We start from the raw sequence: 57,206 nt of genomic DNA, 5'->3' as shown, positions 1-57,206 counted from the left end.
CGGGCATCAAGACCAACCTGCTGTTCTTCACCAAGGGCGTGCCGACCCGCGAGGTCTGGTTCTACGAGCACCAGTACCCGAAGGGGGTAAAGAGTTACAGCAAGACTAAGCCGATGCGGATCGAGGAATTCGAGGTCGAGCAGGCGTGGTGGGGTAGCGAGGCCGATGGGTTCGCTGCCCGCGTGGAGAACGAGTTCGCGTGGAAGGTCAGCATCGAGGAACTGCGCGCCCGCAGCTGGAACCTGGACTGCAAGAACCCGCACGTGGGGGAGCAGGTCAGCCACGATCCCGAGGAACTACTGCGCGATTACGCGCGATTGCAGGACGAAATCGCCGGCTTGCGTGACCAGTTGAAGACGGTGCTGGCCGAAGCGCTGGAGCGTGAGGCGTGACAGTGTTGACCGATCATCTGCCGCTGCTGACGGGTGCTCCAAGTGGGATCAAGAAGTTGCGAGAGCTGATCTTGGAGCTGGCGGTGCGTGGAAAGTTGGTGCCGCAGGATCCAAATGACGAGCCGGCGAGTGATTTGCTCGATCGAATCGCTGCAGAAAAGTCACGATTGTTGGCCGAAGGGGCGATCAGGAAAGAAAAGCAATCTTCTGAGGGCAGAGAGCAGGCGCCCCCATTCGAGCTGCCGAGCAGTTGGACTTGGGCTCGCCTTGGGGATGTTGCATTTTCGCAAGCGGGCTTCGCCTTCAAGTCAGGCGGTTTCAATCAGGCGGGGTTAGGCCTGCCTCTAATACGAATAAGGGATGTTGGACAACCATTCTCAGGGACCTTCTTCGATGGGGACTTTCGGCCTGAGTTTGTTGTACGGCATGGGGACTACCTCATTAGCATGGATGGAGAGTTTCGAGTTGCCCTGTGGACAGGGAGCGATTCACTCCTGAATCAGCGAGTGAGCCGACTTGTATTCTTCAGTAGTGAATTGGCGCGACGCTTTGTAGCCGAGGCTCTGCAAGCCCAACTGAGTCAGCTGCAGGGTGTCAAGGCGTACACGACAGTTGATCACCTTTCCGGTGCTCAAATCTCAAATTCACTTATCGGGCTTCCCCCGGTCAGAGAGCAACACCGAATCGTCGCCAAAGTCGATGAGCTGATGGCGTTGTGCGACGCACTCGAAGCCCAGCAGATCAATGCCGAAGGCGCTCACGCTCAGTTGGTGCAAGCCCTGCTCGACAGCCTGACCCAGGCCAGTGACGCCGAAGACTTCGCCGCCAGCTGGAAGCGCCTCTCCGAGCACTTCGACACCCTGTTCACCACTGAGGCCAGTATCGACGCGCTCAAGCAGACGTTGCTGCAATTGGCGGTGACCGGGAAGCTCGTGCCGCAGGTTGCGGATGATGCGCCAGCGAGTGAATTGTTAAAGCAGATTGCAGCGAAAAAGAAGATGCTGATTTCCGAGGGTGAAATTAGGGCCCCGAAGTCAGTGACGAAGATCGATAAAGAAGAAACACCAACTCGTGTTCCAAATACTTGGGAGTGGGTGAGGCTAGAATCTCTACTTAGAAGAATTGGTGCAGGAAGTACTCCACTTGGAGGCAAGAAGGCCTATGTTGAAAAGGGCATCAAGTTCCTCCGATCTCAAAACGTATGGAACAGCGGGCTTCGACTAAGTGACGTTGCTTTCATCCCTCCTGCAACACACAAGCGAATGCGCGGGACGCATGTTGAAGCAGGTGATTTGCTTTTCAATATCACGGGGGCTTCGATAGGACGTTGCGCGCTCGTCCCAGACGACTTCGACACTGGAAACGTAAGCCAGCACGTGACAGTGATGCGGCCAGTCCTGGCAGATATGCGCTCATTCTTGCATGTGGTTTTGATGTCTGAGCTTGTGCAGAAGGCAGTAATGGATGTTCAGGTGGGGGTTTCGCGCGAAGGGCTCAGCATTGGAAAGCTATCTCAGTTTCTTGTTCCCGTCCCCCCTATTGCCGAACAACACCGCATCGTTGCCAAAGTCGACGAACTCATGTCGCTTTGCGACCAACTGAAATCCCGCATCCGCGAAACCCGCGCCTTGAACGAGCAACTCGCCACCACCTGGGTCGAACGCGCCGTCGCCTGACCGGACCCTTGGCCGCCAACGATCTGCTTCAAGGAAGAACTGCACATGGATACCCAAGTCCGCACACCGCAAGCCATCTTCATGCAGCCGCAGCGACTGCTGGTGCCGTTGTTCCAACGCCCCTACGTGTGGAACGAGGAATTGCAGTGGGAGCCACTCTGGAAGGACCTGGAACGCGTTTCGACCCGTCTTTTGAACGAGCCACATATTAACCATGCCCCTCATTTTCTTGGTGCTGTCGTGTTGCAGCAGCTGGCCACCCCGACCAGCGACCTGCAGCAGCGGACGGTGATCGATGGACAGCAACGGTTGACCACGTTCCAGCTGTTGCTCGACGCCTTGCACGCCGAGATCGAACACGTGGGCGCAAAGATGCCGGCTGCGCGCCTTGAGCCGCTGATCGCCAACGGGGAAGCATTCCGACGCCACAAGGAAGACCGGTTCAAGGTGTGGCCGACCAATCGGGATCGCGCTGCGTTCTATGAGGTCATGGAAGCGCCGGCCCCCGTCGACTACCAGAAGCTCAAGCACCGCGGATCGCGCCTAGCAAAGGCACACGAGTATTTCGCGCTGCAATGCCGCGAATGGTTGAACGCTGAGGGCGTGGATAACGTGGCGGCACGTGCCGAGGCCATCGAGCGGTCTGCACGCGAGCTGATGCAGATCGTAGTGATCGATCTGGCGGCGCACGAGAACGCGCAGGAGATCTTCGAGACGCTGAATGCGCGTGGTGCCGTGCTGACGGCGGCCGATCTGATCAAGAATTTCGTCTTCCAGCGCCTGCTCGAGCAAGGCGCTGATGTTGAGAAGGCTTACGGCAAGTACTGGGACCAGTTCGAGACGGCGTTCTGGGAAGAGGAAGTGAATGTCGGCAGGATGAAACACCAGCGCTCGTCGGTCTTCCTGAATCACTGGCTGATCGCCAAGACGGGCGAAGAAGTTCTTGCGCGCGAGGTGTTTTCGGGGTTCAAGACGTACGCGGATTTCCACGCGGGTCGCCCGATGATCGAGTTGCTGGAGGAAATCCATCGCGCTGCGTCGATCTACCGCGACTTCACCCAGAAGGCCGAGATCCAGGACGGCCCGTTGGATCGGGTCGGGCTGTTTGCGTACCGCGCCAAGACGCTTGAAAGCGAAGTGGTCAAGCCTGTGTTGCTGGCGTTGCTGGATCATCCGGCGGGACCACTGCCTGCTGGCGACATCGATACAGCCTTGGACGCACTGGAAAGCTGGCTGGTGCGCCGCATGCTGGTGCGCGCTACGGCGAAGTCCTACAACAAGCTGATGGCGGATGTGGTGTCGGTTGTGAGGAACGGCAAGCCGTGGAATGTTGGCGGAGACGTACGGAACTTCCTCGCATCGCAACGCTCCGAAATTGGCTACTGGCCTGACGACGAGGAAGTGGGCGGGGAGCTCAAGCTCCTGCCGATCTACCGAAAGGTCAGCAGAGGCCGCCTGCGAATGGTGCTGGAGTCGATCGAGGATCACTGGCGCGGCTGGATCCAGGACCAGACCTCAGCGGCTGGCATGAGGATTCGCCGGAACACGTACGCGATCGAGCACGTGATGCCGCAATCATGGTTGAAGCATTGGCCGTTAACGTCCGGCGTCAGTGAAGCGGACCGAGACGCACGTATCCACCGGCTTGGGAATCTCACGCTGTTGACGAAGAAGCTCAACAGCACCGTCTCGAACGGGCCCTGGTCTGGTACCGCAGGCAAGGCCGCGCACCTGCAGGAAAAGGATGTGCTTCTCCTCAACAGCCGCTTGCTGAAGGATTACGACGGCTGTCAGTGGTGCGAGGCGGGGATCGATGAGCGGACCGACCGTGCCATCCAAACCATTCTGGCCGTATGGCCCGTGCCCACCGGACATAAGGTTCAGGTCAGTCGGGATCATGCGGCAAGCACAATCGTCGTGGAGATCGCGGATCTCCTTTCCGCCGGATTGCTGAGTGCGGGGCAGGCGCTGTACTCCCGGCCGGGCAAGTACGGGGGCGACACTGCGCGGATTCTGGGTGATGGCCGTATCGAGGTGCGCGGCGAAATCTGCAGTAGTCCTTCGCAGGCAGGTACTTTTGTTCGAAAGAAGGCGACCAATGGTTGGCACTTCTGGCGACTTGATGCCCAGGGAAAGCAATCGCTGGATGACGTCCGATCGGAATATCTGAAACTCACCTTCTCCGGTGAGGCCGAATAGGTCGCTTAGCGAGGGTAGAACCGGTGAACACAGGCCGCCGAGTGTTTCTTCACAAGCCCATCGTTGCCCAGAATGAACTTCCGCGCTCAAGTCGCCAGCAGATGCCAAGCCACAACCGCCTTCTCGATGCGCTCGACCTCCACGTGATCGGGATCGCGGTGATCCCGCTGCTGCTCGCCGCGCTGCTGCCGTTCCCATGGGTGCCGTGGCTGGTCGCGATCCTGCCGCTGGGGCGGCTGGCCACGCGGGCGTCGGACTGCGGCGTTCGGGGCGGTCACCGCTGCCGCACCTGCTGGTCAACGGTGTGGTGGTAGTGGTTGCTACGGTACTGGGCTTCGGGCTGTCGCCTGCGCCTGGCGCAGTTTGAGACACTGGAGTCTGCGCAGGCGATTCCATCCCCCGCGCGTACGCGCCTGAAGGACCAGCGACGGCGCACCGGGTCGCGGTAGCAGCCCTCGGGGAGTGTCTTTCGCAAATGGGGGGGCGGCAGATGCCGTCCCCCTTGCCGCAGCGACGACGAGACCGCTACGGCATCAACACCTTGTCGATCACGTGGATCACCCCGTTGCTCTGCATGACGTCGGCGGTGGTCACCATCGCCACGTTGCCCTGGCGGTCGGTGAGGGCGATGCCGCCATTCTTCGCCGAGGCGGACAGGATTTCACCCTGCACGGTGGTGAGCGTGGCGGTGCCGCCGCCGGCGGCGATCTGCGACGTCAGCGTGGCCGCGTCGAGCACGCCGGGCACCACGTGGTAGGTCAGCACCTTGGTCAGGTCGACTTTCATCTCCGGCTTCAGCAACGTGTCGACGGTGCCGGCGGGCAGGGCGGCGAACGCGGCGTTGGTCGGCGCGAACACGGTGAACGGGCCGGGGCCCTTGAGCGTGTCCACCAGGCCCGCGGCCTTGACCGCGGCGACCAACGTGGTGTGGTCGGCGGAATTGACGGCGTTGTCGATGATGTCCTTGTTGGCGTACATCGGCGCGCCGCCGACCATGGGGTTGGCGGGCATCGACATGGCGGCATCAGTGGAGGCCTGGCTGGGCATGGAGGCCATGCAGGCGCTCAGGGCCGCGGCGGACAGCAACGCCAGCGCGAGGGGTTTCAGGGTCATGGTGCAGCTCCGTGGGATTGAGGGCGGTCCCGCATTCGGGACAGCTTGGTTACGGGGCTTGCCACGGATTGGATGCAAGGTTTCTTTCGAACTACGGCAACGTCCGCACCTGCGGCTCCCGCGCCCACTGCCGCGTCATTGCCGCCTTGATGAACTTGCCGGTGTCGCCGGCATCCACCACGCCTGCGTCGGGTTCAATGCCCGCGGCCGCCAGCACCGCGCGCGCGCCTTCGTCGCAGGCGATCGCCTTGAGGTGGCCGAACGCGTCGCGCACCCAGTCGACGGCGGCGGCTTCCTGCGCGAGGTAGGCGCCGGCGTCGCGCGACAGCACCAGCGCGACCGCGTCGAACACCACCGAGGGCGTGCCGGCCAGCTGGCCGTCGGCGGGCAGCTTCCTGCGGCCCGACAACATGGCGCCGCCGATCTTCGGGGCGACGATCTTGACCATGGCGCCGGCGTCTTCGGCGGCCTTGCGCAACGCGTTGATGGTCGCGGCATTGGAGCCGTCGTCGACCAGGATGCCAACGGCGCGGCCCTCGAGGGTCTTCTTCATCTTGCCGATGATCTGCAGCGCGGGCGAGGGCGGCATGTCGATCACGGGCGCGGCGGCCTTGGGGGCCGGCGGCAGCGCGTCCAGGCCCAGGCCGTCGGCGACGCGGCGGGCGAGGTCGCCGTCGATGTGGCGCAGGTGGCCGACGATGGCCGCGCGCACATGCGCCGTTTCCACCTTCGACAGCTCGAACACCAGCGCAAAGGCGATGTGCGCCTGTTCGATTTCGGTCTGGCTGCGATAGAACAGCCGCGCCTGGCTGTAGTGGTCGGCAAAGCTTTCGGCGCGGATGCGGCCCTTCGCGCCGTCGCCGGCAGGCTCGGCGAAGCTGCGGAAGCCCTTGGCGGGGTCCTCGCGCCCGTCGGTGCGCTCGAGCGAACTCGGTTCGTAGTTCACGCGCCCCTTGGGCACGCGCATCTGCATGTGGCCGTCGCGCTGGTGGTTGGCGAACGGGCACTTGGGCGCGTTGATCGGCAGCTGGTGGAAGTTGGGCCCGCCCAGCCGGCTCAGCTGCGTGTCCAGGTAGGAGAACAGGCGGCCCTGCAGCAGCGGGTCGTTGCTGAAATCGATGCCGGGCACGACGTTGGCGGGGCAGAACGCCACCTGTTCGGTCTCGGCGAAGAAGTTGTCGGGCCAGCGGTCCAGCACCATGCGCCCGACGATGGTCAGCGGCACCGTTTCCTCGGGGATGATCTTGGTCGGGTCGAGGTGGTCGAAGGGGAACCCGGCGGCCTGTTCCTCGGTGAACAGTTGCAGGCCCAGGTCCCATTCGGGGAAGTTGCCCGCGGTGATCGCCTCGAACAGGTCGCGGCGATGGAAGTCGTTGTCGGCGCCTTGCAGCTTGACCGCCTCGTCCCACACCGTGGACTGCAGGCCCAGCCGCGGCCGCCAGTGGAACTTGCAGAAGGTCGAGCGGCCCTTGGCATCGAGCAGGCGGAAGCTGTGGATGCCGAAGCCCTCGATCATGCGCAGCGAGCGCGGGATCGCGCGGTCGCTCATCGCCCACATGATCATGTGCATCGATTCGGGCGTGAGCGAGATGAAGTCCCAGAAGGTGTCGTGCGCGCTGGCCGCCTGCGGGAAGGCGCGGTCCGGCTCCATCTTCACCGCATGCACGAAGTCGGGGAACTTGATCGCATCCTGGATGAAGAACACCGGGATGTTGTTGCCGACCAGGTCGAAGTTGCCTTCCTGCGTATAGAACTTGACCGCGAAGCCGCGCACGTCGCGCGGGGTGTCGACCGATCCGGCGCCCCCGGCAACGGTGGAAATGCGCGTGAACACCGGCGTGCGTGCGCCGACCTCGGTGAACAGCCGCGCGGTGGTGTACCTGGACAGCGACTTCGTCAGTTCGAAATAGCCATGCGCGCCGGAGCCACGTGCGTGCACGATGCGCTCGGGGATGCGCTCGTGGTCGAAGTGCGTGATCTTCTCGCGCAGGACGAAGTCTTCCAGCAACGTCGGCCCGCGCGGCGAGGCGCGCAACGAGTTCTGGTTGTCGGCGATCGCCACGCCCTGGTTGGTGGTCACGGTGGCATCGGCGCCGCCGGCGTGCTGGTGCAGCTCGCCGCCGTTGCCGCGGGCTTCGCGCGCGGCAGCAGGCCGCTTGCCGGGGCTGCGTTCGGCGGCATTGCCGCGCGTCGCCTTCTTGCCTCGCGTGGAAGTGGATTTGCGGGGCTGCTTGCGCACGGCCATGGCGGGTGCTCCGGAGCGGGGTAACCGATGCTCGCGGCGCCGGCGTTAATGCGGCGTGGTGGGGCGCCGCGTTTCGGACGCCCCCGGGAACCGAAGGCGATGGTCATTTCCGCGGTAAGTCTGCTGCACGCGTTGCCTTATGCGCAGGTAAGCAATGAGCGTGCCGATGGGGGCAATCGGATGGGCTGGGCTTGGCGGCCTTGCCTGTTGGAAGCAGTGGGCCGATCGACGATCGCGGCACGTGGCCGAATGGATGCGCCCGGGCTACAGCGCCAGCCTGCGCTGCCCGGGCGACCAGCGGCTGACGTCCAGTTGTGCGCTGCCGATGCCCAGGGCGCGCATCCATCTGGCGGCCGCGTCCAGCGTGCCCCAGGTCTTCGGCGTGCCCTTGCCGGTCTGCGCGATCACGGTGGCGTTGGCGGTGTCGGCCTCCATGTGGAAGCGGCAGCCGTCGGCAATGATGCGCACGCGGCGGATGGCACCGGCTTCGACCAGGGCACGCAGGGTCTTCTCATTCATCGCCCGGCTCCTTCGCGGCGAACAGTTCTTCCTGTTGCGGGATCTCGATGCCGTGGGCCTGGCAGTGGCGGCGCACCAGCAGCTCGATCAGGTTGGCGACGCTGCGGTGCTCGCGCAGCGCGGCGATGCGCGCGGCTTCCTTGATCGCGGGATCGATGCGCAGGTTGAGGGTTGCGGACTTGGTCGGGGGCATGGGGCGGGCTGGCAGGATGTACTCGCAATGTAACGCAGATTGCATGCATGGGGTGGGCGGCGGCGCCGTCATCGCGAGGGCCAGGAAGAAATCTGCCGCTTGCGGATCGATCGGCTTTACTTACAGGCCGGAAATTCCATCCACGTCGCCTTTACACATACCTCCATTGAGCGATCAGCACCTCGGGTGACGATGGCAGCGTGCTTCGCCACCCCGGAGGATTGCCATGAAACTGTTTGCACCGTCGACCGCACCCGACCTGGACCTGGTCGACATCCACGGCCAGCCAATCGCCATCGGCCGCGGCCGCCGCACCCTGCTGTCGTTCTTCCGCGATGCGGCGTGCCCGTTCTGCAACTTCCGCATCTACGAGCTGACCGCGCACCAGCAGAGCCTGGCGGCGCTGGGGCTGGACATCGTCGCGGTGTTCAGCTCATCGCGGGAGGAGGTGCTGCGGTTCGTCGCCCGGCACCCGCGCCCGTTCCGGCTGGCGGCCGACCCCACCGGGGCGTCGCATGCGCGTTACGGCATCGAGCGCTCGTTCTGGCGCAAGCTGCGGGCGATCGTGCTGCGGGTACCGACGCTGATCCGCGGCCTGCGCCTGGTCGGCTGGGCCGGGTTGAACACCAACAACCTGATGCCGGCCGATTTCCTGATCGACGAGCAGGGCCGCATCGTCGAGGCGTACTACGGCAGCGATGCCGGCGACCGCATCCCGCTGGAGCGGGTGGAACTGTTCCTGGCGCGCGGCCTGCTGCATCGGATGTTGGCGCGGCAGCGGGTGCCGCGCGCGGCGTGAGGATGTCGTTTCCTCTCCCCGCATGCGGGGCGAGGGTGCCGAAGTCGGGTGAGGGTCTGCGGCCGGAGCCGGCGACAGCCAGGCGGCCGCCGCATCGGCCTTCACCCTGCGGTACCGGCGGGCATGCTAACGCTCCGGGCATGTCCCCGATCGAACAGGTTGCGTTGGTTCTCGCCGAGGCCGGGCATTCGCCTGCCGACGTGGCCCATTGCGTGCGTCGGCTGCAGGAAATCCTGGCCATGCGCGGCTTCGCGCAGTTGCCCAAGATGGCGCTGACCACCCAGGAACGGGCGCGCGCCTACCTGCAGCTGCGTGAGGGCTATCCCGCCGAGGTGGTGGCTGCGACCTTGAAGCGGGCCTGATGGGCCCGGGCATGGCGTGGCTCGACCTGCTGCAATGGCCGGCGATGGTCGTGACCCTGGTGGCTGCGTGGATGGTCGGCTCCCGGCACATGCGGCGCCGGGAACTGGGGTTCTGGTGCTTCGTGGCCAGCAACGTGCTCTGGATCGCCTGGGCCTGGCATGACCGCGCCTGGGCGCTGATCGCGCTACAGGTGGGCTTGTTCGCGATGAACCTGCGCGGCGCGCACAAGAACGATCCGGATTGACCGGGCAAAGAAGGGTTCGAGCAAGCCGGAAGTGCTCCAGCTTTTTCGCAAGCTCGCGATTCGACGTCCCGGCATGGCCGCCAGCCCTTCGGGGCGAAATCAGGGAGGAGGCCGCAGGCCGGGGGACATTCGTCCCGAAGGGCTGGCGGCCGTGCCGGGATCCATCAGGTCGCGGCGAGGCATACGATCAACGATCAAGCCGCAGCCTTCCCCCGAGTGGGAGAAGAACCAGAAAAAGCGGCCGACCTGCGCGGGGCAAAAGAAAACGGGCCGCTTGCGCGGCCCGTTGTCCTGGGATGGTGGAGGTGGGGGGAATTGAACCCCCGTCCGAAGATGCTCCATGCCCGGCACTACATGCTTAGCTCGTTGTTCGATCTCGGATGGCGGCAACACAACGTGCGAGGCACACCGTCATCCACACCCGCTTTGGGTTCGGAACCGGTTGACGGGTCGCCGCCGGATCCTATCCCTTGATGATGACCCTACATCCACGAGCAAGGGCACAAGTGGGTTCGGGGCTTACGCCTTAAGCGGCGAGAGCGTAGACGTCGTCGTTGGCGTCTGGGTTTTTGCAGCTGGATTAACGAGGAAAGCTACCCCCTCGGCATGCGCCAGACGATTTCGCTACCCCCGTCGAAGCCAGTGCACCCCCGGGAATGTCGATGTCGCCGACCACACCAGTATAGGGGCGGGCAACCCGGGTGCAAGGCGCGGCGGGCCGCGGTGCAGGGGCGGTTCACGCGGCGGCGCCCGCGCCAGCGGCTATGCTTCGGCCAATGCGCCCTTCCACCACGCCGGCCGACGATACCGACGCGCGCGTCCCCCTCAGCGCCACCACCGGCTACGTGCTGGCGGTGCTGGTGCTGCTGGCGTCATTGGGCCTGGTGGCCCTGTACTGGCGCAACGCGCACGCACGCGAACTCAAGGCGGCCGAAGCCGACTTCATCGCCCGCAGCCAGGAGACGACCGCGCTGCTGGTGCAGCGCCTGGACGACTACGAACTGGTCACGCGCGGCGGGGTCTCGCTGTTCGCTTCGGTGGCGCGGCCCAGCCGCCGGCAATGGCAGGGCTATGTCGATGGCCTGAACATCCGCACGCGATTCCCCGCGCTGGCGGGACTGGGCTTTGCCACCTACGCCACGCCGGGGCAGATGTCGGACCTGCAGCGGCTGCTCCGCGACAGCGGCGAGGGGCTGTTCAGCGTCTGGCCGCACGGCATGCGCGAGTACTACGGCGCGATCCTGTACCTGGATCCGAAAACCCCGGACAACCTGGCCGCCATCGGCTACGACATGTATTCCGAACCGGTGCGGCATGCGGCGATGGAGGCCGCGCGCGATACCGGCGAGCCGCGGATGAGCGGCCGGGTCGAGCTGGTGCAGGACCAAGGCAAGCCGCTGTCGGCGGCCGTCCTGTTCCTGCCTGTCTATCGCTCCGGCGACCGTCCGTCCAGTATCGCGGCGCGGCGCGAATCGATGCAGGGCTGGGTCTACGTCCCGTTCCGGGTGCAGGCGTTCGTCGACACCGCGCAACGCAAGGCCGCGCACCCGCTGGCGCTTCGCATCGTCGACGTGACCGGCGGGATCGAGCAGCCGCTGTATCCCGACGTGGCGCCGGAGCAGGCGGACACGCCCGCCTTCACCAGCAACGCGACGCTGGAGGCCTATGGCCGCCGCTGGCGCCTGGAGTACCGATCCGCTTCGCAAGCCACGATCGAGGCGCGCATGACCGACCTGCGCACCACGCTGGCGGTGGGCGTGTTCGCGTCGCTGCTGCTGTTCGGCATCGCGCTGGTGCTGGCGCGCACGCAGTTGCGGGCCGAGCGGCTGGCGGCGCGCATGACCGAGTCCTATCGCCGCAGCGAGCTTCGCTTCCGTAGCGCGATGGAGTACTCCGCCATCGGCAAGGCGCTGCTCGACCACGACGGGCATATCGTCGATGCCAATCCCTCGCTCGCCAGGATCCTGGGCAAGCCGCGCGAACAGCTGCTCGGCACCTCGTTCGACGGCCACTTCCTCGACCACCCGGACGCCTCCGGCCGCGACCGCGAGCGCGACGTGCTGGCCACCGCAGGCGTCTACCGCAGCACCCGCACGTTGCTGCGCGAGGAGGGCGGGCTGCGCCACATGCAACTGACCTACGCGCCGGTGCCGGGCGACGTTGGCCAGGACATCACCCGGCTGGCGCAGGTGGAGGACGTCACCGACCGCCTGCGGGCCGAGGCCCAGGTGCTGGCGCTCAACCGCACCCTGGAGGCGCGCGTGGAGCAGCGCACCCGCGAGCTGACCATCGCCAACCAGGAACTGGAATCGTTCGCCTACAGCGTGTCGCACGACCTGCGCGCCCCATTGCGCGCCATCGACGGCTTCAGCCGCCTGCTCGAGGAACGCTACGGCGAGGTGCTCCAGGCCGAGGGTCGCGACTATCTGGCACGGGTGCGCAACGCCGCCGCCCGCATGGGCACGCTGATCGAATCGCTGTTGAAGATGGCGCGGCTCGGGCGCGCCGCGGTCAAGCCCGCGCCGTTGGACCTGAGCCGGATGGCCGCCGACATCGTCACCGAACTGCGGGCCGACGACCCCGGGCGCGAGGTTGTCGTGGAGATCGCGCCGATGCTGCAGGCCACCGGCGACCCGAGCCTCGTGCGCAACCTGTTGCAGAACCTGATCGGCAATGCCTGGAAGTTCACCCGCGACTGCGCCGTGGCGCGGGTGGAGGTGGGGCGCGACGCGGATGGTGCGTTCTTCGTGCGCGACAACGGCGCCGGGTTCGCGCCCGAATACGTGGACAAGCTGTTCCGGCCATTCCAGCGCCTGCACACCCAGGAGCAGTTCGCCGGGGACGGCATCGGGCTGGCGTCGGTCAAGCGCATCGTCGAGCGCCACGGCGGCACGATCCAGGCCGAAGGCGCGCCGGGGCAGGGCGCGACGTTCCGTTTCACGCTGCCGGAGACCGACGCGGCCTTGGCCGGCAAAGCCTGAGCCGGGAAAGCGCCACCCTCATCCGCCTTCGGCACCTTCTCCCCGCAAGCGGGGAGAAGGAACGGCACGACGACCGTGCAGCGGGGAGAGGACCGCTTCGCGCAGCGAAGCAGGGTGAGGGTGCGCCTGCGCCGCGCCTATGCGTCCTTGTTGTGCCGGCGCATGACCCGCTGCTTCTCGCGGTTCCAGTCGCGGTCCTTGTCGGCCTGGCGCTTGTCGTGGGTCTGCTTGCCCTTGGCCAGGGCCAGTTCCGCCTTGACCTTGTTGCCCTTCCAGTACAGCGCGGTCGGCACCAGGGTGTAGCCGTCGCGTTGCACGCGGCCGATCAGCTGGTCGATCTCGCGCTTGTGCAGCAGCAGCTTGCGGGTGCGGTGGGCGTCAGCGACGACGTGGCTGGAGGCGGAGATCAGCGGCGTCATCTGCGCGCCGAACAGGTACAGCTCGCCGTCGCGGATCACGGCGTAGGCCTCGGTGATGTTGGCGCGGCCGGCGCGGATCGACTTCAGCTCCCAGCCCTGCAGCGCCAGGCCGGCCTCGAAGCGCTCCTCGATGTGGTACTCGTGGCGCGCGCGCTTGTTCAGGGCGATGGTGCCGCCGCCGTTTGCCTTATCCTTGGACGCCTTCTTGTTCATCGTGCCCATTGTCCCCGAAAGGCGGACGTTCCGGACAGACCACGCCACCGATGCCGAAAATCCAACGCAGCGCCCTCGTCGAGCACTCCGCGGCGCGCATGTTCGCCTTGGTCAACGACATCGCCGCCTATCCCGGGCGCTTCGACTGGTGCGAGGCGGCGCAGGTGCTGGAGGCCGATGCCGACCACGTGGTGGCGCGCCTGGACCTGGGGCTGGGGGCGCTGCGGACCTGGTTCACCACCGAAAACGCGCTGTCGCCGCCGCACCACATCGACATGCAGCTGCGCGACGGGCCGTTCCGCAAGCTGTCGGGGCGCTGGCAGTTCCACGCGCTGGACGAATCGGCCTGCAAGGTCACGCTGACACTGGAGTTCGAGCCGCTGAGCCGGCTGCTGGCGCCGGCCCTGGCGCTGGGGTTCCAGGGCCTGGCCGACCGCATGGTCGACGATTTCGTGCGCGTGGCCGATGCCCGCGCAGCGGCGCATGATCCGGGTTGAAGTGATCCGCGCCTGGCCGCGGCGGCACGCATCCGTGGCGCTGCAACTGGCCGACGGCGCCTGCGTCGCCGACGCGCTGGCCGCGTGCGGCCTGCCGCAGGAAGGGATCAGCGGTTTCGCGGTCTTCGGCGAACGGGCAGGGCTGCAAACCGTGCTCCGCGATCGCGACCGCCTGGAACTGCTGCCGCCGCTGCAGGCGGACCCGAAGGAAGCGCGCCGGCGCCGCGCCAGCCGCGCCTGAAACGCGAAGCCCGGCGATGGCCGGGCTCTGGCGATGGGGATCGGCGTGCCCGGCTTGGGCCAGGAAAGGGCTAGCGGCCCTTCTTGTCGTCCTTGGACAGGTTGGGGCCGAAATCCTTGATGGTGCTGCGCACCAGCTCCTCGTCCTGCTCCGGGAAGTAGTCGCCTTCCCACCGGGTGACGGCGCCGTTTTCGAAGAACACGGTGAAATTCTTGATCTCCACGTGTCCGACGCGATCGGTGCGACGGGTGGCGGTGTAGTCCCAGCGGTCGTGGTGGAACGGATCGGCGATCGACGGCGAGCCCAACAGCGCCTGCACCTGCTGCATGCTCATGCCGGCCTGCAGCTGGTCGGCCGCGGCCTTGTCGATCAGGTTGCCCTGGTAGATCGGCTGCTTGTACAGGATGCCGCAGCCGGCCGTGGAGGCGGCGATGGCGACGACGAGCGTGGCGAGCAGGGGGAGCTTGCGCATTCGGGTTCGCGGAAGTGGGAAAACGGGCCGATAATACACGCAAGCCCCACCCCCGCGGCGGTGCCCGTGCCACTCCGGCCGCGGCGCCGGGCGAGAACACCGGAGCCACGATGGAATCGCAAGACCTGCGCAAGGCCGGACTCAAGGTGACCCATCCGCGAATGCGGATCCTGGCGCTGCTGGAGCAGATCAAGCCGCGGCACATGACCGCCGAGGACATCTACCGGCAGTTGCTCGACAAGGGCGACGAGATCGGGCTGGCGACGGTCTACCGCGTGCTGACGCAGTTCGAGGCCGCGGGCCTGGTGCTCAAGCACAACTTCGAGGGCGGGCACGCGGTGTACGAACTCGACCGCGGCGAGCACCACGACCACATGGTCGACATCGACACCGGCAAGGTGATCGAGTTCCAGAGCGACGAGATCGAGGAGCTGCAGCGGCGGATCGCGGCGCAGCACGGCTACCAGATCGAAGAGCACGCACTGGTGCTGTACGTGCGCAAGAAGCAGTAGCCACAAGTCTCCCGTCGCGGCCGGAGCGCCCCTCATCCGCCTTCGGCACCTTCTCCCCGCAAACGGGGAGAAGGAACGGCATTGAGCGCATACGGCTGCCGAAGCAGCGAACCCCCAGGCTCGGGCAGTCGCCGCCCGGCGGGCTGGGGGTGCGGAGAGCAGGCCATGGATGGCCTGCGACCCGACTTAGAGACAGGATGTCGTCAGGAGGGCGCAGCACCCCCAGCCCGCCGGGTGGCGACTCTCCCCGAAGCCGGGTCCGATGTCCGCTCAGACCGCGTCGCGCAGCAGCCGCCGCGCCGCGGCGCGCGCTTCCTTGCCGACCTCGACGCCGCCGAGCATGCGTGCCAGTTCCTCTTCGCGCTGCTTCTGGTCCAGCACCTGCACCGCGCTCTGGGTCATGCCCGAGCGCTCGGCCTTGCTGACCGCGTAATGCACGTGCCCCTGCGCCGCAACTTGCGGCAGGTGGGTCACGCACAGCGCCTGCCGGGTGGCGCCCAGCGCGCGCAGCTTCTGCCCGACGATCTGCGCGACCGCGCCGCCGATCCCGGAATCGACTTCGTCGAACACCATCGTCGGCACCGCGTCCAGGCCCAGGGCCGCCACCTCGATCGCCAGCGAGATCCGCGACAGTTCGCCGCCCGACGCCACCTTGCGCAGCGGCCGCGGCGGTTGCCCGGCGTTGGCGGCGACCAGGAATTCGGCGCGCTCCGCGCCCTGCGGGTCGGGCCGGGCCGCGTCGTTGCCCGCGTCCGCCACCGGCTCCAGCGCCACCTCGAAGCGGCCGCCGCCCATGCCCAGCTCGGCGATCAGCGCGGTGGTCGCCTGCGCCATCGCCTTCGCTGCGCTGGCGCGGACCCTGGTCAGGGCCTGCGCGGCCCGCCGCCAGTGCGCAGCCGCGGCCGTGATCTCGGCATCCAGCACGCGCAGGCGTTCGCCGGCGCCGCGCAGGGCTTCCAGCTCGGCATTGAGGAGGTCACGCTGCGCGGCCAGGCCCTCGGGCGCGACCCGGTGCTTGCGCGACAGGTCGTGCAGCCGGGCCAGGCGCCGGTCGAGCTCGTCGAAGGCGGCCGGGTCCAGGTCGAGGTCGGCGCGGACCTGTTCCAGCAGCGCCAGCGCTTCGTCGAGCTGGATCGCGGCCGAGTCGAGCATGGTGTCGACTTCGCCCAGCCGCGGTTCGTGTTCGAGCTGGCGCGCGAGCTCGCCGCGGACCTGCTGCAACTGCCGGCCCAAGGCCGGGCCCTCGTCCCCGCCCAGGCGCGCGAAGGCGCTGTCGCAGGCGGCGATCAGGGCCGCCGAGTGGGCGTGGCGACGATGCGCGATGGCCAGCTCGGCGATCGATTCGGGCTCCAGCGATTCGCGCTGCAGTTCGCCGAGCTGGTGCTCGAGCCAGCCGATGCGTTCGCCCGGGTCGCCCGTGCGCGAGAGCGTGTCGCGCTCCCGCAGCAGCGCCGACCATGCCTGGGCGGCGTCGCGCACGGCGGCGGCTTCGGCCTCGGTACGACCGTAGGCATCCAGCAGCGCCAATTGGCTGGCGCGCGACAGCAGCGCCTGGTGCTCGTTCTGGCCGTGGATCTCGACCAGGCATTCGGCCAGCGCGCCCAGTTGCGCCAGGGTCGCCGGGCGGCCGTTGATCCAGGCGCGCGAGCCGCCGTCGGCGCGCAGGGTGCGGCGCAGCTGGCAGTCGTCGCCATCGTCGAACTCGGCCTCCTGCAGCCAGGCACGCGCGGCCGGTGCGTCGGCCAGGTCGAAGGCGGCGGCCAGTTCGGCGCGCTCGGCGCCATGGCGGACGACGCCGCTGTCGGCGCGCAGGCCGGAGAGGAAGGTCAGGGCGTCGACCAGCAGCGACTTGCCGGCGCCGGTTTCGCCGGAAATCACGGTCAATCCGGGGCCGAACTCCAGTTCGGCGGAGGCGACGACGGCGAAGTCGCGGATGGCCAGGCGCGTAAGCATCGCAATAGCCTAAGAGATTGCGGTCGCAAACGCTGCGTCGGCGTGGCTTCCCGGCCGCCGGCTTGCGCCGGTGCGATGCCGGGCTTATATCCAGCGCATGGCCCGGATCTTCGCCGACGACAACACCCTCGACCCGCGCGCGCGGCAACTGCTGCGCACGCTGATCGGGCGTTATATCCGTGACGGCGAGCCGGTCGGTTCGCAGACCCTGGCCCGGCACGCCGGGCTGGACGTCAGCCCCGCGACGATCCGCAACATCCTTGCCGACCTGGAGGAGATCGGCCTGCTCAGCTCGCCGCACACCTCGGCCGGGCGGGTGCCGACCCCGCAGGGCTACCGGGTGTTCGTCGATTCGTTGCTGCAGTTGCGGCCGCTGCCCGAGGGCGAGATGGCGCGCCTGCGGCAGGAGCTGCCGGCGGGTGGCGGGACCCAGGCGCTACTGGGCAATGCCTCGGAGCTGTTGTCGGCGATGAGCCATTTCGTAGGCGTGGTCAGCGTGCCGCGGCGCGAGCAGTTCGCCTTCCGCCACATCGATTTCGTGCCGCTGGACGCGCAGCGGGTGCTGGCGATCGTGGTCTTCGCCGACAACGACGTGCAGAACCGCATCATCCGCACCCGCCGCGCCTACGACGGCGGCGAGCTGGAGCGGGTGTCCAACTACCTCAACCAGAACTTCGCCGGTCATCCGCTGGCCGACATCCGCAGCGCGCTGGTGCGCGAGCTCAATGCCGCCCGCAGCGAAATGGAAACGCTGCTGGCCCACAGCGTCGAGCTGGCCGGGCAGGCGCTGGCCGGCGACGAGGCCGGCCCCGACCAGGACGGGGCCGGCGAAGCCACGCTCAGCGAAGGCATGGTGCTGGCCGGGCAGACCCGGCTGATGGGAGTGCAGGAACTGGCGGACCTCGATCGCCTGCGCGAGCTGTTCGAAGCCTTCGCCCGCAAGCGCGAGATCCTGCAACTGCTCGAGCGCACCATCCGCGCCCCCGGGGTGCGGATCTTCATCGGCGAGGAAACCGGGCTGGCACCGCTGGAGGGGATGTCGCTGGTGACGGCGCCGTATACGTCCGGCGATCGCACCCTGGGCGTGCTCGGCGTGATCGGCCCTTCGCGGATGGCCTACGACCGGGTGATCCCGGTGGTGCAGGCGGCGGCCGAGGTGCTGGGCGCCGCGCTCAAGGGCCAGCCCTGACCCTCACGGGTGCTTCCCCGCCGCGCGGGGCGGGGAGCGCCACGCCGCGCCCCGTCCCGCCTTGAAACCGCTGCGGCTGGCCCTAATACCAGTGCGCAGAGGGCGGCACGGTGCCGCGGATGGATGCTGGAGCATGACCAACACGCCGATGCAGGACGCTGAAACCTTCGACCCGGCCGAGGCCGGTGACGGCCCGTCGGTCTCCGAACTGGAGACCTTGCGCGGGGAAGTGGAGCAGTTGCGCGCCGAGTCGCTGCGCGAGCGCGCCGACCTCGACAACCAGCGCAAGCGCATGGCGCGCGAACTGGAGCAGGCGCGGCGGTTCGCCAACGAACGCCTGCTGAGCGAACTGCTGCCCCTGTTCGACAGCATGGAGGCCGGACTGGCCGCGGCGGCGCAGGCCGACCCCCTGCGCGAAGGCCTGGAGCTCACCCTGCGCCAGTTGCACCGCATCGCCGAAAGCAACGGCCTGACCGAAGTCGCGCCGGCGCCCGGCGACGGCTTCGACCCCGAGCGCCACCAGGCGATGAGCATGATCGCGGCCGAAGGCGTGCCGCCGGGCAGCGTCGCCCAGTTGTTCCAGAAGGGCTACGTGCTGAACGAACGCCTGCTGCGCCCGGCGCTCGTCGTGGTGGCGCAGCCCGATTGACACCCCCTTGTGGGAGCGGCTTCAGCCGCGAGCTCTTTCCTGCATACCGCAAAGCTCGCGGCTGAAGCCGCTCCCACAAAAGCCGAACGGGCTGCTTGAACTGATTCAGCTGGCCCCCAGATAACGCACATCGGCGCGCGGCGCCACACAGACAACGATTCGAGAGGGAGCGAAACCATGGGCAAGATCATCGGCATTGACCTGGGCACGACCAATTCGTGCGTGGCGATCATGGAAGGCGGCAAGGCACGGGTCATCGAGAACAGCGAGGGCGACCGCACCACGCCGTCGATCGTGGCCTGGACCAAGGACGGCGAAGTCCTGGTCGGCGCCTCGGCCAAGCGCCAGGCGGTCACCAACCCGAAGAACACCTTCTACGCGGTGAAGCGCCTGATCGGCCGCAAGTTCACCGACGCGGAAGTGCAGAAGGACCTCGGCCTGGTGCCGTACGCGATCGTCGAGCACGACAATGGCGACGCCTGGGTCGCGACCAGCGACGGCCGCAAGATGGCCGCGCAGGAAGTCTCGGCCAAGGTGCTGGAGAAGATGAAGAAGACCGCCGAGGCCTACCTCGGCGAGACCGTCACCGAGGCCGTGATCACGGTGCCGGCGTACTTCAACGATTCCCAGCGCCAGGCGACCAAGGACGCCGGCCGCATTGCCGGCCTCGACGTCAAGCGCATCATCAACGAGCCGACCGCGGCCGCGCTTGCCTACGGCATGGACAAGAAGGGCGGCGACCGCAAGATCGCGGTCTACGACCTCGGCGGCGGTACCTTCGACGTCTCGATCATCGAGATCGCCTCGGTGGACGGCGAGATGCAGGTGGAAGTGCTCGCGACCAACGGCGACACCTTCCTCGGCGGCGAGGACTTCGACAAGCGCGTCATCGACTACCTGGTCGAGGAATTCCAGAAGGACCAGGGCATCGACCTGCGCAAGGATCCGCTCGCGCTGCAGCGCCTGAAGGACGCGGCCGAGCGCGCCAAGATCGAGCTGTCCAGCTCGCAGCAGACCGAAGTCAACCTGCCGTACGTGACCGCCGACGCGAGCGGTCCCAAGCACCTCAACATCAAGCTCACCCGCGCCAAGCTCGAGGCGCTGGTCGACGACCTGATCAAGAAGACCATCGAGCCCTGCCGCGTCGCGCTCAACGACGCCGGCCTGCGCGCCAGCGACATCGGCGAGGTGATCCTGGTCGGCGGCCAGACCCGCATGCCCAAGGTGCAGGCGGCGGTGGGCGAGTTCTTCGGCAAGGAGCCGCGCAAGGACGTCAACCCGGACGAGGCTGTCGCCATCGGCGCCGCGATCCAGGGCGGCGTGCTGGCCGGCGACGTCAAGGACGTGCTGCTGCTCGACGTGACCCCGCTGTCGCTGGGCATCGAGACCCTGGGCGGCGTGTTCACCAAGATCATCGAGAAGAACACCACGGTGCCGACCAAGGCCTCGCAGACCTTCTCGACCGCCGAGGACAACCAGACCGCGGTCACCGTCCACGTGCTGCAGGGCGAGCGCGAGCAGGCCCGCTACAACAAGTCGCTGGCCAAGTTCGACCTCACCGGGATCGACTCGGCGCCGCGCGGCATGCCGCAGGTCGAGGTGTCGTTCGATATCGACGCCAACGGCATCGTCCACGTCACCGCCAAGGACAAGAAGACCGGCAAGGAGCAGAAGGTCGAGATCAAGGCCGGCTCGGGCCTGTCGGACGAAGAGATCCAGCGCATGGTGCAGGACGCCGAGTCGCACCGCGAAGAAGACAAGAAATTCCATGAGCTGGTGCAGGCGCGCAACCACGCCGATGCCCTGATCCACGCCACCCGCAGCGCGATCACCGAGAGCGGCGACAAGGTCGGCGGCGACGTCATCGGCCGTGCCGAAGGCGCGATCGCCGAACTGGAGACCGCGATGAAGGGCGACGACAAGGGCCAGATCGAAGCCAAGTCGAAGGCGCTGGAAGAGGCTGGCCAGGCGCTGTTCGCTGCGGCCGCCGCGGCCGCGCAGCCGGGCCCGGAGGCGGCCGCGGGCGAGGGCGCCCCGCGCAACGAGGACGTGGTCGACGCCGAGTTCACCGAGGTCAAGGACGACGACCAGAAGGCGTAAACGGTAAAGTGGAACGTCGCGAGCCGGGCATTGCCCGGCTCGCTGCCGATGGAGCCCCTGCGGGCAGCGCCGGTTCCTTGATCAGGGGCCGGCAAGCCCGCATCTCTCGTTCACGGGCGCAGAAGCCGCCCACTTCCCGGGCCGCGCAGCGGCCGACCTGACCGTGTACCCATGCAGAAACGCGATTACTACGAAATCCTGGGCGTGGCCCGCAATGCGTCCGACGAGGAGCTGAAGAAGGCCTATCGTCGCTGCGCGATGAAGTACCACCCGGATCGCAATCCGGGCGACGCCGCTGCGCTGGAAGCGTTCAAGGAGTGCAAGGAAGCCTACGAGGTGCTCTCCGAGCCGTCCAAGCGCCGCCTGTACGACGCCCATGGCCATGCCGCATTCGAGCAGGGCATGGGGGGCGGTGGCGGCCCCGGTGCCGGCTTCGGCGACATGGGCGACATCTTCGGCGACATCTTCGGCAACATTTTCGGTGGCGGCGGTCCCGGCCGCGGTCCGCGCCGTGGCGCCGACATCGGCTACGTCATGGAGCTCGACCTCGAGGATGCCGTGGCCGGCATCGAGAAGCGCATCGAGATCCCGACGCTCGCGCCCTGCGAGCCGTGCAAGGGCACGGGCTCGGAGGACGGCAAGCTCGAGACCTGCGCCACCTGCCACGGCCATGGCCAGGTGCGGATGCAGCGCGGCATCTTCACCATGCAGCAGCCGTGCCCGCATTGCGGCGGCCGCGGCCAGACCATCAGCACGCCGTGCGCGGCCTGCCATGGCAATGGCCGGGTCGAAGAGGAAAAGGTGTTGTCAGTGAAGATCCCCGCCGGCGTCGACAGCGGCGACCGCATCCGCCTGGCGGGCGAGGGCGAGGCCGGTCCCGCCGGCACCGCGCCGGGCGATCTCTATGTCGAAGTGCGGGTGCGCCCGCACGATATCTTCGTGCGCGATGGCGACGACCTGCATTGCGACGTGCCGATCCGCATTTCCCAGGCCGCGCTGGGCGATATCGTGCGCGTGCCCACGCTCGGCGGCGAAGCCGAGATCCGCATCCCGGCGGAGACCCAGACCGGCAAGGTGTTCCGGCTGCGGGACAAGGGCGTCAAGTCGGTGCGCAGCCGCCGCCCCGGCGACCTGTACTGCAAGGTGGTGGTCGAAACCCCGGTCAACCTCACCGCCGAGCAGCGCACCCTGCTGGAACAGTTCGAGGCGACCTTCGTCGGCGAGGGCGCGCGCAAGCATTCGCCCAAGTCCAGCACTTTCATCGATGGCGTCAAGGGCTTCTGGGACCGCATGGTGTCCTAGCGCGGCGAATGCCGCGCGCCACTGGGCCGGGCTCCTCGCGGCGAATGTCGCGCGCCACTGGGCCAGCCTCCTCGCGGCGAATGCCGCGCGTCGCCGGGGCGGATTCCCGGCGGCAAGTGTCGCGTGATCGCAGCGCGGCTTCTGCCCGCGCCAGTACGCCGCGGCTTGTGGCCGCGCCGCCGCATCGCTAGCCTGCCGCCATGAACGCACCCATCCGCTTGTTGATCCACGGCGCCACCGGGCGCATGGGCCAGGCCCTGCTGTGGCTTGCCGCGCAGGCGCCGGCGGACTTCACCGTGGTCGCCGCGGTATCGCGCAAGCCGAGCCAGCGGGTGGTCGATGGCGTGCCGCAGTTCGGCGCCAGCGAACTGGCCGGGGTGCCGGCGTTCGACGTGGCGATCGATTTCAGCCTGGCCGAAGCCTTCGACCGGATCCTCGCGTTGTGCGAAGGGCGCGGGGTTGCCCTGGTCACCGGCACGACCGGCCTGGACGACACCCAGCGCGACGCCCTGCGCGCCGCCTCGGCGCGGATCCCGGTGCTGTGGGCCTCCAACTTCAGCCTCGGCGTGGCGGTGCTGGCGGACCTGGTCGAGCGCGCGGCGCGCGCGCTGCCGGGCTGGGACTGCGACATCGTCGAGGCGCACCACGCCGGCAAGCGCGACGCCCCCTCGGGTACCGCGCTGTCGCTGGGCGCCGCCGCCGGGCAGGGCGGGGCAAGCCCGCGCTACGCCTCGCTGCGCGCGGGCGATATCGTCGGTGAGCACACGGTGCAGTTCACCACCGCCGGCGAGCGCATCGAACTGGTGCACCGCGCCGGCAATCGCGACATCTTCGCCCGCGGCGCCCTGCACGCGGCCTCGCGGTTGGGGACGCGCGCTCCCGGCCTGTATCGACTGGCCGACCTGCTCGACTGATTTCCTGGCTGAACGCCGCGCGGCGCTGGCGCCGGATCGTCGGCGCCGGTAGAATTCCCGCTCGCCCTGATTCCCCATCTGGCACGTCCCGCCAGCACGGACCGGTTGACCACCGCGTCCGCGCTTTGCTGCAACCTGCGCTTTCGCAGGCGCAGGCGGCGACGGCTCACCTCAGACTAGGCGACGCCCGTGACCCAGCCCGCAATCCTCGCACTCGAAGACGGCACCGTGTTCGAGGGCGATTCCGTCGGCGCACCCGGACTGGCGGTCGGCGAGGTGGTGTTCAACACCGCCATGACCGGGTACCAGGAAATCCTGACCGACCCGTCCTACGCCCGCCAGCTGGTCACGCTGACCTATCCGCACATCGGCAACACCGGCTGCAATGCCGCCGACGACGAATCCACCCGTGCCTGGGCCGCCGGCCTGATCGTGCGCGACGTGCCGCGGCGACCATCGAACTGGCGCAACGAGGTCGCGCTGCCGCAGTGGCTGCAGGCGCGCGGCGTGGTCGCGATCAGCGGCATCGACACCCGCAGGCTGACCCGCCTGCTGCGCGACCGCGGCGCCCAGAACGGCGCGTTGATGGCCGGCAGCGATGCCAATGGTAGCGGGATCGACGCCGAGGCCGCGATCGAGGCCGCGCGCAAGTTCCCCGGGCTCAAGGGCATGGACCTGGCGAAGGAAACCTGCACCCGCGAGGCGTACCGGTGGAACGCGGGCGAACTCGACCTGGACCGCAACGCCTTCGTCGAAGGCGGCCGCCGCTTCAAGGTCGTCGCCTACGACTTCGGCACCAAGCTCAACATCCTGCGCATGCTCGCCAGCCGCGGTTGCGACCTCACGGTGGTGCCGGCGCAGACGCCCGCGTCCGAGGTGCTGGCGATGCAGCCCGACGGCGTGTTCCTGTCCAACGGCCCGGGCGACCCGGCGGCCTGCGACTACGCGATTGCCGCCACGCGCGAGCTGGTGGCGGCCAGGATCCCGCTGTACGGCATCTGCCTGGGCCACCAGCTGCTCGGCCTGGCGCTCGGCGCGAAGACGCTGAAGATGAAGTTCGGCCACCACGGCGCCAACCACCCGGTCATCGACGTCGACAGCGGCCGCGTGCTGATCACCAGCCAGAACCACGGCTTCGCGGTCGACGAGGCGACCTTGCCCGCGAATGCGCGGGTCACGCATCGCTCGCTGTTCGACGGATCCAACCAGGGCATCGCCCTGTCCGATGCACCGGCGTTCTCGTTCCAGGGCCACCCCGAGGCCAGTCCCGGGCCGCACGACGTGGCCTACCTGTTCGATCGATTCGTTGCGTCGATGGAGGCGCGCTGACATGCCCAAGCGCACCGACATCAAGACCGTGCTGATCATCGGCGCCGGGCCGATCGTGATCGGCCAGGCCTGCGAGTTCGACTACTCCGGCGCGCAGGCGTGCAAGGCGCTGCGCGACGAGGGCTACCGGGTGGTGCTGGTCAACAGCAACCCGGCCACGATCATGACCGATCCGGACATGGCCGACGCGGTCTACATCGAGCCGATCAACTGGCAGACGGTCGAGAAGATCATCGCCAAGGAAAAGCCCGACGCGCTGCTGCCGACGATGGGCGGGCAGACCGCGCTCAACTGCGCGCTGGACCTGGCCGACCACGGCGTGCTGGAGCAGCACGGGGTCGAACTGATCGGCGCCTCGCGCGACGCCATCCGCATGGCCGAGGACCGCGAGCTGTTCCGGGTGGCGATGGGCGAGATCGGGCTGGAATGCCCGAAGGCCGAGGTCGCGCGGTCGCTGGAACAGGCGCTGGAGATCCAGGCGCGCGTCGGTTACCCGACCATCATCCGCCCCAGCTTCACCCTCGGCGGCACCGGCGGCGGCATCGCCTACAACCGCGAGGAGCTGGTCGAGATCGTCGGCCGCGGGCTGGAGCTGTCGCCGACCAGCGAGGTGCTGGTCGAGGAATCGGTGCTCGGCTGGAAGGAATTCGAGATGGAGGTGGTCCGCGACACCGCGGACAATTGCATCATCGTCTGCTCGATCGAGAACCTCGACCCGATGGGCGTGCACACCGGTGATTCGATCACCGTCGCGCCGGCGCAGACGTTGACCGACAAGGAATACCAGCGCCTGCGCGACGCCTCGATCGCGGTGCTGCGCAAGATCGGCGTCGATACCGGCGGCAGCAACGTGCAGTTCGGCATCAACGCGCAGACCGGGCGCGTGGTGGTGATCGAGATGAATCCGCGGGTGTCGCGGTCCTCGGCTCTGGCGTCCAAGGCCACCGGCTTCCCGATCGCCAAGGTCGCGGCCAAGCTCGCGGTCGGCTACACGCTCGACGAACTGAAGAACGAGATCACGGGCGGCCTGACCCCGGCCTCGTTCGAGCCGAGCATCGATTACGTCGTCACCAAGATCCCGCGCTTCGCGTTCGAGAAGTTCCCGGCCGCGGACGCGCGCCTGACCACGCAGATGAAGTCGGTCGGCGAGGTGATGGCGATCGGCCGCAGCTTCCAGGAGTCGCTGCAGAAGGCGCTGCGCGGCCTGGAAACCGGCAAGGTCGGGCTCGACCCGACCGGCCTGGACCTGGCCGACGAGGGCGACCTGGCGACGCTGCGCCGCGAGGTCAAGGAAGCCGGCCCGGAGCGCGTTTTCTACCTCGGCGACGCCTTCCGCGCCGGGATGAGCGTCGAAGAGGTGCATGCGCTGTCGTTCGTCGACCCGTGGTTCCTCGACCAGATCGAGGAACTGGTCGCGATCGAGGCCGAAGTGGCGGGCGCCGGACTGGATGCGCTCGATGCACGCCGCCTGCGCGCGCTCAAGCGCAAGGGCTTCTCCGACGCGCGGCTGGCACAACTGGCCGGCACCAGCGAGTCGGCGGTGCGCGCCCTGCGCCGCGCTTTCGGCGTGCGCCCGGTGTACAAGCGCGTGGATTCCTGCGCCGCCGAATTCGCCACCACCACCGCCTACCTGTACTCGACCTACGAGGACGAGTGCGAGGCCGCGCCCACCGACCGCAGGAAGATCATCGTGCTCGGCGGCGGCCCCAACCGCATCGGCCAGGGCATCGAGTTCGACTACTGCTGCGTGCACGCCGCGCTGGCGCTGCGCGAGGACGGGTTCGAGACCATCATGGTCAACTGCAACCCGGAAACCGTTTCGACCGACTACGACACCTCCGACCGCCTGTATTTCGAGCCGCTGACGCTCGAGGACGTGCTGGAGATCGTCGAGTTGGAGAAGCCGTACGGGCTCATCGTCCAGTACGGCGGCCAGACGCCATTGAAGCTGGCGCAGGCGCTGCAGGACAACGGCGTGCCGGTGATCGGCACCTCCCCGGACTCGATCGACCTGGCCGAGGACCGCGAGCGCTTCCAGCAGTTGGTCGAGAAGCTCGGCCTGAAGCAGCCGCCCAACCGCACCGCGCGCAATCCCGACGAGGCGCTCGCGCTCGCGCGCGAGATCGGCTACCCGCTGGTGGTGCGACCGAGCTACGTGCTCGGCGGCCGCGCCATGGAAGTGGTGCATTCGGACGCCGACCTGTCGCGCTACATCCGCGACGCGGTCAAGGTGTCCAACGATTCGCCGGTGCTGCTGGACCGCTTCCTCGACAACGCGGTCGAGGTCGACGTCGACGTGATCGCCGACAGGGACGGCAACGTCCTGATCGGCGGCGTCATGGAACACATCGAGGAGGCCGGCGTGCATTCGGGCGATTCCTCGTGCTCGCTGCCGCCGTACTCGCTGCCGCAATCGGTGCAGGCGCGGCTGCGTGAGCAGGTGGTCGCGCTGGCGCGTGCGCTGGACGTGGTCGGCTTGATGAACACCCAGTTCGCGGTGCAGACCGATGGCGAGGGCGAAGCGACGATCTTCCTGCTGGAAGTGAACCCGCGCGCCTCGCGCACGGTGCCGTTCGTGTCCAAGGCCACCGGCGTGGCGCTGGCCAAGATCGCCGCGCGCTGCATGGCCGGGACGACCCTGGCCGAGCAGGGCGCCACGGTCGAGGTGGTGCCGGATTATTTCTCGGTCAAGGAAGCGATCTTCCCGTTCGCCAAGTTCCAGGGCGTGGATCCGATCCTCGGCCCGGAAATGCGCTCCACCGGCGAGGTGATGGGCGTGGGCCGCAGCTTCGGCGCCGCGTTCGCGCGCGCCGAGGAAGCCGCCGGCATCCGCGCGCCGGGCATGGGCAAGGTGTTCGTCTCGGTGCGCGATCCCGACAAGGCGCGGGTGCTGCCGGTGGCGCACGACCTGGTGCGTCGCGGCTACGCGCTGGTGGCCACGCGCGGCACCGCCGCGTTCCTGCGCGACAACGGCATCGACTGCGAGCAGATCAACAAGGTGATCGAGGGCCGGCCGCACATCGTCGACCTGATCAAGAACGGCGAGATCGTGTACATCGTCAATACCACCGAGGGCCGGCAGGCGATCGCCGACTCGTTCTCGATCCGGCGCGAGGCCCTGCAGCAGCGGGTGACCTATTCGACCACCATCGCCGGGGCCAAGGCGCTGCTGCATTCGCTGGACTACCGCGACAGCGGGCCGGTATGGTCGCTGCAGGAACTCCACCGGGAACTGGAAGCACAGCCATGAGGGCACCACTGACATCGAAGGGCGCGCTGCGGCTGCGCGCGGAACTCGAAGAGCTCAAGTCGGTGAAGCGGCCGGCGGTGATCGCCGCGATCGCCGAGGCACGCGCGCACGGCGACCTCAAGGAAAACGCCGAGTACCACGCCGCGCGCGAGCAGCAGGGCTTCATCGAGGGCCGCATCAAGCAGCTCGAAGCCGAGCTGTCGCATGCGCAGGTGATCGACGTGTCCACGCTCAACGCCGGTTCGCGCGTGGTGTTCGGCGCGATCGTGGTGCTGGCCGATACCGAGACCGACGAGGAAAAGACCTACCAGATCGTCGGCGACCTCGAAGCCGACATCAAGCAGGGCATGATCGCGATCTCCTCGCCGGTGGCGCGCGCCTTGATCGGCAAGCACGAAGGCGACGCCGTCACCATCGACGCGCCGGCCGGGCAACGCGAGTACGAGATCGTCGGCGTCCGCTACGAGGGCTGAGCCCGGATGGCCATGGCGACGCTGCTGCTGCCCGAACGCAGGCGCTTCGCCGGGCGCGGCCTGCCCGACGCGCTGGCACGCGCGCTCGGTCGCGCCGACCCCGTCGCCGGTGGCGAAGCTGGCGAGCGCGCGCAGTTGCTGCGCCATTTCACCTTGCTGCCGCGCACCTGGCCTGCCGCCGCCTTGACCCGGCAGCTCGATGCCGGCGATGCCGCCGCGTCGCAATGGCTGCGCGCGGACCCGGCCTGGGTGCGCCCGGAACTCAATGGCGCGCGCCTGCTCGCCTGCGGCGAGGGACTGCAGCTGGAGCAGGAGGACGTCGATGCCTTGTTGCCGGCGCTGCGCCCGCTGTTCGGCGACGCCGGATTCCCGATCGATGCGCCGCGGCCGTCGCGCTGGTACCTCCGCTTGCCGCAGGGCGCGAGCGTGCCGGACTTCGTCGAGCCCGATGACGCCCTGGGCGCGGACCTGTTCGATTCCCTGGTCGGCACCGAGACCGCGACCAGTGCCGGGAATCGGCGCTGGCGCGCGCTGCTCAGCGAGGCCCAGGTGGTGCTGCACAACCATCCCTGGAACGCGCGCAGGGCGGCCGCCGGCAAGTCGCCGGTGAATTCGTTGTGGTTCTGGGGCGGCGGCAAGGCACCCGACCACGTCGCCACTGCGCACGCGCAGGTGCATGGCGGCGACGCGATGCTGCAGGCGCTGGCCAGGGGCGCGGGCGTTCCGTGGTCGGCGCGCGGGCCGCGGTTCCAGGTCCAGGACGCGAACGCCCTGTGGGACCTGCGCGGACTGCGCGATCCATCGCGGCTGTTCGACGACTGGCTGTCGCCGGCGGTCGCGGCGATCCGGGATGGGGGCTTGCAGCGCCTGCGGCTGGATTTCGGCGATGGCGACGGCTACGTGCTGGCGCGGACGCAGCGCTGGCGCCTGTGGCGGCGGCCGTTGCGCGAACTGGCGCCGGTGCAGCCACGCCGGCCGGCCGCGTGATCCCGGCCCGCAGCATCCGCCGCCGTCCGCTGGCGGCCGCCAGTGGCGACTGGGGCGCGATGCCGCCGCTGCTGCAGCGCCTGCATGCGGCCCGCGGCGCCGCCGATCCAGCGCAGGCGCAACCCCGGCTGGCGCAATTGTTGTCGCCCGACAGCCTCGGCGGTCTCGATGCCGCGGTGGCGCTGCTGGCCCGGGCGATCGCGGAGGACCGGCACATCCTGGTCGTCGGCGATTTCGACTGCGATGGCGCCACCGCGTGCGCGGTCGGCGTGCGCGGGTTGCGCATGCTCGGCGCGCGCCGGGTATCGCACGCGGTGCCCAACCGGATGGTGCACGGCTACGGCCTGTCGCCGGGGCTGGTCGAGGACCTGGCCGGACTGCAACCGGACCTGCTGGTGACCGTCGACCACGGCATCGCCTGCCACGCCGGCATCGCCGCAGCCAAGGCACGCGGCTGGCAGGTGCTGGTGACCGACCACCACCTGCCGGGGGACGCCTTGCCGCCGGCCGATGCCATCGTCAACCCGAACCTGCGCGGCGACGCCTTCCCCAGCAAGATGCTGGCCGGGGTCGGGGTGATGTTCTATGTGCTGCTGGCGCTGCGACGCCATCTTTTCGAGCTTCCGGGTCGCGAACGCGAGGATCAGGCTGCAGCCACCGATGGCGGCAGTGGTCATCGGCAGCCGCCTGACCTCAGGTCGTTGCTGGACCTGGTCGCCGTCGGCACGGTTGCCGACCTGGTGCCGCTGGATGCCAACAATCGTGCCCTGGTGGCCGCCGGCCTGCGGCGGCTGCGTGCAGGGCAGGGCTGCGCCGGGCTGCGTGCATTGATCGAGGTCGCCGGGCGCGATCCGGGCGCCCTGACAGCCGCCGACATCGGGTTTGCGCTGGCGCCGCGCCTCAATGCCGCCGGGCGGCTGGAGGACATGGCGCTGGGGATCGAGTGCCTGCTCAGCGACGATCCGTGCAAGGCGCGCGGGATCGCCGCGACCCTGGACGGCATCAACGCCGAGCGCCGTGCGCTGCAGCAGCAGATGACCGACGAGGCCGAAGCCGCGCTCGCCCGGGTCACGCTGGAAGGCGTGCTGCCACCGGCCTTGTGCCTGTTCGATCCGCACTGGCACCCCGGCGTGGTCGGGCTGGTGGCATCCAGGCTCAAGGAGCGCACCCACCGGCCAGTCTTCGCCTTCGCGCCCTCGGAACCGGGCGGGGCGAGCCTGCGCGGCTCGGCGCGTTCGATTCCCGGCTTGCACATCCGCGACCTGCTGGCCGCGGTGGACAGCGCACACCCCGGCCTTGTCGAGCGCTTCGGCGGCCATGCGATGGCCGCGGGGCTGAGCCTGGCGCGCGATGCGCTGCCGCGGTTCGAGCAGGCATTGCAGGCGCAGGTCGCGCGCGTGCTCGATCCGGCTTCGCTGCAGGCCGAAGTGGTCAGCGACGGCGAGCTGCAGCCGCACGAATTCGATGCGCTCCACGCGCGCCTGCTGCGCGACGGCGGGCCGTGGGGGCAGGGCTATCCCGAGCCGTTGTTCGACGGGTGCTTCGCGGTGCTTGGCTGGCGGATCGTCGGCGAGCGCCACCTCAAGCTGGAGCTGGGCAGCGGCCGGCAGCGCCTCAATGCGATCGAGTTCGGCGGCTGGGACGGTCAGGCGCCCCCCGCCAGCGTGCGCGTCGCCTACCGGCTGGAACCGGACGCGTATCGCGGCGGCGATGCGATCCAGCTGGTCGTGGTGCATCGCGAACCGGCCTGAGCGCGGCAGCCAGCCGCCAACTGGTAAGATTTGCGGCCGTTCCACAGCATCCGCCAGCACATGATCGAGCTCAATCCCGTCCGCCAGCGCATCGCCGACCTCCGTGGCCGGCTGGATGCGCTGAGGGGGTATCTTTGACTACGAGGCCAAGGTCGAGCGCCTCGAGGAAGTCAACCGCGAACTGGAAAACCCGGACATCTGGAACGATTCCGAGCGCGCCCAGGCATTGGGCCGCGAGCGTTCGCTGCTGGACAAGACCGTCACCGGCATCCGCGGACTGAGCGAGGGCCTGGTCGGCGCCGACGAGCTGCTGGAACTGGTCGAAGCCGAAGACGACGAGGACACGGCCAGGGCCATCGTCGCCGACGTCGAGCGCTACGCGCGCGGCGTCGACCAGCTCGAGTTCCAGCGCATGTTCTCCGGCAAGATGGACGCCAACGCCGCGTTCGTGGACATCCAGGCCGGCGCCGGCGGTACCGAGGCGCAGGACTGGGCGGAGATGCTGCTGCGCATGTACCTGCGCTGGGCCGAATCGCGCGGCTGGAAGACCGAACTGCTGGAGGTCAGCGGCGGCGACGTCGCCGGGATCAAGTCGGCGACCTTCCGGGTCGACGGCGACTACGCCTACGGCTGGCTGAAGACCGAGATCGGCGTGCACCGCCTGGTGCGCAAGTCGCCGTTCGATTCCGACAACCGGCGCCACACCAGTTTCACCTCGGTGTTCGTGTCCCCGGAAGTCGACGACAGCATCGAGATCGACATCAATCCGGCCGACCTCAGGACCGATGTCTACCGCTCCTCCGGCGCCGGCGGCCAGCACGTCAACAAGACCGAATCCGCGGTGCGCATCACCCACGTCCCGACCAATACCGTCGTCGCCTGCCAGACCGAGCGCAGCCAGCACGCCAACCGCGACCGCGCGATGAAGATGCTGGCGGCCAAGCTCTATGAGCTCGAAGTGCAGAAGCGCAATGCCGAGAAGGATGCGCTGGAAGCGACCAAGTCCGACATCGGCTGGGGCAGCCAGATCCGCAACTACGTGCTCGACCAGTCGCGGATCAAGGACCTGCGCACCGGCGTGGAACGCAGCGACACCCAGAAGGTGCTGGACGGCGACCTGGACGAATTCATCGAGGCCAGCCTCAAGTCCGGCCTGGAAGCTGGATCCAGGCGCAGCGATGCCGCCTGATGCCGTCGGCCCGGCGCAGCCCGGGAGCCGGCGACTTTGATTCCCGCCGCAAACCACCAGACACTGGATTCCTGCTTTCGCAGGAATGACGAGCGTACGCAATGACCCACGAAGCCACGACGCCCCCTGTCGACGAAAACCACCTGGTCGCCGAGCGCCGCGCCAAGCTGGCGGCCCTGCGCGCGCAGGGCATCGCGTTCCCCAACGATTTCCGTCGCGCCGATCTTGCCGGAGACCTGCAGCAGCAGTACGCCGATGCGGAGCGGTGGACCGGCGAGGCCCTGGAAGGCGAGGGCAGGCGGGTGGCGCTGGCCGGGCGCCTGCTCGCCAAGCGGGTGATGGGCAAGGCCGCGTTCGCACAGGTCCAGGACATGACTGGCCGGATCCAGCTGTTCCTGCAGTCCACCGCGCTGGGCGACGCCTACGAGGCATTCAAGGGCTGGGACGTGGGCGACATCGTCGCTGCCACCGGCAGCCTGATGCGCACCAGGACCGGCGAACTCTCGATCAAGGCCGACACCCTGCGGCTGCTGGTGAAGTCGCTGCGGCCGCTGCCGGAGAAGTGGCACGGCCTCAGCGACGTCGAGCAACGCTATCGCCAGCGCCATGTCGACCTGATCGTGAATCCCGAGGTGCGCGAGGTCTTCGTCAAGCGCTCGCAGGTCATCGCCGCGATGCGTCGCTGGCTCGATGCAAGGCGCTTCCTCGAGGTCGAGACGCCGATGATGCATTACCTCGCCGGCGGCGCCACGGCACGACCGTTCACCACCCACCACAACGCGCTCGACCTGGAGCTGTTCCTGCGGGTGGCCCCGGAGCTCTACCTCAAGCGCCTGGTGGTCGGCGGCTTCGAGCGGGTGTACGAGATCAACCGCAACTTCCGCAACGAAGGCGTCAGCACCCGGCACAACCCCGAGTTCACCATGCTCGAGCTGTACGAGGCCTACGCCAGCTACGACGAGGTCATGGACCTGACCGAGTCGCTGATCCGGGATGTCGCGCTGGAAGCGATCGGCCACACCGGGCTGGAATGGGAAGGCAACGCGATCGATCTCGGGCCGCGCTTCCGCCGCTGGAAGCTGGAAGAAGCGGTGCGCGAGCTCAATCCGCAGATCAGCGTCGCCGACTGCCGCGATCGCGAGGCGCTGGCCTCGCACTGCGCGCGCCTGGGCATCCACGTCAAGCCCGGGTACGGTTGGGGCAAGCTGTTGCTGGAGATCTTCGAGAAGACGGTCGAGCCGGGGCTGGTCCAGCCGACCTTCATCACCCATTACCCGGTCGAGGTTTCGCCGCTTGCGCGCGAGTCCGACACCGAGCCGGGCATCACCGACCGCTTCGAACTGTTCATCGGTGGCAAGGAGATGGCCAATGGCTTCTCCGAGCTCAACGATCCGGAGGACCAGGCCGCGCGCTTCCGCGCGCAGGCCGAAGCCAAGGCCGGTGGCGACGACGAAGCGATGCATTTCGACGCCGACTACATCCGCGCGCTCGAGGTCGGGTTGCCGCCCACCGGCGGCCTGGGCGTCGGCATCGACCGGCTGGTGATGCTGCTCACCGATTCGGCGTCGATCCGCGACGTGCTGCTGTTCCCGTACATGCGCCCCGAGGTCGGTGGCTGAGGCCTGTCCCGGGGCTGGCGGTTTCATCGTATAAGGGGATGGCCGCCATCGATGGCCCGTCGCCAGCGTGGAAGGGGGCACTTGCCCAAGCCGGAGCCCACGGCGAGGATGTCGACATGGCCGTGCACGGACGCCACGCACTCCAGACCCGGGACGACTCCTTGAACATCGTCATTGTCGACGACCAAAGCTCGATGCGATCGATGCTGCGCCACATCCTCGAGGACATCAGTCCCGAGCTGCAGGTGCTCGACTTCGATTCCCCGAACGCCGCGCTGGGCTGGTGCGAGGACAACCGCCCGGACCTGCTGCTGCTCGACTACCGCATGCCGGAGATGGACGGGCTCGAGTTCGCCCGGCGCTTCCGGCGGCCGCTGGTGCATCGCGACGTCCCGATCGTGCTGGTCACCGTGGTCGGCGACGAGCCGGTGCGGCAGGCGGCGCTGGATGCGGGCGTCATCGACTTCCTGGTCAAGCCGATCCGGCCGCGCGAACTGCGCGCCCGTTGCCGCAACCTGCTGCAGCTGCGGCAGCAGTCCGAGTCGGTCAAGCAGCGCGCGCTGTCGCTGGAGCAGCGGCTGCTGTCGAGCATGAACGAGGTCGAGGAGCGCGAGCGCGAGACCCTGTCGCGGCTGGCCCGGGCGATCGAGTACCGCGATACCGGCACCAGCGCGTACCTGGAGCGCATGGCGCATTTCGCCGGCTTGCTGGCCGAGGAACTCGGCATGTTCGAGGACGAGGTCCGGCTGATCGAGATGGCCGCGCCCTTGCACGACATCGGCAAGATCGCCATTCCCGACGCGATCCTGATGAAGCCCGGCCCCCTCGGCGAGGACGAGGTGCAGATGATGCGCCGGCATCCGCAGATCGGGCACGAACTGCTGAGCGGCAGCCAGAACCGCTTCATCCAGATGGGCGCGGTGATCGCGTTGCGCCACCACGAGCGCTACGACGGCAGCGGTTATCCGGGCGGACTGGCCGGCGACCTGATCCCGATCGAGGCGCGCATCGTCTCGGTCGCCGACGTGCTCGATGCGCTGCTGTCGCCACGCCCGTACAAGCGCGCGTGGCCGCTTGAAGAGGCCCTTGGCTGGTTGCGCGGGCAAAGCGGGATCCTGTTCGACCCGCAATGCATCCAGGCGTTGACGCACAGCCGCACGCGCTTGCTGGACATCTGCGAGCGTTATTCCGCGGTACGGGTGAAGCCGGAACTGGACGCATGATCCGATCGCTGCCGACGCTGGCAAGGCAACGCTTCGCCGGGCGTCCGGACAGCGAACATGGCCAGGCGCTGGTGCGGCTGGCGGTGCTGTCGGTGGTGCTGGGCTACCTGTTGCTGCACGGGCCGCAGGGCTCCGATGCCCAGTACCGCGTCGTGATGATGATGGTGGCGGCAGGATTCACCGTCGGGATCGGGCTGGTGCTGGGGATCATGGTCCGGCCCGGGGTATCGCACCTGCGCCGCGGCATCGGGATGCTCTCGGACTATGGGCTGATGGCCGCGGCGATGATCCGCTTCGGCGAGCCGCTGGCCTGGGTCTACGTGATCCTGATGTGGGTGACCGTCGGCAACGGCCTGCGCTACGGCAACCGCTACCTGTTCGCCGCGGTGGCGATGGCAAGCCTCAGCTTCGGCAGCGTGCTGGCGGGGAACGACTATTGGGCCGCGAACCGCACGCTCGGCTTCGGCCTGCTGGCGGGGCTTGTCGCAGTGCCGCTGTACCTGTCCGGCCTGCTGCGCGCCCTGACCCGGGCCACGGCCGAGGCAAGGCGCGCGAACGAGGCCAAGACCCGGTTCCTGGCCAACATGAGCCACGAATTCCGCACCCCGTTGAATGGCCTGGCGGGGATGTCCGAACTGCTTGCAGCGACGCGCCTGGACAGCGAACAACGCGAATGCGTCGACACGATCCAGGCTTCGGCCCGGTCGTTGCTGGCGCTGGTCCAGGACGTCCTCGACATTTCCGCGATCGAGGCCGGCAAGTTCAAGCTCGACCAGGTCGATTTCTCGCTTGGCGAGCTGCTGCAGTCGGTCGGGCTGATCCTGCAGCCCTCGGCGCGGGCCAAGGGGATCGGGTACCAGGCCTCGGTCGATCGCGACGTGCCCGACCTGCTGCGCGGCGATGCCGCCCACCTGCAGCAGGTATTGCTGAACCTGGCTGGCAATGCGGTCAAGTTCACCGATGCCGGTTCGGTGGCGCTGCAGGTCGCCCGCGTGGCCGCCGCCGACGGTGCGCTGCGGCTGCGTTTCACCATCGTCGATACCGGCATCGGCATCCCGCCATCCGCGCGGGCCCGGTTGTTCGAAGCGTTCGAGCAGGCCGACGCCAGCCTGTCGCGGCGCCACGGCGGAACCGGCCTGGGGACCACGATCGCCAAGGGCCTGACCGAGGCCATGGGCGGCAGCATTGGTTTCGAGAGCACCGAGAACCGCGGCAGCCGCTTCTGGGTGGAACTGCCCTTCGCATCCGTTGCGCCGGCAATGCCGGCGCCGATGGCGCGCGAACAGGTCGCCGCCGCGGGCGGGCCCGAAAACGTGATCGCGTTCAGCGATCCGTTCCTGCGCCATCGCGCCCGCACCCGCAGCCTGAACCTGCTCGTCGCCGACGACCACGCGGCCAACCGCATGGTCGTGCAGCGACTGCTGCAGAAGGCGGGCCACCGCGTGGTCTGCGTGGACGGTGGCGACGACGTGCTCGAGGCATTGGCGGTGAGCGACTACGACGCAGTCGTCGCCGACCTGCACATGCCCGGGCTCAGCGGCCTGGACCTGCTGCGGCAACTGCGGATCATGCAGGCCGGGGGCGGCGAGCGGACGCCGGTGATCATGCTCAGCGCCGATGTCACTCCCGATGCGATCCAGCAATGCCGCCAGGCCGGGGCGCATGCCTTCCTGCCAAAGCCGGTCGTGGCCGCACGCCTGCTGGACCTGATCTCCGACATCGCCGGTGGTGGCGCCGCGCCGCCGGCAACGCCGCCGCAGTCACGCCCGGCAACCCGGGCCGACGCACTGCTGGAGGGTGCGCTGGATCCCGGAGCGCTGGACGAGCTCGCCGCAATGGGCATGGGCGCGGCCTTCGAGAAGGAATTCATCGTGCAGTGCCTGCGCGACGCCGAGGCCTGCCTGCAGGGGCTGGAACAGAGCGGCAAGCGGGCCGACTGGGCGGCCGCGCACGAACACGCGCACGCGCTCAAGGGCGTTGCCGGCAACCTGGGCCTGGTGAAGCTGGCCGAGGCCAGCGGCGAGGTCTTGCTGATGGCCGAATGGCAACTGTCGCGCGACTGGCGCCAGTGCCTGGCGATGCTGCGCGAATGCATGGGGCAGGGCCGGGCAGCGCTGGACGCGCGCAGCCGCGCCCGTGGCGTGCAGGACAGCGAAAGCAGCTGACGGGCCCTGCGGCCCGCCTGCTCAGGCCGCCGAAGCGATTCCCGCCCTCCGGTTCTGCGCGCGCACGATCCGCTCCATGGTGCGCAACGAGCGCTCGCCGAGCGCCAGCGCGGTATCCACCCAGACTTCGGTGATGCCCATCAGTTCGTCGTACCCGACCGGCTGCGCGATCCCCCGCACTGCGTTGAGCGCGACATGCGCATGCGGCGCACGCTGCTGCGCACGGATCAGCTCCTGCACCGCGGCTTCGCCTTCGCCCTTGGGCACCAGCACGTCGACGATGCCCATGCGGTGCAGCTCGGCGCTGGAATGGGTGTTGCCTTCAAGGATCAGCTTCTCGGCGAGCTGCGGGGTTACCCGCTTGCACAGGAACGAATACGCACCCATGCCCGGGAACAGCCCGAACAACACCTCCGGCAGGCCCATCTCCACGCCTTCCTCGGCCACGATGGTCTGGCAGGCGAGCGCGAGCTCCATGCCGCCGCCGAGGGCATCGCCCTGCACCAGCGCGATGCTGCGCACGTCGCCGCCGAGCGAGGCATGCAGTGCGTGCACGCCTTCGACGCAGCGACGGGCGTAGGCCAGCAGCCGTTCGCGGTCGCCGGTGCGGATCAGGCGCGAGAACAGGTCCAGGTCGCCGCCGAGGTTGAAGGCATCGGCATCTGATGCGAGCACGACATGGCGCAACTGGCCCGGCTTGCGCTGCGACTCGCGCAGGGTGATGGAGGTCAGGAAACTCCACATGTCGTCCATCAACGCGGTGCGGAAGCAGGGGCGCACCCCGCTGCCGGCGTCGGCGTGCATGTAGAGCCAATGCGCGTTGCCGTCTGGGGTCGATTCGACCCGCATGGTCGGGAACGCCTGGGTGCGCTGCAGTTTCTCAATGGTGTTCATGGCAATCCCCCGCAATTCCGCCACCGGACTGGGGTGGACCGCGGGCGGAAACGGTTCCACGGCGCGATGCTACACCCCCGCGGGTGCGGGGCAGGCGACGTCGCCCGGACGGGCCGGGACCGCCGCCCCGGCCTTATTGCGGGCCGGCCTCTTCGCGCAGTTCGCGGCGCAGGATCTTGCCGACGTTGGTCTTGGGCAATTCGCTGCGGAACTCGACGTACTTGGGGTGCTTGTAGCCGGTGAGGTTCTCGCGCGCGTGCGCCTTGACCTGCTCCACCGTCAGCGCCGGGTCCTTTTTCACGATCACGACCTTGACCGCCTCGCCCGACTTGTCGTCCGGCACTCCGACGGCCGCGACCTCGAGAACGCCCGGCATCAGCGCGATCACGTCCTCGATCTCGTTGGGATACACGTTGAACCCCGATACCAGGATCATGTCCTTCTTGCGGTCGACGATGTAGAAGAAACCGTTCTCGTCCATCCTCGCCATGTCGCCGGTATGCAGCCAGCCTTCGGCGTCGATCACGTTGGCGGTTTCGTCGGGGCGGTTCCAGTAGCCCTTCATCACCTGCGGGCCCTTGATGCACAACTCGCCGATCTCGCCGACCGCCAGCTGGCGGCCTTCCTCGTCCTTGACGCAGGCATCGGTGGACGGCACCGGCAGGCCGATCGAACCGTTGTACTCGGCGATGTCCATCGGGTTGATGCAGGCGGCGGGCGAGGTTTCGGTCAGGCCGTAGGCCTCGACCAGGGTGCAGCCGGTGACCTGCTTCCAGCGTTCGGCCACCGCGCGCTGTACCGCCATGCCGCCGCCCAGCGTCAGGTGCAGGTGCGAGAAATCGACCTTCTCGATGCCTGGGGTGTGGAGCAGGCCGTTGAACAGCGTGTTGACGCCCGTGATCGCGGTGAACGGGAGCTTCGACAACTCCTTGACGAAACCGGGCATGTCACGCGGATTGGTGATCAGGTAGTTGAGCCCGCCGAACTTGGTGAACACCAGTCCGTTGGCCGTCAGCGAGAAGATGTGGTACAGCGGCAGCGCGGTGACGATGATCTCCTCGCCCGGGCGCACGGCGACGCCCACCCAGGCCGCGGCCTGCTGCATGTTGGCGACCAGGTTGCGGTGGGTGAGCATCGCGCCCTTGGCCACGCCGGTGGTCCCGCCGGTGTATTGCAGGAAGGCGATGTCGCCGGGATCGATCGACACCTGCGCCGGCTTCTGCAATTGCCCCAGCACCAGCGCGTCGCGGAAGCGGATCGCGCCGGGCAGATCGTAGTCCGGCACCATCTTCTTCACGTGGCGCAGCACGAAATTGACGATCGCGCCCTTGGGGAAGCCCAGCATGTCGCCCAGCCCGGTCGTGACCACCTGCCTGACCTGGGTGCCGGCGAGCGCCTCCTGCACGGTGTGGCCGAAGTTGTCGAGCACCACGATCACGCTCGCACCCGAATCCTCCAGCTGGTGCCTGAGCTCGCGCGGGGTGTACATCGGGTTGACGTTCACCACCGTGAGGCCGGCGCGCAGGATCCCGAAGGTGGAGATCGGGTACTGCAGGCAATTGGGCATCATGATGGCGACGCGATCGCCCTTCTTGAGCTGGAGTTCGCCGAGCAGGTAGGCGGCGAATTGCGCGCTGAGGCGATCGACGTCGCCGTAGCTCAGGACCTTGCCGAGGTTGGCGAAGGCAGGGCGCTCGCGGAACCGGGTAATCGCGCTGTCCAGGACCGAGACGATGGATGGGTATTCGTCGACATCGATTTCAGCGGGTACGCCTGCGGGGTACTGGTCCAGCCATGGCCGTTCGGAACTCATCGCGATCCCCTCCTGCGCGCATGCTTTCGCCGCGACTTTCGACATGAACCGATCGCCAGGCAGCCCGAATGCGCCCCCGTACGGTGTCCAATGGATTGGAGCATAGGCCCATGGGGCTGGCAAGGCGACGACAGGCCGGTGCCGCGTCGTACGCTTGCATTCCAACCGCGGGTCGTCCGCCGGCGGCCAACGGGAGGTAACCAATGAACGTACGTTGGTGGATCGCCGTAGCGCTGGTGCTGGTGGCGCTTTGCGCATGCACGCGCACGACGCCGGAACAGCAGCTGCGGGCCACGATCGCTTCGTTGCAGGCCGGGATAGAGGCGCGGGACGCGGGCGCGATCCGCGATGTCCTGGCCGATGACTTCGTCGGCCCGGAAGGGCTGGATCGCGAGGGCGCGGTGCGGATGGCGCAGGCCCTGTTCCTGCGCCACCGCGGCATCGGGGTCACCATTGCCGGCCCGTTGCAGGTCCGGATGCAGCCGGGCCATGCCGGCGTCGGATTCGACGTCGGGCTGACCGGCGGCTCGGGCAGGGTGCTGCCGGAAGCGGCCAGGCTCTACGGCGTCGAGACCGGCTGGCGGCTGCAGGATGGCGAATGGCGCCTGACCAGCGCCACCTGGACGCCGCGGCTGTAACGCCACTGTCCCCGATACGGACAAGGCGGCCGAAGCCGCCTTGTCGTTGCTTTGCCGCGAGCGGCCGGACTGCCCGGCGCGCTGCGCCGGGCCGGGCTTCCGCCCGTCCGCAGCCGTTATGCGGCCGTCTTCGCCGCCAGTTGTCGCAGCACGTAATGCAGGATGCCGCCATTGCGGAAGTACTCCACTTCCTTGGGCGTCAGCAGCAGCACCCGCACCTCGAACCGCTTCTCGCTGCCGTCGGCCTTGCGGACGACGACGGTGGCGGTCTTCGCCGCGCCATCGTCGAGGCCGGTGATGTCGATCGTCTCGCTGCCGTCGAGTCCGAGCACGCGGGCGTTCTCGCCTTCCTTGAACTGCAGCGGGAGCACGCCCATGCCGACCAGGTTGGAGCGGTGGATGCGCTCGAAGCTCTCGGCCACCACCGCCTTGACTCCCAGCAGGATGGTGCCCTTCGCCGCCCAGTCGCGCGAGGAGCCGGTGCCGTATTCCTTGCCGGCGAACACCACCAGCGGCGTGCCGGCGGCCTTGTACTGCATGGCCGCGTCGTAGATCGACAGCTTCTTGCCGGCGTCGGCGCCGCTGCCGTGGAAGAGAGTGTTGCCACCTTCCTCGCCGCCAAGCATCAGGTTCTTGATGCGGATGTTGGCGAAGGTGCCGCGCACCATCACGTCGTCGTTTCCGCGGCGCGAACCGTAGCTGTTGAAGTCGGCCGGCTGCACGCCGCGCGACTGCAGGAAGCGTCCCGCCGGCGAATCCTTCTTGATGTTGCCGGCCGGCGAGATGTGGTCGGTGGTGATCGAGTCGCCGAACAGGCCGAGCACGCGCGCGCCGTGGATGTCGTCGATCGAGCCGACCTGCATGGTCATGCCGTCGAAGTAGGGCGGGTTCTTGATGTAGGTCGATTCGGCGCTCCAGGCGTAGCTCTCGCCGTCCGGGGAGGCGATCTTCGCCCAGCGGCTGTCGCCCTTGAACACGTCGGCGTAGTTGTGCGCGAACATCTCCGGGCCGACGGTGGCGGCGATCATGTCGCCGATTTCCTTGTTGGTCGGCCAGATGTCGCGCAGGTACACGTCGTTGCCGTCGCTGCCCTTGCCCAGCGGCTGGGTGCTCAGGTCGATGTCGACGGTGCCGGCGATCGCGTACGCCACCACCAGCGGCGGCGAGGCGAGGTAGTTCATCTTCACCTCGGGATGCACGCGGCCTTCGAAGTTGCGGTTGCCGGACAGCACCGAGGCGACCACCAGGTCGTTTTCGGCGATGCCGCGCGAAACCTCGTCCGGCAGCGGGCCGGAGTTGCCGATGCAGGTGGTGCAGCCATAGCCGACCACGTAGAAGCCGAGCTTCTCCAGGTCGGCGAGCACACCGGCCTTCTTCAGGTAGTCCGTGACCACCAGCGACCCCGGCCCGAGCGAGGTCTTGACCCAGGGCGCGGCTTTCAGGCCGCGGGCGGCGGCATTGCGCGCCAGCAGGCCGGCGCCCAGCATCACCGCCGGGTTGGAGGTGTTGGTGCAGGAGGTGATCGCGGCGATCACGACCGAGCCGTCCTTGAGGTAATGGTCCTGGTCGGCGATGCGGATCAGGGACTGCGGCGAGGCCGCAAGGTGCTCGGCCTGCGGCTGGTCTCCGCCTTCCTCGTCCATGCGCTTGACTTCGGTCTTCCGCGGCGCGCGGTTGGCGATCAGGCCCTGGAGGTTGCTGCGGTAGTTCTCGCCCAGCTTCTCCAGCAGCACGCGGTCCTGCGGACGCTTGGGGCCGGCCAGCGACGGCTTGACGTCGGCCAGGTCGAGCTCGAGCGTGGCGCTGTACTGCGCGTGCGGCGAATCCGGCGCGTGCCACAGGCCCTGCGCCTTCGCGTAGGCCTCCACCAGCGCGATCTGGTCCTCGCTGCGGCCGGACAGGCGCAGGTAGCGCACGGCTTCGGCATCGATCGGGAAGATGCCGCAGGTGGCGCCGTATTCCGGCGCCATGTTCGCGATCGTGGCGCGGTCGGCCAGCGGCAGGTGCTGCAGTCCGTCGCCGTAGAACTCGACGAACTTGCCGACCACGCCCAGCGCACGCAGCATCTGGGTGACGGTCAGCACCAGGTCGGTGCCGGTGGCGCCTTCCGGCAGCTTGCCGGTGAGGCGGAAGCCGACCACCTGCGGGATCAGCATCGACGACGGCTGGCCGAGCATCGCGGCCTCGGCCTCGATCCCGCCCACGCCCCAGCCGAGCACGCCGATGCCGTTGATCATGGTGGTGTGCGAGTCGGTGCCGAACACGGTGTCCGGGAACGCCATCAGTTCGCCGTCCACCTCGCGCTCCATCACCACCCGCGCCAGGTGCTCCAGGTTCACCTGGTGGACGATGCCGGTGTTGGGTGGCACCACCTTGAAGTTCTGCAACGCCTTCTGGCCCCAGCGCAGGAAGCTGTAGCGCTCCTGGTTGCGCTGGAACTCGATCTGGCCGTTGATGTCGAGCGCGTCGGCGCGGCCGAACACGTCGACCTGCACCGAGTGGTCGATCACCAGTTCGGACGGGATCTGCGGGTTGATCTGGCCGGGCCTGCCGCCCAGGCGCGCAACCGCGTCGCGCATCGCCGCCAGGTCGACCACGCAGGGCACGCCGGTGAAGTCCTGCAGCAGCACCCGCGCAGGCATGAACGCGATCTCGGTCTCGGGCTCGTCCTTCGGATCCCACTTGGCCACGGCTTCGATGTGCGCCGGCAGCACGGTCACGCCGTCCTCGTGGCGCAGGAGGTTCTCCAGCAGGATCTTCATCGAATAGGGCAGCTTCGCAAGGTCGAAGCGCTTGCCGAGTTCGGGCAGGCTGGAATAGGCGTAGGACTTGCCGTTGACGTCGAGGCGTGCGCGGGTGGCGAAGGAGTCAGCCATGTGGGGCTCCGGGCTAGAGGGGGGAGAGGCGGGGGGAAAACACCGCATTCAGCCCCGTAATTATGCCGGAAACGCAGCGCTGCCGCACGGTTGCGGGCGCAACGCGCCGTTGCGGCAGGCTACTCCAGCGCCGCGTCGATGGCGGCGACCATGTCCCGCCGCCGCAGCAGGAAATCCCACAGGCTGCCGCCGAGTTGCCGCCACAGCACCGCCGACCGCAACGCCGCCAGCAGCACTGCGCGGATCTCCGCGACGACCGCCGCCTGGCCGAGGTAATGCGGGTTGCCCTGGACCATCACCCGCGGCCGCAACTGGCTGACGGTGTCGGCATAGAGGCTGCCGAGCGCGGCCAGCACGTCCGGATGGGTGCTGCCCAGCCGTTGCGCGCTCGGCGCCAGCGCGAGGAGGCCGTCGTGCACGCGCTCCGCCATCGGGTCGCGGGCGAAGCGGCGCTCGAGCTGCAGCACCGCCAGGGCCAGGCGCGGCAGCAGTTCGTCGCGCGTTTCGTTGCGGAAATAGCTGCGCAGCAGCAGCAGGCCGGGGCGCAACGCGGCTTCGCCGCCGTAGACCGCGGCCGGGGAAGCGGCATCGATGCGGAAAACACTGTCCAGCGCGGTGGCGAGGATGGCGGCGTCGGCCTGGCCGGTGTCGGCGATCCGCCGCACCTGGGCCAGCGCCTGCACCTGGCCGGCGAGCGCCAGCATGCGACTGTCCAGCGCGGGGCTGTCGAAAATGCTCATCGCTGCCCTGCAGATCGGCGCGGAACCTCGGCGGGCGGCCGGATGGCCTGCGTCGGGGATTCCGGACGTTGCGCTTCGAGCGGCGCGTCGGTCGCCGCGATCACTGCACCACCCAGGCAATCATCGCCGTCGTACAGCACCAGCGACTGCCCCGGCGTGACCGCGCGCTGCTGGCGTGCGAAACGGACCGCGAGGCCGCCATCGTCCAGCACCTGCACCTCGCAGTGCTCGGCCTGCTGGCGATAGCGCACCTGGGCCGTGCAGTCGAAGCGGCTGGCGGGCGCGCTGCCGGCAATCCAGTGCGCAGGTTCCGACAGCAGTCGCGAAGACTGCAGCCACGGGCTGTCGTGGCCCTGGTCGACGTACAGCACGTTGCGCGCGACATCCTTCCCCACGACGTACCAGGGGGCCGGTTCGCGCCCGCGGACCCCGCCCAGTTGCAGGCCTTCGCGCTGGCCGAGGGTGAAGTAGAAGACGCCCGGATGCTCGCCCAGCACCTCGCCGCGCGGGTCCTGGATCTCGCCGGGCCTGGCCGGCAGGTAGCGGCCGAGGAATTCGCGGAAGTCACGCTCACCGATGAAGCAGATGCCGGTGGAATCCTTCTTGGCCGCGGTCGGCAGGCCGGCCTCGGCCGCGATCCGGCGCACCTGCGCCTTGGGCAGTTCGCCGAGCGGGAAACGCGTCGCCGCCAGTTGCGCCTGGCCGAGTTGGTGCAGGAAGTAGCTCTGGTCCTTGCCGTGATCGGCTGCGCGCAGCAGCCGCCAGCGATCGCCCACGCGGGCGATGCGCGCGTAGTGCCCCGTGGCGATGCCTTCGGCGCCCAGTTCGCGGGCGGCGTCGAGGAAATGCTTGAACTTGACCTCGCGGTTGCACAGCACGTCGGGGTTCGGCGTGCGCCCGGCGGCGTACTCGGCGATGAAGTGCGCGAACACGCCATCCCAGTACTGCCGCGAGAAATCGCGGAAATGGATCGCGATGCCGAGCCGTCCGCAGACCGCGACGGCGTCGCGGCGATCATCCTGCGCGCGGCAATCGCCGCTGCCGTCATCGGCCCAGTTGTCCATGAACAGGCCGGCGATATCCTCGCCGTCGCGCTGCAGCAGCAGCGCCGCGACCGAGGAATCGACCCCGCCGGACATGCCGACGATGGTGCGCCGCCCGTCGTGCGCCGAGGCGGTCATGTCACCTGCCGCAGCAGCGACAGCGGTTGCCGGCTTCCGGCCAGGCAATCGGCGACGACCTGCCAGACCAGCGGGCTGCGATGGCGGTCGCGGGCATCCAGCAGTTCCGAGGGCGTCAGCCACAGCGCGCGCACGATGCCCTCGTCGAGCGTGCGCTGGGGATCGTGGCGCAGCGGCTCGGCGGCAAAGGCGAAGCGCAGGTAGTGGCGGCCGGTCTCCGGCGCCTTCCACTGGTAGGCGCCGATGAAGGCGGTCAGGCGCACGTCCCAGCCGGTTTCCTCGCGGGTCTCGCGCAGGGCGGCGTCCTGCAGGCTTTCGTCGGGTTCCAGGTGGCCGGCCGGCTGGTTGATGACCAGGCTGCGGCCCTTGGCGCCGTTCCCGTTGGAGTGCTCCTCGACGCACAGCAGGCGGCCGTCGCGCACCACCACGGTGGCCACGGTCACGTCCGGCTGCCAGAAGCGTCCTTCGCGATAGCTCATGGCGGCCATTGTCCGCCGGCGGCCGCCGCTGCGTCCACGCCCCGTTCGTATAATCGGGCCATGGCGAACAAACCGGGCAACGAACGCGACCACGGCGTGATGGTCGAAACCAGCAAGCCGGAGGTGGCGCGGCCACCCCTGTATTCGGTGCTGCTGCTGAACGACGACTACACCCCGATGGACTTCGTGGTCGACGTGCTGGTGCGTTTCTTCGGCATGAACATCGAAAAGGCGACCCAGGTCATGCTCCACGTCCACACCCGCGGCCGCGGCGTCTGCGGGGTCTTCACCCGCGAAGTGGCGGAATCCAAGGTGGCGCAGGTGAACGAATACTCAAGGCTCAACCAGCACCCGTTGCTGTGCACGATGGAGAAGGCGTAGAAGGACTTGCAGGAGGCGGGCGCCCGCCCCACATAGTCGGCAGTGATGTCGCTAGGCTTCCGGAGGCTTCCGCCCCATGTTCAGCAAGGATCTCGAATACAGCATCGGCCAGTGCTACAAGCGCGCCCGCGAGGCGCGCCACGAGTACATGACGGTCGAACACCTGCTGCTTGCGCTGCTAGACAACCCCTCGGCCGAGGCCGTGCTCAAGGCCAGCGGGGCGGATTTCGCGCAGCTGCGGGCGGAGCTGGAGCAGGCCATCGAGAAGTCCGTGGTCAAGCTCGACGCCGACGACGGCCGCGACACCCAGCCCACGCTCGGCTTCCAGCGGGTGCTGCAGCGCGCGGTCTACCACGTCCAGTCATCCGGCAAGAAGGAGGTCACCGGCGCCAACGTGCTGGTGGCGATCTTCGGCGAGAAGGACTCGCACGCGGTGTACTACCTCAACCAGCAGGACGTGACCCGGCTGGACGCGGTCAACTACCTGTCGCACGGCATCGCCAAGCAGGGTGGGGAAGAACATCGCCCGGGCGAGGACGGCGCGCACGCCGAGGCGGGCGAAGGCGAGGCCAAGGGCGACGCCCTCGCCGAGTTCGCCAGCAACCTCAACGAGCTGGCCCTGGCCGGCAAGATCGACCCGCTGGTGGGTCGTGCCGACGAGGTCGAACGCACCATCCAGGTGCTGTGCCGCCGCCGCAAGAACAATCCGCTGTACGTCGGCGAGGCCGGCGTCGGCAAAACCGCGCTGGCCGAAGGGCTGGCCAAGCGCATCGTCGAGGGCAGCGTCCCCGAAGTCCTGGCCGACGCCACGATCTACGCGCTCGACCTGGGCGCGCTGGTCGCCGGCACCAAGTACCGGGGCGATTTCGAGAAGCGCCTCAAGGGCGTGCTGGCGGCGCTGAAGAAGCTCCCGGGCGCGATCCTGTTCATCGACGAGATCCACACCATCATCGGCGCCGGCTCGGCGTCCGGCGGCACCATGGACGCCTCCAACCTGATCAAGCCGATGCTGGCCTCGGGCGAGCTGCGTTGCATCGGCTCGACGACGTTCCAGGAATACCGCGGCATCTTCGAGAAGGACCGCGCGCTGGCGCGGCGCTTCCAGAAGATCGACATCGTCGAGCCGACCGTGGGCGAAACCGTCGAGATCCTGCAGGGCCTGAAGCCGCGCTACGAATCGCACCACGGCGTCACCTACGCCGACGAGGCGCTGCAGGCGGCGGTCGACCTGTCGGTCAAGCACATCGGCGACCGGCTGTTGCCGGACAAGGCGATCGACGTGATCGACGAGGCCGGCGCGCGCCAGCGGCTGCTGGCGCCGGAGGCGCGCAAGAGCCTGATCGACGTCGAGGAGATCGAAGTGATCGTGGCCAAGATGGCGCGGATCCCGACCAAGCAGGTCAGCGCCTCGGACAAGGACGTGCTCGAGCACCTGGAGCGCAACCTGAAGATGGTGATCTTCGGCCAGGATCCGGCGATCGAGACGCTCACCAGTGCGATCAAGCTGGCTCGCTCCGGGCTCGGCAACCCGGAGAAGCCGATCGGCAACTTCCTGTTCGCCGGCCCCACCGGTGTCGGCAAGACCGAGGTCACCAAGCAGCTGGCGCTGCAGCTGGGGATCGAGCTGGTGCGCTTCGACATGAGCGAATACATGGAATCGCACTCGGTGTCGCGCCTGATCGGCGCGCCCCCGGGCTATGTCGGCTTCGACCAGGGCGGCCTGCTGACCGAGAAGATCGTCAAGACCCCCCATTGCGTGCTGCTGCTGGACGAGGTCGAGAAGGCGCACCCGGACATCTTCAACATCCTGTTGCAGGTGATGGACCGCGGCGTGCTGACCGACACCAACGGGCGCGAGGCGAACTTCAAGAACGTGATCCTGGTGATGACCACCAACGCCGGCGCGGCACAGGCCGCGCGGCGCTCGATCGGCTTCACCCAGCAGGACCATTCGACCGACGCGATGGAGGTGATCCGCCGCGGCTTCAGCCCGGAGTTCCGCAACCGGCTGGATGCGGTGGTGCAGTTCCAGGCCCTGGGGCTGGAGCACATCCTGCGCGTGGTCGACAAGTTCCTGATCGAGCTGGAAGCGCAGCTGCACGAGAAGAACGTCACCCTGACGGCGACCCCGGAGGCGCGCGACTGGCTGGCGCAGCATGGCTTCGACCCGTTGATGGGCGCGCGGCCGATGGCGCGGGTGATCCAGGACAAGGTCAAGCGCCCGCTGGCCGACGAGCTGCTGTTCGGCAAGCTGGCCAACGGTGGCCGGGTGGGCATCGACGTCAGGGACGGCGAGCTGGTGGTCGACGCCCAGGCCGAACCGGAGAAGCTGCTGCCCGCCGTGGTGGAATGAATCGGACGTGGACCTCGGTCGATCTGGCCCGGGTCGCCGTGCAGGGTCGGCGGAACCCCGCCCGATACCACGTCCGCCCCGGGGCAAATTCCAGGCGTCGCCCCGGGAGGGCGGCGGCCAGGGGGCGCAAGCGGCCGGCAAAAACGCAGAAAGGCGGCCAATGGCCGCCTTTCCCGTCTGGCCGCATCGTGCGCTTACTTCATGCGGTAGGTGATGCGGCCCTTGCTCAGGTCGTAAGGGGTCATTTCGACCTTGACCTTGTCGCCGGTGAGGATGCGGATGTAATTCTTCCGCATCCGCCCCGAAATGTGGGCAATGATCTCGTGGCCGTTCTCCAGCTTGACCCGGAACATGGTGTTCGGGAGGGTCTCGGAGATCGTGCCTTCGAATTCGATGACGTCGTCTTTCGCCATGTGTTTCCTGGATGCTCCGGCGTTTGCCGGAATGCCCGGCAGGCAAGCCTGCAGGGCGGTGGTGGGCGGATTGGCGCCCGAAAGTCGGACATTCTGACACGCACGGGGAAGCCGCGCAAAACCGCCCCTAAACGGCGAGGTCGGCGGCGGCCATCCTGCCGAAACGCCGTGGCCACGACGCCGGCCCCGTGTCCTCCGCCACCAGCGTGGCGAGCTGCCGCAGGAACTCCGTCCGCGGCCAGGGCCGTGCACCCATGGCGACCAGGTGCGGGTTCTCGACCTGGGCATCGATCAGCGGCCACTGCCATTCGTGCAGGCGCCGGGCGAGGCCGGCCAGCGCCACCTTCGAACCGCCCGTTCGCGCGCTGAACATGCTCTCGGCGAAGAACATCCGGCCGATGGCGACGCCGTACAGGCCCCCGACCAGCTCGTCGCCGTCGCGCACCTCGATCGAGTGCGCATGCCCGAGCCGGTGCAGGGCGCCATACGCCGCCCGCATGTCGTCCGTGATCCAGGTGCCGCGCTGGCCGGGGCGGCGCACCAGCGCGCAGGCGGCGACCACCGCGCCGAAGTCGCCGTCGGCGCGCAGCGTCCACGGCGACCGGCGCAATGAGCGCCGGAACCGGGAAGACAGGCGCACGCCATCGCTGCGGAACACCATGCGCGGGTCCGGCGTCCACCACAGCAAGGGCTGGCCCTGCGAATACCAGGGAAAGATGCCGTGGCGATAGGCGTTGAGCAGGCGGGCAGGGGAGAGGTCGCCGCCCGCGGCGAGCAATCCGTCCGGGTCGCGCAAGGCCTGCTCCGCCGGCGGAAACGGCGCCAGTGGATCGGCAGGGAGCCAGGGCAGCGACATCCTGCCATTGTGGCGCGATCGCATCGGATGCGCTGGCGGAAAGGCGCATTCCTGCCGGTGCGATGCCCGGGAGACATCGGGCGATCCCGATCGCGCGAGCCGGGTCCGTCCTCGTGTTATCCGGAACCCTGCTGCACGGCGCGGTACGGCGAATGCGCCGCGAGCGCACTTGCGTACTGCCGCACCGACCGCGCCTCCTGCGCGCACCAGGGCGCGAGCGCCGCGGCGAAGGCCGGGTCCGCGATCCAGTGGCGACTGCGGACCAGGCTGGGCAGGAAGCCCCGCGCCAGCTTGTGCTCGCCCTGCGCACCGGGCTCGAATTTCGCCAGGCCTTCGCGCAGGCAGTACTCGATGCCCTGGTAGTAGCAGGTTTCGAAATGCAGGCCCGCAATGCGGCCCTCCCCGGCGTTGGCGCCCCAGTAGCGTCCGTACAGGGTGTCGCCGCCTCGCAGGCACAGCGCGCCGGCGATGTCGCGGCCGTTCCGCTGCGCCAGGAACAGCACCAGTTGCCGCGGCATCGCCCGGGCGAGGTGGTGCAGGAATTCCAGGGTCAATGCCGGCGTGTTGCCGTACTCGGCGAACGTCGCAAGGTAGAAGCCGTGCATCGCGGCCAGCTCGGAATCGGTGGCGTCGTCGCCGTGGACGACGCGGAAGCCGACCCCTGCGCGCACGACCTTGGCCCGCTCCTGGCGGATGTTCTTGCGGTGTTTGTGGTCCATCGCCGCAAGGAAGTCGTCGAAGCCGCTCCATCCGGCCGCGTTGCGCCAGTGGTACTGGATGTCGACCCGCGGCAGCCAGTCCTCGCCGAAGGCGGGGTCCTCGGACTGCGGGTGGAAGTTGACGTGCGCCGAGGACAGCCCGGCGTCGCGCGTCGAGGCAACCATCGCCCGCAGCAGCGCGCGCCGTCCTGCATCGTCGCGCGCAAGCAGCCGCGGGCCGGCCACCGGCGTGTACGGCACCGCGCACAAGGATTTGGGGAAGTAGTCCTGCCCGTATCGCGCGTAGGCGTGCGCCCAGGCGTGGTCGAACACGAACTCGCCGTGCGAATTGTCCTTGAGGTAACCGGGCGCCGCGGCCACCAGGGCGCGGCCTTCCCACAACGCCAGGTGCCGTGGCGTCCAGCCATAGGCTTCGCGCAGCACGCCGTACCGCTCCATGCCGGCAAGGAAGGCGTGCGCGATGAACGGATTGCGCCCGTCGTGCAGCGCATCCCATTGCGCCGCGGGGATGTCCGACAGCGCGCCGTGGACGCGCGCCGTCGCCATCAGTCGTTCTTGTCGAGGAACCGCTCGGCGTCCAGCGCGGCCATGCAGCCGAAGCCGGCCGAAGTGATCGCCTGGCGGTAGTGCTGGTCGGCGACGTCGCCGGCCGCGAACACGCCCTTGACCGAGGTTTCGGTGGCGCCGCCGGACAGGCCCGAGCGGATCTCGATGTAACCGTTGTTCATCGCCAGCTGGCCTTCGAACAGCGAGGTGTTCGGGGTATGGCCGATGGCGACGAACAGGCCGTGGATGTCCAGTTCGCGGGTCGTGTCGTCCAGCGTCGACCTGACCCGCAGGCCGGTGACGCCGGCGTCGTTGCCGAGCACCTCGTCGACGACGTGGTGCCACACCGGTTCGATCTTGCCGGCCTGGATCCTGGCCTGGAGCTTGTCCTGCATGATCTTCTCGGCGCGCAGCGTGTCGCGGCGGTGCACCAGGTAGACCTTGCGGCAGATGTTGGACAGGTACAGCGCTTCCTCGACGGCGGTATTGCCGCCGCCGATCACCGCCACGTCCATGTCCTTGAAGAAAAAGCCGTCGCAGGTGGCGCAGGCGGACACGCCGCGGCCCTTGAACTTCTCCTCCGACGGCAGCCCCAGGTACTTGGCGGTGGCCCCGGTGGCGATGATGAGCGCGTCGGCGGTGTATTCGCCGTTGTCGCCCTTGAGCCGGAACGGACGCTGCGACAGGTCGGTGCTGTGGATGTGGTCGAAGATCGTCTCGGTCTCGAACCGCTCCGCGTGCGCCTGCATCCGCTCCATCAGCGCCGGCCCCATCAGGCCGTGCGCGTCGCCGGGCCAGTTGTCGACCTCCGTGGTGGTCATCAGTTGCCCGCCCATCTGCAGGCCGGTGACCACCACCGGCTTGAGGTTGGCGCGCGCGGCATAGACGGCGGCGGTCCAGCCGGCGGGGCCGGAGCCCAGGATCAGCAGGTTGCAGTGCTTGGCGGAACTTATCGAGGCTGGGGTCATGGGTATAATCGCCGGCAGGAATCGCGTCGTCGAAAGCCGACGCCGAGGCTGCATAGAGTGGCGGCCCGGCAACGGCAAAACAAGGCGGCCGGCGCGGCCGCGACGCGGCATCCACACCGACACCCGGCTTGCGCGGCCGGAATTCTCATCCTGCTGAGGCTAACGAAATGCGGATCGGCGTTCCCAAGGAAACCAAGACCCTCGAAGGGCGCGTCGCGCTCGTTCCGGCCGCGGCCGGCGACCTGGTCAAGCGCGGCCACGAGGTCTGGATCGAGAAGGACGCCGGCACCAAGTCCGGTTTCAAGGATGCCGACTACGGTGCGCTGGGCGTCAGGATCGCGCCCGACGCCGCCGCTCTGTACGAGAAGGGCGAACTGATCGTCAAGGTCAAGGAACCGATCGCGGGCGACTTGGCGCACCTGCGCCGCGACCATCTGCTGTTCTGCTACCTGCACCTTGCCGCCGAGCCCGCGCTGACGAAGCAGCTGCTGGACATCGGCCTGACCGGCGTCGCCTTCGAGACCGTCGAGCTTCCCAACGGCGACCTGCCGCTGTTGGCGCCGATGTCGGTGATTGCCGGCAAGATCGGCGTGCAGGTCGGCACCCACCTGCTGCACCAGCCCGAAGGTGGCAAGGGCAAGCTGCTCGGCGGGCTGCCGTCGACCGAGCGCGGCAATGTCGTCGTGTTCGGCGCCGGCAAGGCGGGCGGTGCGTCGGCCGCGCTGGCCGCGGCCGCGGGCGCCAACGTCACCGTGTTCGAGATGCGGCAGGACCGCATGGACGAAATGATGCGGCTCGGCAACAACGTCACCGCGCTGTATCCCTACCACGACGTGGTCGCGCGCGCGGTGGCGTCCGCCGACCTGGTGGTGGGCGCGGTGCTGGTCACCGGCGCCAAGGCGCCGCACGTGATGACCCGCGAGATGCTGCGGGGGATGGAGGACGGCAGCGTGGTGGTCGACATCGCCATCGACCAGGGCGGCTGCTTCGAGACCTCGCGCCCCACCACCTGGAAGGAACCCACTTACGTGGAGGAAGGCGTGACCCACTTCTGCGTCACCAACATGCCCGGCGCGGTGCCGCAGACGTCCTCGCAGGCGATCTGCGCGGCAATCCTTCCCTGGGTCAACAAGCTGGCCTCCGGCGACGACTGGCGCAACAACGCCGCACTGGTCCGCGGCATCAATGTCGAAGGCGGCAAGCTGGTGCATCCGGCGCTGCTGGACATGAAGCTCTGAGCCCTGCTGTCCATTCCGGCGCTGGTGACTGACCCTGATGGCTTGTACTATCAAGCCATTAGGGGAATATCTTAAGGTCTGACCGCACGGTGGCACGCCCGCTCTCCGAACGCAGCAAAGGCAGCCGCGCCAAGGCCAGGAAACCGGCCACCGCGCCGAATCCGCGCCGCCAGCGGCTGTGGCGCGACATCGCGCTGATCCTGGTCGCGCCGCTGCTGGTGTACCTGCTGGCAAGCCTGTTCACGTTTTCGCCGCAGGACCCGGGCTGGTCGCACTCGGGCAGCATCACCGCGCCGCTGCACAACGTCGGCGGCCGTGTCGGCGCCTGGCTGGCGGACGTGCTGCTTTACCTGACCGGCTACGTCGCCTTCCTGCTGCCGCTGGTGCTGGGGCTGGTTGCCTGGATCGCCCTGTTCGGCATGGACAGCGATGGCGATGGCGACGCCGACCTGGGGCCGGCTCTGCGCCTGGTCGGCATCGTCGGCTTCCTGGTCTCGGCCACCGGCCTGCTGTACCTGCGCATCGGCCCGGCCGCGGACTTCTCTGCCGGCAGCGGCGGCATCCTCGGGCAACTGGTCGGCCGCTCGCTGTACCGCGGCTTCGGCCCGGTCGGCGGCAACCTGTTCCTGCTCGCATTGTTGCTGGTGTCGATCACGCTGGCGACCGGACTGTCGTGGCTCGGCGTCATGGACCGCATCGGGCGCGCGGTGCTGGCGCTGGGGCCGCTGTTCCGCCGCGGCACGCAGCAGGCCAGCGATTGGCAGCAGGCGCGGGCGATGCGCGAGGAGCGCGAGGAAGTGCGCAAGTTCGACAGCGAACTGCGCGCGAAGCGACCGCCGGTCAGGATCGAGCCGCCGGCCCCGGCGCTGGTGGAAAAGAGCGACCGCGCCAAGCGCGAGCAGCAGATCCCGCTGTTCCACGTCGGCGACGGCTCCGGCATACCACCGCTGGCGCTGCTGGACGATCCCAAGCCGCAGCAGAAGGGCTACAGCGAGGAAACGCTGGAAACCCTGTCGCGGCAGATCGAGTTCAAGCTCAAGGATTTCCGCATCGACGCGCAGGTGGTCGGCGCCTATCCCGGGCCGGTGATCACGCGTTTCGAAATCGAGCCGGCACCGGGGATCAAGGTCAGCCAGATCTCCTCGCTGGACAAGGACATTGCCCGCGGCCTCAGCGTCAAGGCAGTGCGCGTGGTCGACGTGATCCCGGGCAAGTCGGTGGTCGGCCTGGAGATCCCCAACTCGCACCGTGAAATGATCTTCCTCAGCGAACTGCTGCGCTCGAAGGAATACGACAAGTCCGGCAGCCCGCTGACGCTGGCGCTGGGCAAGGACATCGCCGGCCGCCCGACGGTGGCCGACCTGTCGCGCATGCCGCACCTGCTGGTGGCCGGCACCACCGGTTCGGGCAAGTCGGTCGCGGTCAACGCGATGGTGCTGTCGCTGCTGTACAAGGCATCTCCGCAGGACGTGCGGATGCTGATGATCGACCCGAAGATGCTGGAGCTGTCCGTCTACCAGGGCATCCCGCACCTGCTGGCGCCGGTGGTCACCGACATGAAGGAGGCCGCCAACGGCCTGCGCTGGTGCGTGGCCGAGATGGAGCGCCGCTACAAGCTGATGAGCGCGGTAGGCGTGCGCAACCTCGGCGGCTTCAACAAGAAGGTCAAGGACGCGATCGACGCCGGGCAGCCGATGATGGACCCGCTGTTCAAGCCCAACGCCGAGTTGAACGAAGCACCGCGGCCGCTGGAGACCCTGCCGTTCATCGTCATCTTCATCGACGAATTCGCCGACATGATGATGATCGTCGGCAAGAAGGTCGAGGAACTGATCGCGCGGCTGGCGCAGAAGTCCCGCGCCGCCGGCATCCACCTGATCCTGGCCACGCAGCGACCATCGGTGGACGTGATCACCGGCCTGATCAAGGCCAACATCCCGACCCGGATCGCGTTCCAGGTCTCGAGCAAGATCGACTCGCGCACCATCCTCGACCAGAGCGGCGCGGAAACGCTGCTCGGCCACGGCGACATGCTGTACCTGCCACCGGGCACGGCAATGCCCGAGCGCATCCACGGCGCCTTCGTCAGCGACGACGAGGTGCACCGTGTCGTCGAACACCTCAAGCAGAGCAGTGACGGCCCGCAGTACATGGAAGGCGTGCTCGAGGAAGTGCAGTCGCTTGGCGACGGCATCGTGGTCGGCGCCACCGGGTTGCCCGAAAGCGGCGGCGGGGCGGGGGACGAGTCCGACCCGCTGTACGACGAGGCCGTGCGCATCGTCACCGAGACCCGGCGCGCGTCGATCTCCGGCGTGCAAAGGCGCCTGAAGATCGGATACAACCGCGCCGCGCGCCTGATCGAGGCGATGGAGGCGGCCGGGATCGTGACCCCGCCGGAGCACAACGGCGACCGCAGCGTGCTCGCGCCGCCGCCGCCCAAGTGAAGCCTCGCGCCAGCCACCCACGGCGCTGAACCGGGGCTCGCGGGCCGCGGTTCGTGAGGTCGTATTCAGCTAGTTCGCCGCAGACTCCTCGGCAACCGATTCCGGAGATCGCACATGCGCAACCCCCGTCCGTCCCGGCGTGCCGCCGGGCTGCTGGTCGCCACCCTCGCCACCGCGGTCGCAGCCACCAGCGCCATCGCTGGCGCGCGCGACGACCTGTCGGCGTTCACCAAGGGCCTCAAGGGGCTCGATGGCCAGTTCTCGCAGCAGGTGTACGACGCCAACGGCAAGCTCAAGGAAACCTCGAGCGGCCGCGTGGCGCTGGCCGCGCCGCGGTTGTTCCGCTGGGAATACGCCAAGCCCTACGAACAGTTGATCGTCGCCGACGGCAAGCGCGTCTGGGTCTATGACCCCGACCTGGAGCAGGTCACGCGGCGCCCGCAGGGCGCGGAGGAGCAGAACAGTCCGCTGGCGGCACTGATCGATCCGTCGCGGCTGGATCGCGATTACCTCATCACCGAGGACGGCAGCGCCGACGGCCTGGAATGGCTCGCGCTGAAGCCGCGGAAGGGCGACGAGGCGGGCTTCCAGTCCGCGCGCCTGGGCTTCGGTCAACAGGGACTGGCGACGATGCAGGTCGTCGATGCGCTCGGGCAGAAGACCCGGATCACGTTCACTGGCTGGCAGCGCAACCCGGCGTTCTCCGCTACGACCTTCAAGTTCACGCCGCCCAAGGGCGTGGACGTGGTCGGAGAGGGATGATCGCACCAGCCGCCCGGAACGGGCGGCCCGCGTATCCAGGAAAAACGGCAGGCCCGCGCCTGCCGTTTTTTGTGCCGGCGACGGCTCGGTTGCGCTCCTGTTCATGCAGCCGTCCTTCGCCTCACGACCTCTCCACGGTTGCGCGGGCAAGGTGACGTCCACGCGCCACCCTCGAGCCTGGCGCCGAGGAAGATCGCATGCGTCGCACCGTGTTCCTGTCGCTGGTCCTGCTTGCCGGCGCCGCCCTGGTCGCCACTGCGGCGCCGTCGCCCGGACAGGCGCAGCAGGCGATCGCCGCCAAGGCGCTGGACGCCACGCCGCAGTCGCGCATGGAAGGCGAACGGGCCATCGATGCCGCGATCGCAGCGTCGCTGATCGGCGCGGTCTCAAGTGAATTCGACATGGCCGGAGTCGAGGTGAAGCTCGACAAGGTTGAAGTCGCGCCCGCCGGCCTGGTGCAGCGCGATGTCCGCGGCAACGGCCGCTTGCTGATCGGCGAGGATGCGGAGTGGATCCCCTTCCGCTTCGCCGCGCTGTACGACACCCAATCGTCGAGCGTCGACTATCCGTCGCTGGTGCTGGGCACGAGCGAGCCCGGGCAATCCCTGGCCACCGATGCACGCGTGGCGCGACAGCTGGAAAACGAAGTCGACCGGCGCCTGGACCGCGAGTTCGCCGGGCAAGCGGTGCGGTTTGCGCTGGATGATGTACAGGTGTCGCCCGCCGGCGGCCAC

The 57,206-nt window shown here is 68.3% G+C and carries 49 protein-coding genes and 1 other RNA gene (2 of these 50 cut by a window edge); 32 read left to right on the top strand and 18 right to left on the bottom strand.

The window, feature by feature from the left end; all coding sequences use genetic code 11:
* The 4 genes in view from MQC88_RS02660 to MQC88_RS02645 are tightly spaced (at most 45 nt apart) and all read left to right on the top strand, a layout consistent with a single transcriptional unit that may run on beyond the window.
* On the top strand, positions 1–392 hold the 3' portion of the coding sequence (locus tag MQC88_RS02660) for a type I restriction-modification system subunit M (RefSeq protein ID WP_243318984.1). The gene continues 1,078 nt to the left of window position 1, outside the view; the window shows 392 of its 1,470 coding nt (coding positions 1,079–1,470); its start codon lies beyond the left edge, outside the window; the stop codon is at positions 390–392.
* Entirely contained in the window at positions 389–2,068 is a 1,680-nt protein-coding gene (locus MQC88_RS02655; RefSeq protein ID WP_243318982.1) for a restriction endonuclease subunit S, read from the top strand. Before MQC88_RS02660 ends, MQC88_RS02655 begins: the two co-directional genes overlap by 4 nt.
* 45 nt (positions 2,069–2,113) lie before the next feature.
* Entirely contained in the window at positions 2,114–4,267 is a 2,154-nt protein-coding gene (locus tag MQC88_RS02650; RefSeq protein WP_243318980.1) for a GmrSD restriction endonuclease domain-containing protein, read from the top strand.
* 23 nt (positions 4,268–4,290) lie between these two features.
* Complete coding sequence (locus MQC88_RS02645; RefSeq protein ID WP_243318978.1) at positions 4,291–4,581, top strand: hypothetical protein; 291 nt, start codon at positions 4,291–4,293, stop codon at positions 4,579–4,581.
* 211 nt (positions 4,582–4,792) lie between these two features.
* Here the strand turns inward: MQC88_RS02645 and MQC88_RS02640 are convergent, their stop codons facing one another.
* The 4 genes from MQC88_RS02640 to MQC88_RS02625 form a co-directional block, all read right to left on the bottom strand.
* Positions 4,793–5,380, bottom strand: a complete 588-nt coding sequence (locus MQC88_RS02640; protein ID WP_243318975.1) for a fasciclin domain-containing protein — start codon at positions 5,378–5,380, stop codon at positions 4,793–4,795.
* 91 nt (positions 5,381–5,471) lie between these two features.
* Positions 5,472–7,625: a catalase gene (locus MQC88_RS02635; RefSeq protein ID WP_243318973.1), complete on the bottom strand. Its 2,154-nt coding sequence runs from the start codon at positions 7,623–7,625 to the stop codon at positions 5,472–5,474.
* Between the two features lie 264 nt (positions 7,626–7,889).
* Positions 7,890–8,144: a hypothetical protein gene (locus tag MQC88_RS02630; RefSeq protein ID WP_243318971.1), complete on the bottom strand. Its 255-nt coding sequence runs from the start codon at positions 8,142–8,144 to the stop codon at positions 7,890–7,892.
* The gene (locus MQC88_RS02625) at positions 8,137–8,337 is read right to left on the bottom strand and encodes a type II toxin-antitoxin system antitoxin (protein WP_243318969.1); all 201 of its coding nucleotides are present in this window, start codon (positions 8,335–8,337) and stop codon (positions 8,137–8,139) included. The genes MQC88_RS02630 and MQC88_RS02625 overlap by 8 nt, the downstream gene beginning before the upstream one ends.
* Positions 8,338–8,563: 226 nt before the next feature.
* Here MQC88_RS02625 and MQC88_RS02620 point away from each other — a divergent pair, with 226 nt between their 5' ends.
* From MQC88_RS02620 to MQC88_RS02610, 3 genes are all read left to right on the top strand, one after another.
* Positions 8,564–9,136, top strand: a complete 573-nt coding sequence (locus MQC88_RS02620; protein WP_243318967.1) for a peroxiredoxin family protein — start codon at positions 8,564–8,566, stop codon at positions 9,134–9,136.
* A 140-nt stretch (positions 9,137–9,276) separates the two neighbouring features.
* Entirely contained in the window at positions 9,277–9,498 is a 222-nt protein-coding gene (locus MQC88_RS02615; protein WP_243318966.1) for a hypothetical protein, read from the top strand.
* The gene (locus tag MQC88_RS02610) at positions 9,498–9,743 is read left to right on the top strand and encodes a hypothetical protein (RefSeq protein WP_243318964.1); all 246 of its coding nucleotides are present in this window, start codon (positions 9,498–9,500) and stop codon (positions 9,741–9,743) included. The genes MQC88_RS02615 and MQC88_RS02610 overlap by 1 nt, the downstream gene beginning before the upstream one ends.
* Before the next feature lie 297 nt (positions 9,744–10,040).
* On the opposite strand, the gene ssrA is transcribed toward MQC88_RS02610, so the two are convergent.
* Positions 10,041–10,395: a transfer-messenger RNA gene (gene ssrA / locus MQC88_RS02605) on the bottom strand.
* Positions 10,396–10,519: 124 nt separating this feature from the next.
* On the opposite strand from ssrA, the gene MQC88_RS02600 reads away from it, so the two are divergent.
* On the top strand, positions 10,520–12,724 hold the full coding sequence (locus MQC88_RS02600) for a CHASE domain-containing protein (protein WP_243318962.1): 2,205 nt from the start codon (positions 10,520–10,522) through the stop codon (positions 12,722–12,724).
* A gap of 137 nt (positions 12,725–12,861) precedes the next feature.
* Here the strand turns inward: MQC88_RS02600 and smpB are convergent, their stop codons facing one another.
* Complete coding sequence (gene smpB, locus MQC88_RS02595; protein WP_243318961.1) at positions 12,862–13,356, bottom strand: SsrA-binding protein SmpB; 495 nt, start codon at positions 13,354–13,356, stop codon at positions 12,862–12,864.
* Positions 13,357–13,406: 50 nt separating this feature from the next.
* Between smpB and MQC88_RS02590 the strand changes: the two genes are divergently transcribed.
* Complete coding sequence (locus tag MQC88_RS02590; RefSeq protein WP_243318959.1) at positions 13,407–13,853, top strand: type II toxin-antitoxin system RatA family toxin; 447 nt, start codon at positions 13,407–13,409, stop codon at positions 13,851–13,853.
* Positions 13,840–14,094, top strand: a complete 255-nt coding sequence (locus tag MQC88_RS02585; protein ID WP_243318957.1) for an RnfH family protein — start codon at positions 13,840–13,842, stop codon at positions 14,092–14,094. Before MQC88_RS02590 ends, MQC88_RS02585 begins: the two co-directional genes overlap by 14 nt.
* Before the next feature lie 70 nt (positions 14,095–14,164).
* Here the strand turns inward: MQC88_RS02585 and MQC88_RS02580 are convergent, their stop codons facing one another.
* Positions 14,165–14,566 (bottom strand): outer membrane protein assembly factor BamE, encoded by a 402-nt coding sequence (locus tag MQC88_RS02580; RefSeq protein WP_243318956.1) that lies wholly within the window; start codon positions 14,564–14,566, stop codon positions 14,165–14,167.
* 110 nt (positions 14,567–14,676) lie between these two features.
* Between MQC88_RS02580 and fur the strand changes: the two genes are divergently transcribed.
* Positions 14,677–15,078: a ferric iron uptake transcriptional regulator gene (gene fur / locus MQC88_RS02575; protein ID WP_243318954.1), complete on the top strand. Its 402-nt coding sequence runs from the start codon at positions 14,677–14,679 to the stop codon at positions 15,076–15,078.
* Between the two features lie 270 nt (positions 15,079–15,348).
* Here fur and recN read toward each other — a convergent pair whose 3' ends face one another.
* Positions 15,349–17,031, bottom strand: coding sequence for a DNA repair protein RecN (gene recN, locus MQC88_RS02570; RefSeq protein ID WP_243318952.1), 1,683 nt, complete (start codon positions 17,029–17,031; stop codon positions 15,349–15,351).
* Positions 17,032–17,128: 97 nt separating this feature from the next.
* On the opposite strand from recN, the gene hrcA reads away from it, so the two are divergent.
* The 14 genes from hrcA to MQC88_RS02500 all read left to right on the top strand — a co-directional run bounded on the left by hrcA (position 17,129) and on the right by MQC88_RS02500 (position 37,171).
* Complete coding sequence (gene hrcA, locus MQC88_RS02565; RefSeq protein WP_243318951.1) at positions 17,129–18,220, top strand: heat-inducible transcriptional repressor HrcA; 1,092 nt, start codon at positions 17,129–17,131, stop codon at positions 18,218–18,220.
* A gap of 133 nt (positions 18,221–18,353) precedes the next feature.
* A complete protein-coding gene (grpE, locus tag MQC88_RS02560; protein WP_315857057.1) occupies positions 18,354–18,869 on the top strand; it encodes a nucleotide exchange factor GrpE in 516 nt (171 codons plus the stop codon).
* A gap of 177 nt (positions 18,870–19,046) precedes the next feature.
* Positions 19,047–20,969, top strand: a complete 1,923-nt coding sequence (dnaK, locus tag MQC88_RS02555; RefSeq protein WP_243318949.1) for a molecular chaperone DnaK — start codon at positions 19,047–19,049, stop codon at positions 20,967–20,969.
* Positions 20,970–21,140: 171 nt separating this feature from the next.
* Positions 21,141–22,271: a molecular chaperone DnaJ gene (gene dnaJ, locus MQC88_RS02550; protein ID WP_243318947.1), complete on the top strand. Its 1,131-nt coding sequence runs from the start codon at positions 21,141–21,143 to the stop codon at positions 22,269–22,271.
* 200 nt (positions 22,272–22,471) lie between these two features.
* Positions 22,472–23,185 (top strand): 4-hydroxy-tetrahydrodipicolinate reductase, encoded by a 714-nt coding sequence (gene dapB, locus MQC88_RS02545; protein ID WP_243318946.1) that lies wholly within the window; start codon positions 22,472–22,474, stop codon positions 23,183–23,185.
* A gap of 189 nt (positions 23,186–23,374) precedes the next feature.
* The gene (carA, locus tag MQC88_RS02540; RefSeq protein WP_243318943.1) at positions 23,375–24,514 is read left to right on the top strand and encodes a glutamine-hydrolyzing carbamoyl-phosphate synthase small subunit; all 1,140 of its coding nucleotides are present in this window, start codon (positions 23,375–23,377) and stop codon (positions 24,512–24,514) included.
* A 1-nt stretch (position 24,515) separates the two neighbouring features.
* Complete coding sequence (carB, locus tag MQC88_RS02535) at positions 24,516–27,764, top strand: carbamoyl-phosphate synthase large subunit (protein WP_243318940.1); 3,249 nt, start codon at positions 24,516–24,518, stop codon at positions 27,762–27,764.
* Entirely contained in the window at positions 27,761–28,237 is a 477-nt protein-coding gene (gene greA, locus MQC88_RS02530) for a transcription elongation factor GreA (protein WP_243318938.1), read from the top strand. Before carB ends, greA begins: the two co-directional genes overlap by 4 nt.
* A gap of 6 nt (positions 28,238–28,243) precedes the next feature.
* Positions 28,244–29,224, top strand: a complete 981-nt coding sequence (locus tag MQC88_RS02525; protein WP_243318936.1) for a phosphoglycerate mutase — start codon at positions 28,244–28,246, stop codon at positions 29,222–29,224.
* A 59-nt stretch (positions 29,225–29,283) separates the two neighbouring features.
* The gene (gene recJ, locus MQC88_RS02520) at positions 29,284–30,975 is read left to right on the top strand and encodes a single-stranded-DNA-specific exonuclease RecJ (protein WP_243320228.1); all 1,692 of its coding nucleotides are present in this window, start codon (positions 29,284–29,286) and stop codon (positions 30,973–30,975) included.
* Between the two features lie 60 nt (positions 30,976–31,035).
* A protein-coding gene (gene prfB, locus MQC88_RS02515; RefSeq protein ID WP_243318934.1) for a peptide chain release factor 2 occupies positions 31,036–32,164 on the top strand; the annotation gives its coding sequence in 2 pieces (ribosomal slippage) (positions 31,036–31,110 and positions 31,112–32,164; 1,128 coding nt in all).
* A 101-nt stretch (positions 32,165–32,265) separates the two neighbouring features.
* A complete protein-coding gene (lysS, locus tag MQC88_RS02510; RefSeq protein WP_243318932.1) occupies positions 32,266–33,783 on the top strand; it encodes a lysine--tRNA ligase in 1,518 nt (505 codons plus the stop codon).
* A gap of 116 nt (positions 33,784–33,899) precedes the next feature.
* Positions 33,900–35,006, top strand: a complete 1,107-nt coding sequence (locus tag MQC88_RS02505; RefSeq protein WP_243318930.1) for a response regulator — start codon at positions 33,900–33,902, stop codon at positions 35,004–35,006.
* Complete coding sequence (locus MQC88_RS02500; protein ID WP_243318928.1) at positions 35,003–37,171, top strand: ATP-binding protein; 2,169 nt, start codon at positions 35,003–35,005, stop codon at positions 37,169–37,171. Before MQC88_RS02505 ends, MQC88_RS02500 begins: the two co-directional genes overlap by 4 nt.
* A gap of 21 nt (positions 37,172–37,192) precedes the next feature.
* On the opposite strand, the gene MQC88_RS02495 is transcribed toward MQC88_RS02500, so the two are convergent.
* Positions 37,193–38,065, bottom strand: a complete 873-nt coding sequence (locus tag MQC88_RS02495) for a crotonase/enoyl-CoA hydratase family protein (protein ID WP_243318926.1) — start codon at positions 38,063–38,065, stop codon at positions 37,193–37,195.
* A gap of 133 nt (positions 38,066–38,198) precedes the next feature.
* Positions 38,199–39,878: a long-chain fatty acid--CoA ligase gene (locus MQC88_RS02490; RefSeq protein ID WP_243318924.1), complete on the bottom strand. Its 1,680-nt coding sequence runs from the start codon at positions 39,876–39,878 to the stop codon at positions 38,199–38,201.
* Between the two features lie 203 nt (positions 39,879–40,081).
* On the opposite strand from MQC88_RS02490, the gene MQC88_RS02485 reads away from it, so the two are divergent.
* Positions 40,082–40,516: a nuclear transport factor 2 family protein gene (locus MQC88_RS02485; RefSeq protein WP_243318922.1), complete on the top strand. Its 435-nt coding sequence runs from the start codon at positions 40,082–40,084 to the stop codon at positions 40,514–40,516.
* A 116-nt stretch (positions 40,517–40,632) separates the two neighbouring features.
* Here MQC88_RS02485 and acnA read toward each other — a convergent pair whose 3' ends face one another.
* The 4 genes from acnA to MQC88_RS02465 all read right to left on the bottom strand — a co-directional run bounded on the left by acnA (position 40,633) and on the right by MQC88_RS02465 (position 45,792).
* Positions 40,633–43,392, bottom strand: coding sequence for an aconitate hydratase AcnA (acnA, locus tag MQC88_RS02480; protein ID WP_243318921.1), 2,760 nt, complete (start codon positions 43,390–43,392; stop codon positions 40,633–40,635).
* A 119-nt stretch (positions 43,393–43,511) separates the two neighbouring features.
* Positions 43,512–44,132 carry a high frequency lysogenization protein HflD gene (gene hflD / locus MQC88_RS02475; protein ID WP_243318919.1) on the bottom strand — a complete coding sequence of 207 codons (621 nt, stop codon included), beginning with the start codon at positions 44,130–44,132 and terminating at the stop codon, positions 43,512–43,514.
* The gene (gene mnmA, locus MQC88_RS02470) at positions 44,129–45,313 is read right to left on the bottom strand and encodes a tRNA 2-thiouridine(34) synthase MnmA (RefSeq protein ID WP_243318917.1); all 1,185 of its coding nucleotides are present in this window, start codon (positions 45,311–45,313) and stop codon (positions 44,129–44,131) included. The genes hflD and mnmA overlap by 4 nt, the downstream gene beginning before the upstream one ends.
* Positions 45,310–45,792: an NUDIX hydrolase gene (locus MQC88_RS02465; RefSeq protein WP_243318915.1), complete on the bottom strand. Its 483-nt coding sequence runs from the start codon at positions 45,790–45,792 to the stop codon at positions 45,310–45,312. Before MQC88_RS02465 ends, mnmA begins: the two co-directional genes overlap by 4 nt.
* 60 nt (positions 45,793–45,852) lie before the next feature.
* Between MQC88_RS02465 and clpS the strand changes: the two genes are divergently transcribed.
* Complete coding sequence (gene clpS, locus MQC88_RS02460) at positions 45,853–46,173, top strand: ATP-dependent Clp protease adapter ClpS (RefSeq protein WP_243318914.1); 321 nt, start codon at positions 45,853–45,855, stop codon at positions 46,171–46,173.
* Positions 46,174–46,249: 76 nt separating this feature from the next.
* Complete coding sequence (gene clpA / locus MQC88_RS02455) at positions 46,250–48,526, top strand: ATP-dependent Clp protease ATP-binding subunit ClpA (protein ID WP_243318913.1); 2,277 nt, start codon at positions 46,250–46,252, stop codon at positions 48,524–48,526.
* A gap of 194 nt (positions 48,527–48,720) precedes the next feature.
* Here clpA and infA read toward each other — a convergent pair whose 3' ends face one another.
* From infA to trxB, 4 genes are all read right to left on the bottom strand, one after another.
* Positions 48,721–48,939, bottom strand: coding sequence for a translation initiation factor IF-1 (gene infA, locus MQC88_RS02450; protein ID WP_101927644.1), 219 nt, complete (start codon positions 48,937–48,939; stop codon positions 48,721–48,723).
* 127 nt (positions 48,940–49,066) lie between these two features.
* Entirely contained in the window at positions 49,067–49,795 is a 729-nt protein-coding gene (gene aat / locus MQC88_RS02445; RefSeq protein ID WP_243318912.1) for a leucyl/phenylalanyl-tRNA--protein transferase, read from the bottom strand.
* A gap of 116 nt (positions 49,796–49,911) precedes the next feature.
* Positions 49,912–51,063: a GNAT family N-acetyltransferase gene (locus MQC88_RS02440; protein WP_425491585.1), complete on the bottom strand. Its 1,152-nt coding sequence runs from the start codon at positions 51,061–51,063 to the stop codon at positions 49,912–49,914.
* Positions 51,060–52,028, bottom strand: coding sequence for a thioredoxin-disulfide reductase (gene trxB / locus MQC88_RS02435; protein WP_243318908.1), 969 nt, complete (start codon positions 52,026–52,028; stop codon positions 51,060–51,062). The genes MQC88_RS02440 and trxB overlap by 4 nt, the downstream gene beginning before the upstream one ends.
* Positions 52,029–52,195: 167 nt before the next feature.
* On the opposite strand from trxB, the gene MQC88_RS02430 reads away from it, so the two are divergent.
* The 4 genes from MQC88_RS02430 to MQC88_RS02415 form a co-directional block, all read left to right on the top strand.
* Positions 52,196–53,266, top strand: a complete 1,071-nt coding sequence (locus MQC88_RS02430; protein ID WP_243318906.1) for an alanine dehydrogenase — start codon at positions 52,196–52,198, stop codon at positions 53,264–53,266.
* A gap of 89 nt (positions 53,267–53,355) precedes the next feature.
* The gene (locus tag MQC88_RS02425) at positions 53,356–55,710 is read left to right on the top strand and encodes a DNA translocase FtsK (protein WP_243318904.1); all 2,355 of its coding nucleotides are present in this window, start codon (positions 53,356–53,358) and stop codon (positions 55,708–55,710) included.
* A 114-nt stretch (positions 55,711–55,824) separates the two neighbouring features.
* Positions 55,825–56,472 (top strand): outer membrane lipoprotein periplasmic chaperone LolA, encoded by a 648-nt coding sequence (lolA, locus tag MQC88_RS02420; protein ID WP_243318901.1) that lies wholly within the window; start codon positions 55,825–55,827, stop codon positions 56,470–56,472.
* A gap of 197 nt (positions 56,473–56,669) precedes the next feature.
* On the top strand, positions 56,670–57,206 hold the 5' portion of the coding sequence (locus MQC88_RS02415) for a hypothetical protein (protein WP_243318899.1). Its footprint extends 174 nt past the window's final position; 537 of the gene's 711 nt are visible here — the first part of the coding sequence; the start codon lies at positions 56,670–56,672; the stop codon falls past the right edge of the window.

It is taken from the genome of Cognatiluteimonas sedimenti, assembly GCF_022808325.1.
Taxonomy (GTDB): domain Bacteria; phylum Pseudomonadota; class Gammaproteobacteria; order Xanthomonadales; family Xanthomonadaceae; genus Cognatiluteimonas; species Cognatiluteimonas sedimenti.
Note: the sequence above shows the minus strand (reverse complement) of the source record. Positions and strands in the feature narration are given on the sequence as shown.

Coding starts and splice junctions, on each gene's coding strand:
- clpS (WP_243318914.1), top strand. CDS start 45,853: ATGGCGAACAAACCGGGCAACGAACGCGACCACGGCGTGATGGTCGAA.
- MQC88_RS02580 (WP_243318956.1), bottom strand. CDS start 14,566: ATGCGCAAGCTCCCCCTGCTCGCCACGCTCGTCGTCGCCATCGCCGCC.
- MQC88_RS02635 (WP_243318973.1), bottom strand. CDS start 7,625: ATGGCCGTGCGCAAGCAGCCCCGCAAATCCACTTCCACGCGAGGCAAG.
- MQC88_RS02495 (WP_243318926.1), bottom strand. CDS start 38,065: ATGAACACCATTGAGAAACTGCAGCGCACCCAGGCGTTCCCGACCATG.
- greA (WP_243318938.1), top strand. CDS start 27,761: ATGAGGGCACCACTGACATCGAAGGGCGCGCTGCGGCTGCGCGCGGAA.
- MQC88_RS02610 (WP_243318964.1), top strand. CDS start 9,498: ATGGGCCCGGGCATGGCGTGGCTCGACCTGCTGCAATGGCCGGCGATG.
- smpB (WP_243318961.1), bottom strand. CDS start 13,356: ATGAACAAGAAGGCGTCCAAGGATAAGGCAAACGGCGGCGGCACCATC.
- recJ (WP_243320228.1), top strand. CDS start 29,284: ATGCCGCCGCTGCTGCAGCGCCTGCATGCGGCCCGCGGCGCCGCCGAT.
- infA (WP_101927644.1), bottom strand. CDS start 48,939: ATGGCGAAAGACGACGTCATCGAATTCGAAGGCACGATCTCCGAGACC.
- MQC88_RS02615 (WP_243318966.1), top strand. CDS start 9,277: ATGTCCCCGATCGAACAGGTTGCGTTGGTTCTCGCCGAGGCCGGGCAT.
- MQC88_RS02490 (WP_243318924.1), bottom strand. CDS start 39,878: ATGAGTTCCGAACGGCCATGGCTGGACCAGTACCCCGCAGGCGTACCC.
- MQC88_RS02500 (WP_243318928.1), top strand. CDS start 35,003: ATGATCCGATCGCTGCCGACGCTGGCAAGGCAACGCTTCGCCGGGCGT.
- mnmA (WP_243318917.1), bottom strand. CDS start 45,313: ATGACCGCCTCGGCGCACGACGGGCGGCGCACCATCGTCGGCATGTCC.
- trxB (WP_243318908.1), bottom strand. CDS start 52,028: ATGACCCCAGCCTCGATAAGTTCCGCCAAGCACTGCAACCTGCTGATC.
- dnaK (WP_243318949.1), top strand. CDS start 19,047: ATGGGCAAGATCATCGGCATTGACCTGGGCACGACCAATTCGTGCGTG.
- recN (WP_243318952.1), bottom strand. CDS start 17,031: ATGCTTACGCGCCTGGCCATCCGCGACTTCGCCGTCGTCGCCTCCGCC.
- MQC88_RS02650 (WP_243318980.1), top strand. CDS start 2,114: ATGGATACCCAAGTCCGCACACCGCAAGCCATCTTCATGCAGCCGCAG.
- fur (WP_243318954.1), top strand. CDS start 14,677: ATGGAATCGCAAGACCTGCGCAAGGCCGGACTCAAGGTGACCCATCCG.
- hrcA (WP_243318951.1), top strand. CDS start 17,129: ATGGCCCGGATCTTCGCCGACGACAACACCCTCGACCCGCGCGCGCGG.
- carB (WP_243318940.1), top strand. CDS start 24,516: ATGCCCAAGCGCACCGACATCAAGACCGTGCTGATCATCGGCGCCGGG.
- MQC88_RS02590 (WP_243318959.1), top strand. CDS start 13,407: ATGCCGAAAATCCAACGCAGCGCCCTCGTCGAGCACTCCGCGGCGCGC.
- grpE (WP_315857057.1), top strand. CDS start 18,354: ATGACCAACACGCCGATGCAGGACGCTGAAACCTTCGACCCGGCCGAG.
- MQC88_RS02485 (WP_243318922.1), top strand. CDS start 40,082: ATGAACGTACGTTGGTGGATCGCCGTAGCGCTGGTGCTGGTGGCGCTT.
- hflD (WP_243318919.1), bottom strand. CDS start 44,132: ATGAGCATTTTCGACAGCCCCGCGCTGGACAGTCGCATGCTGGCGCTC.
- MQC88_RS02525 (WP_243318936.1), top strand. CDS start 28,244: ATGGCCATGGCGACGCTGCTGCTGCCCGAACGCAGGCGCTTCGCCGGG.
- dnaJ (WP_243318947.1), top strand. CDS start 21,141: ATGCAGAAACGCGATTACTACGAAATCCTGGGCGTGGCCCGCAATGCG.
- acnA (WP_243318921.1), bottom strand. CDS start 43,392: ATGGCTGACTCCTTCGCCACCCGCGCACGCCTCGACGTCAACGGCAAG.
- lysS (WP_243318932.1), top strand. CDS start 32,266: ATGACCCACGAAGCCACGACGCCCCCTGTCGACGAAAACCACCTGGTC.
- MQC88_RS02620 (WP_243318967.1), top strand. CDS start 8,564: ATGAAACTGTTTGCACCGTCGACCGCACCCGACCTGGACCTGGTCGAC.
- MQC88_RS02630 (WP_243318971.1), bottom strand. CDS start 8,144: ATGAATGAGAAGACCCTGCGTGCCCTGGTCGAAGCCGGTGCCATCCGC.
- aat (WP_243318912.1), bottom strand. CDS start 49,795: ATGTCGCTGCCCTGGCTCCCTGCCGATCCACTGGCGCCGTTTCCGCCG.
- clpA (WP_243318913.1), top strand. CDS start 46,250: ATGTTCAGCAAGGATCTCGAATACAGCATCGGCCAGTGCTACAAGCGC.
- MQC88_RS02625 (WP_243318969.1), bottom strand. CDS start 8,337: ATGCCCCCGACCAAGTCCGCAACCCTCAACCTGCGCATCGATCCCGCG.
- MQC88_RS02585 (WP_243318957.1), top strand. CDS start 13,840: ATGATCCGGGTTGAAGTGATCCGCGCCTGGCCGCGGCGGCACGCATCC.
- dapB (WP_243318946.1), top strand. CDS start 22,472: ATGAACGCACCCATCCGCTTGTTGATCCACGGCGCCACCGGGCGCATG.
- MQC88_RS02465 (WP_243318915.1), bottom strand. CDS start 45,792: ATGAGCTATCGCGAAGGACGCTTCTGGCAGCCGGACGTGACCGTGGCC.
- MQC88_RS02600 (WP_243318962.1), top strand. CDS start 10,520: ATGCGCCCTTCCACCACGCCGGCCGACGATACCGACGCGCGCGTCCCC.
- MQC88_RS02640 (WP_243318975.1), bottom strand. CDS start 5,380: ATGACCCTGAAACCCCTCGCGCTGGCGTTGCTGTCCGCCGCGGCCCTG.
- lolA (WP_243318901.1), top strand. CDS start 55,825: ATGCGCAACCCCCGTCCGTCCCGGCGTGCCGCCGGGCTGCTGGTCGCC.
- MQC88_RS02430 (WP_243318906.1), top strand. CDS start 52,196: ATGCGGATCGGCGTTCCCAAGGAAACCAAGACCCTCGAAGGGCGCGTC.
- MQC88_RS02505 (WP_243318930.1), top strand. CDS start 33,900: ATGGCCGTGCACGGACGCCACGCACTCCAGACCCGGGACGACTCCTTG.